The organism is Streptomyces sp. TRM68367, assembly GCF_014495685.1.
Taxonomy (GTDB): domain Bacteria; phylum Actinomycetota; class Actinomycetes; order Streptomycetales; family Streptomycetaceae; genus Streptomyces.
In genome coordinates this window covers 1-54,544 of sequence record NZ_JACTVI010000055.1, presented here as the reverse complement: position 1 = coordinate 54,544, position 54,544 = coordinate 1, and the positions used below count along the sequence as shown (strand labels likewise).

49 protein-coding genes, 2 pseudogenes and 1 riboswitch are annotated in these 54,544 nt (G+C 71.0%); of the genes and pseudogenes, 32 read left to right on the top strand and 19 right to left on the bottom strand.

Annotated elements, in window-relative coordinates; translation table 11 throughout:
- The 3 genes from H8R17_RS28850 to H8R17_RS28840 form a co-directional block, all read right to left on the bottom strand.
- Positions 1–751: biotin/lipoyl-containing protein (locus H8R17_RS28850; RefSeq protein ID WP_316959554.1), on the bottom strand; the 751-nt coding region annotated here is incomplete at its 3' end.
- A gap of 61 nt (positions 752–812) precedes the next feature.
- Positions 813–2,201 carry a dihydrolipoyl dehydrogenase gene (lpdA, locus tag H8R17_RS28845; protein ID WP_187826156.1) on the bottom strand — a complete coding sequence of 463 codons (1,389 nt, stop codon included), beginning with the start codon at positions 2,199–2,201 and terminating at the stop codon, positions 813–815.
- 487 nt (positions 2,202–2,688) lie between these two features.
- Positions 2,689–4,233, bottom strand: coding sequence for a leucyl aminopeptidase (locus tag H8R17_RS28840; RefSeq protein WP_187826155.1), 1,545 nt, complete (start codon positions 4,231–4,233; stop codon positions 2,689–2,691).
- Positions 4,234–4,824: 591 nt separating this feature from the next.
- Between H8R17_RS28840 and H8R17_RS28835 the strand changes: the two are divergent.
- A pseudogene (locus tag H8R17_RS28835) lies at positions 4,825–5,070 on the top strand (endo alpha-1,4 polygalactosaminidase); the annotation flags it as partial.
- Positions 5,071–5,250: 180 nt separating this feature from the next.
- Here H8R17_RS28835 and H8R17_RS28830 read toward each other — a convergent pair.
- On the bottom strand, positions 5,251–6,036 hold the full coding sequence (locus tag H8R17_RS28830; protein WP_187826154.1) for an adenosylcobinamide-GDP ribazoletransferase: 786 nt from the start codon (positions 6,034–6,036) through the stop codon (positions 5,251–5,253).
- 83 nt (positions 6,037–6,119) lie between these two features.
- Here H8R17_RS28830 and H8R17_RS28825 point away from each other — a divergent pair, with 83 nt between their 5' ends.
- Complete coding sequence (locus tag H8R17_RS28825; protein WP_187826153.1) at positions 6,120–6,884, top strand: hypothetical protein; 765 nt, start codon at positions 6,120–6,122, stop codon at positions 6,882–6,884.
- A 151-nt stretch (positions 6,885–7,035) separates the two neighbouring features.
- Here the strand turns inward: H8R17_RS28825 and cobT are convergent, their stop codons facing one another.
- Positions 7,036–8,127 (bottom strand): nicotinate-nucleotide--dimethylbenzimidazole phosphoribosyltransferase, encoded by a 1,092-nt coding sequence (gene cobT, locus H8R17_RS28820; protein ID WP_187826152.1) that lies wholly within the window; start codon positions 8,125–8,127, stop codon positions 7,036–7,038.
- Between the two features lie 158 nt (positions 8,128–8,285).
- Between cobT and H8R17_RS28815 the strand changes: the two genes are divergently transcribed.
- Positions 8,286–9,242, top strand: a complete 957-nt coding sequence (locus H8R17_RS28815; protein WP_187826151.1) for a class I SAM-dependent methyltransferase — start codon at positions 8,286–8,288, stop codon at positions 9,240–9,242.
- A 6-nt stretch (positions 9,243–9,248) separates the two neighbouring features.
- Here H8R17_RS28815 and H8R17_RS28810 read toward each other — a convergent pair whose 3' ends face one another.
- Positions 9,249–10,448, bottom strand: coding sequence for a bifunctional adenosylcobinamide kinase/adenosylcobinamide-phosphate guanylyltransferase (locus tag H8R17_RS28810; protein WP_187826150.1), 1,200 nt, complete (start codon positions 10,446–10,448; stop codon positions 9,249–9,251).
- 187 nt (positions 10,449–10,635) lie between these two features.
- Here H8R17_RS28810 and H8R17_RS28805 point away from each other — a divergent pair, with 187 nt between their 5' ends.
- Positions 10,636–10,848: a hypothetical protein gene (locus H8R17_RS28805; RefSeq protein ID WP_187826149.1), complete on the top strand. Its 213-nt coding sequence runs from the start codon at positions 10,636–10,638 to the stop codon at positions 10,846–10,848.
- A gap of 63 nt (positions 10,849–10,911) precedes the next feature.
- On the opposite strand, the gene H8R17_RS28800 is transcribed toward H8R17_RS28805, so the two are convergent.
- Positions 10,912–11,649 carry a methyltransferase domain-containing protein gene (locus H8R17_RS28800; protein ID WP_187826148.1) on the bottom strand — a complete coding sequence of 246 codons (738 nt, stop codon included), beginning with the start codon at positions 11,647–11,649 and terminating at the stop codon, positions 10,912–10,914.
- Positions 11,650–11,732: 83 nt separating this feature from the next.
- A complete protein-coding gene (locus tag H8R17_RS28795; RefSeq protein WP_187826147.1) occupies positions 11,733–12,332 on the bottom strand; it encodes a DUF3043 domain-containing protein in 600 nt (199 codons plus the stop codon).
- Between the two features lie 308 nt (positions 12,333–12,640).
- On the opposite strand from H8R17_RS28795, the gene H8R17_RS28790 reads away from it, so the two are divergent.
- The 4 genes from H8R17_RS28790 (at position 12,641) to H8R17_RS28775 (ending at position 16,130) form a co-directional block, all read left to right on the top strand.
- Positions 12,641–13,444, top strand: a complete 804-nt coding sequence (locus H8R17_RS28790; RefSeq protein ID WP_262505577.1) for a PspA/IM30 family protein — start codon at positions 12,641–12,643, stop codon at positions 13,442–13,444.
- A gap of 39 nt (positions 13,445–13,483) precedes the next feature.
- On the top strand, positions 13,484–13,771 hold the full coding sequence (locus H8R17_RS28785) for a PspA-associated protein PspAA (RefSeq protein ID WP_187826146.1): 288 nt from the start codon (positions 13,484–13,486) through the stop codon (positions 13,769–13,771).
- A 458-nt stretch (positions 13,772–14,229) separates the two neighbouring features.
- The gene (locus tag H8R17_RS28780) at positions 14,230–15,450 is read left to right on the top strand and encodes a sensor histidine kinase (protein WP_187826145.1); all 1,221 of its coding nucleotides are present in this window, start codon (positions 14,230–14,232) and stop codon (positions 15,448–15,450) included.
- Positions 15,447–16,130 (top strand): response regulator transcription factor, encoded by a 684-nt coding sequence (locus H8R17_RS28775; RefSeq protein ID WP_187826144.1) that lies wholly within the window; start codon positions 15,447–15,449, stop codon positions 16,128–16,130. The genes H8R17_RS28780 and H8R17_RS28775 overlap by 4 nt, the downstream gene beginning before the upstream one ends.
- Positions 16,131–16,324: 194 nt before the next feature.
- Here H8R17_RS28775 and nadA read toward each other — a convergent pair whose 3' ends face one another.
- Positions 16,325–17,521 carry a quinolinate synthase NadA gene (gene nadA, locus H8R17_RS28770; RefSeq protein ID WP_316959553.1) on the bottom strand — a complete coding sequence of 399 codons (1,197 nt, stop codon included), beginning with the start codon at positions 17,519–17,521 and terminating at the stop codon, positions 16,325–16,327.
- Between the two features lie 351 nt (positions 17,522–17,872).
- On the opposite strand from nadA, the gene H8R17_RS28765 reads away from it, so the two are divergent.
- Positions 17,873–18,229, top strand: a complete 357-nt coding sequence (locus tag H8R17_RS28765) for an iron-sulfur cluster assembly accessory protein (RefSeq protein WP_028422454.1) — start codon at positions 17,873–17,875, stop codon at positions 18,227–18,229.
- Positions 18,230–18,345: 116 nt separating this feature from the next.
- On the opposite strand, the gene H8R17_RS28760 is transcribed toward H8R17_RS28765, so the two are convergent.
- Both H8R17_RS28760 and H8R17_RS28755 read right to left on the bottom strand, forming a co-directional pair.
- The gene (locus H8R17_RS28760) at positions 18,346–20,133 is read right to left on the bottom strand and encodes a hypothetical protein (RefSeq protein ID WP_187826142.1); all 1,788 of its coding nucleotides are present in this window, start codon (positions 20,131–20,133) and stop codon (positions 18,346–18,348) included.
- A 145-nt stretch (positions 20,134–20,278) separates the two neighbouring features.
- Positions 20,279–20,488 carry a hypothetical protein gene (locus H8R17_RS28755; protein WP_187826141.1) on the bottom strand — a complete coding sequence of 70 codons (210 nt, stop codon included), beginning with the start codon at positions 20,486–20,488 and terminating at the stop codon, positions 20,279–20,281.
- Between the two features lie 131 nt (positions 20,489–20,619).
- Between H8R17_RS28755 and H8R17_RS28750 the strand changes: the two genes are divergently transcribed.
- Positions 20,620–21,594 carry a carbohydrate kinase family protein gene (locus H8R17_RS28750; protein ID WP_187826140.1) on the top strand — a complete coding sequence of 325 codons (975 nt, stop codon included), beginning with the start codon at positions 20,620–20,622 and terminating at the stop codon, positions 21,592–21,594.
- Positions 21,595–21,712: 118 nt separating this feature from the next.
- On the opposite strand, the gene H8R17_RS28745 is transcribed toward H8R17_RS28750, so the two are convergent.
- Positions 21,713–23,092 carry a cysteine desulfurase/sulfurtransferase TusA family protein gene (locus H8R17_RS28745; protein ID WP_187826139.1) on the bottom strand — a complete coding sequence of 460 codons (1,380 nt, stop codon included), beginning with the start codon at positions 23,090–23,092 and terminating at the stop codon, positions 21,713–21,715.
- Between the two features lie 296 nt (positions 23,093–23,388).
- Between H8R17_RS28745 and coxB the strand changes: the two genes are divergently transcribed.
- From coxB to H8R17_RS28725, 4 genes are all read left to right on the top strand, one after another.
- Positions 23,389–24,348 (top strand): cytochrome c oxidase subunit II, encoded by a 960-nt coding sequence (coxB, locus tag H8R17_RS28740; RefSeq protein WP_187826138.1) that lies wholly within the window; start codon positions 23,389–23,391, stop codon positions 24,346–24,348.
- Positions 24,345–26,081, top strand: coding sequence for a cytochrome c oxidase subunit I (gene ctaD / locus H8R17_RS28735; RefSeq protein WP_187826137.1), 1,737 nt, complete (start codon positions 24,345–24,347; stop codon positions 26,079–26,081). Before coxB ends, ctaD begins: the two co-directional genes overlap by 4 nt.
- Positions 26,078–26,476: a cytochrome c oxidase subunit 4 gene (locus tag H8R17_RS28730; protein ID WP_187826136.1), complete on the top strand. Its 399-nt coding sequence runs from the start codon at positions 26,078–26,080 to the stop codon at positions 26,474–26,476. Before ctaD ends, H8R17_RS28730 begins: the two co-directional genes overlap by 4 nt.
- Positions 26,477–26,607: 131 nt before the next feature.
- The gene (locus tag H8R17_RS28725) at positions 26,608–27,858 is read left to right on the top strand and encodes an Ig-like domain-containing protein (protein WP_187826135.1); all 1,251 of its coding nucleotides are present in this window, start codon (positions 26,608–26,610) and stop codon (positions 27,856–27,858) included.
- Between the two features lies 1 nt (position 27,859).
- On the opposite strand, the gene H8R17_RS28720 is transcribed toward H8R17_RS28725, so the two are convergent.
- Positions 27,860–28,261 carry a response regulator transcription factor gene (locus H8R17_RS28720; RefSeq protein WP_187826134.1) on the bottom strand — a complete coding sequence of 134 codons (402 nt, stop codon included), beginning with the start codon at positions 28,259–28,261 and terminating at the stop codon, positions 27,860–27,862.
- Positions 28,262–28,414: 153 nt separating this feature from the next.
- On the opposite strand from H8R17_RS28720, the gene H8R17_RS28715 reads away from it, so the two are divergent.
- From H8R17_RS28715 to H8R17_RS28690, 6 genes are all read left to right on the top strand, one after another.
- Entirely contained in the window at positions 28,415–29,026 is a 612-nt protein-coding gene (locus H8R17_RS28715) for a heme-copper oxidase subunit III (protein WP_187826133.1), read from the top strand.
- A gap of 74 nt (positions 29,027–29,100) precedes the next feature.
- Positions 29,101–29,910, top strand: coding sequence for a c-type cytochrome (locus tag H8R17_RS28710; RefSeq protein WP_187826132.1), 810 nt, complete (start codon positions 29,101–29,103; stop codon positions 29,908–29,910).
- The gene (locus tag H8R17_RS28705) at positions 29,907–30,965 is read left to right on the top strand and encodes a ubiquinol-cytochrome c reductase iron-sulfur subunit (protein ID WP_187826131.1); all 1,059 of its coding nucleotides are present in this window, start codon (positions 29,907–29,909) and stop codon (positions 30,963–30,965) included. The genes H8R17_RS28710 and H8R17_RS28705 overlap by 4 nt, the downstream gene beginning before the upstream one ends.
- Entirely contained in the window at positions 30,962–32,584 is a 1,623-nt protein-coding gene (locus H8R17_RS28700; RefSeq protein ID WP_187826130.1) for a cytochrome bc complex cytochrome b subunit, read from the top strand. The genes H8R17_RS28705 and H8R17_RS28700 overlap by 4 nt, the downstream gene beginning before the upstream one ends.
- Before the next feature lie 146 nt (positions 32,585–32,730).
- Entirely contained in the window at positions 32,731–33,795 is a 1,065-nt protein-coding gene (gene trpD, locus H8R17_RS28695) for an anthranilate phosphoribosyltransferase (RefSeq protein WP_187826129.1), read from the top strand.
- Positions 33,796–33,964: 169 nt separating this feature from the next.
- Positions 33,965–34,081, top strand: a riboswitch (SAM riboswitch).
- Positions 34,082–34,240: 159 nt separating this feature from the next.
- Positions 34,241–35,602 carry an aminotransferase class V-fold PLP-dependent enzyme gene (locus H8R17_RS28690; RefSeq protein WP_187826128.1) on the top strand — a complete coding sequence of 454 codons (1,362 nt, stop codon included), beginning with the start codon at positions 34,241–34,243 and terminating at the stop codon, positions 35,600–35,602.
- Positions 35,603–35,652: 50 nt separating this feature from the next.
- Here the strand turns inward: H8R17_RS28690 and H8R17_RS28685 are convergent, their stop codons facing one another.
- Together H8R17_RS28685 and H8R17_RS28680 are read right to left on the bottom strand one after the other, a co-directional pair.
- Entirely contained in the window at positions 35,653–35,934 is a 282-nt protein-coding gene (locus H8R17_RS28685) for an Lrp/AsnC family transcriptional regulator (RefSeq protein ID WP_187826127.1), read from the bottom strand.
- A pseudogene (locus H8R17_RS28680) lies at positions 35,931–36,724 on the bottom strand (rhomboid family intramembrane serine protease). The gene H8R17_RS28685 and the pseudogene H8R17_RS28680 overlap by 4 nt, the downstream one beginning before the upstream one ends.
- Positions 36,725–36,889: 165 nt before the next feature.
- Here H8R17_RS28680 and H8R17_RS28675 point away from each other — a divergent pair.
- The 5 genes from H8R17_RS28675 (at position 36,890) to H8R17_RS28655 (ending at position 42,353) form a co-directional block, all read left to right on the top strand.
- A complete protein-coding gene (locus tag H8R17_RS28675; protein WP_187826126.1) occupies positions 36,890–37,129 on the top strand; it encodes a hypothetical protein in 240 nt (79 codons plus the stop codon).
- 37 nt (positions 37,130–37,166) lie between these two features.
- Positions 37,167–38,516 (top strand): NYN domain-containing protein, encoded by a 1,350-nt coding sequence (locus tag H8R17_RS28670; protein WP_187826125.1) that lies wholly within the window; start codon positions 37,167–37,169, stop codon positions 38,514–38,516.
- A 246-nt stretch (positions 38,517–38,762) separates the two neighbouring features.
- A complete protein-coding gene (locus H8R17_RS28665) occupies positions 38,763–39,800 on the top strand; it encodes a C40 family peptidase (RefSeq protein WP_187826124.1) in 1,038 nt (345 codons plus the stop codon).
- Between the two features lie 273 nt (positions 39,801–40,073).
- Positions 40,074–41,084: an NlpC/P60 family protein gene (locus tag H8R17_RS28660; RefSeq protein ID WP_187826123.1), complete on the top strand. Its 1,011-nt coding sequence runs from the start codon at positions 40,074–40,076 to the stop codon at positions 41,082–41,084.
- Positions 41,085–41,189: 105 nt separating this feature from the next.
- A complete protein-coding gene (locus H8R17_RS28655) occupies positions 41,190–42,353 on the top strand; it encodes a hypothetical protein (protein WP_187826122.1) in 1,164 nt (387 codons plus the stop codon).
- A gap of 1 nt (position 42,354) precedes the next feature.
- On the opposite strand, the gene H8R17_RS28650 is transcribed toward H8R17_RS28655, so the two are convergent.
- A complete protein-coding gene (locus H8R17_RS28650) occupies positions 42,355–43,590 on the bottom strand; it encodes a glycosyltransferase 87 family protein (RefSeq protein WP_187826121.1) in 1,236 nt (411 codons plus the stop codon).
- A 110-nt stretch (positions 43,591–43,700) separates the two neighbouring features.
- Here H8R17_RS28650 and H8R17_RS28645 point away from each other — a divergent pair, with 110 nt between their 5' ends.
- Positions 43,701–44,843 carry a glycosyltransferase family 4 protein gene (locus H8R17_RS28645; RefSeq protein WP_187826120.1) on the top strand — a complete coding sequence of 381 codons (1,143 nt, stop codon included), beginning with the start codon at positions 43,701–43,703 and terminating at the stop codon, positions 44,841–44,843.
- A gap of 75 nt (positions 44,844–44,918) precedes the next feature.
- Here H8R17_RS28645 and H8R17_RS28640 read toward each other — a convergent pair whose 3' ends face one another.
- Positions 44,919–46,715 (bottom strand): long-chain fatty acid--CoA ligase, encoded by a 1,797-nt coding sequence (locus H8R17_RS28640; RefSeq protein ID WP_187826119.1) that lies wholly within the window; start codon positions 46,713–46,715, stop codon positions 44,919–44,921.
- 356 nt (positions 46,716–47,071) lie between these two features.
- Between H8R17_RS28640 and H8R17_RS28635 the strand changes: the two genes are divergently transcribed.
- From H8R17_RS28635 to H8R17_RS28610, 6 genes are all read left to right on the top strand, one after another.
- On the top strand, positions 47,072–47,830 hold the full coding sequence (locus tag H8R17_RS28635) for a metallophosphoesterase (protein WP_187826157.1): 759 nt from the start codon (positions 47,072–47,074) through the stop codon (positions 47,828–47,830).
- Positions 47,831–47,921: 91 nt separating this feature from the next.
- The gene (locus H8R17_RS28630) at positions 47,922–48,365 is read left to right on the top strand and encodes an SRPBCC family protein (RefSeq protein WP_187826118.1); all 444 of its coding nucleotides are present in this window, start codon (positions 47,922–47,924) and stop codon (positions 48,363–48,365) included.
- Between the two features lie 638 nt (positions 48,366–49,003).
- Positions 49,004–50,176 (top strand): ArsA family ATPase, encoded by a 1,173-nt coding sequence (locus H8R17_RS28625; RefSeq protein ID WP_187826117.1) that lies wholly within the window; start codon positions 49,004–49,006, stop codon positions 50,174–50,176.
- Between the two features lie 57 nt (positions 50,177–50,233).
- Positions 50,234–50,728, top strand: coding sequence for a DUF5304 domain-containing protein (locus H8R17_RS28620; RefSeq protein ID WP_187826116.1), 495 nt, complete (start codon positions 50,234–50,236; stop codon positions 50,726–50,728).
- 55 nt (positions 50,729–50,783) lie between these two features.
- Complete coding sequence (locus H8R17_RS28615) at positions 50,784–51,737, top strand: ROK family glucokinase (protein WP_187826115.1); 954 nt, start codon at positions 50,784–50,786, stop codon at positions 51,735–51,737.
- A gap of 426 nt (positions 51,738–52,163) precedes the next feature.
- Positions 52,164–52,919 carry an endonuclease/exonuclease/phosphatase family protein gene (locus H8R17_RS28610; RefSeq protein ID WP_187826114.1) on the top strand — a complete coding sequence of 252 codons (756 nt, stop codon included), beginning with the start codon at positions 52,164–52,166 and terminating at the stop codon, positions 52,917–52,919.
- A gap of 6 nt (positions 52,920–52,925) precedes the next feature.
- Here the strand turns inward: H8R17_RS28610 and H8R17_RS28605 are convergent, their stop codons facing one another.
- Together H8R17_RS28605 and H8R17_RS28600 are read right to left on the bottom strand one after the other, a co-directional pair.
- On the bottom strand, positions 52,926–53,546 hold the full coding sequence (locus H8R17_RS28605) for a hypothetical protein (protein WP_187826113.1): 621 nt from the start codon (positions 53,544–53,546) through the stop codon (positions 52,926–52,928).
- Positions 53,539–54,354 (bottom strand): carboxylesterase, encoded by an 816-nt coding sequence (locus H8R17_RS28600; RefSeq protein ID WP_187826112.1) that lies wholly within the window; start codon positions 54,352–54,354, stop codon positions 53,539–53,541. The genes H8R17_RS28605 and H8R17_RS28600 overlap by 8 nt, the downstream gene beginning before the upstream one ends.
- Positions 54,355–54,544 lie beyond the last annotated feature (190 nt).

The following is a 54,544-nucleotide window of genomic DNA, read 5'->3' as shown; positions in this document are numbered from 1 at the left end:
GGGCCGGAGTCGGCGCCGGGGCGGGCTCGGCCGGAGCCGCGGGGGCGGCCGGCGCGGGAGCCGGGGCGGGCTTGGCCTCGGCGGCGGGCGCCGGAGCCGGGGCGGCACCCGCGGCGCCGATGACGGCCAGCTTGGCACCGACCTCGGCCGTCTCGTCCTCGCCGACCGTGATCTCCACCAGCGTGCCGGAGGCGGGCGCCGGAATCTCGGTGTCGACCTTGTCGGTGGAGACCTCCAGCAGCGGCTCGTCGGCCTCGACGCTGTCGCCCACCGACTTCAGCCAGCGGGTGACGGTGCCCTCGGTGACGGACTCGCCGAGCGCGGGCAGGACCACGTCCGTGCCCTCGGCCGCAGCGCCACCGGCGGCCGCCTCGGCGGACGGAGCCGGGGCGGGCGCGGCCTGCTCGGGGGAGGGAGCCGCCGGCTGCTCGGGGGCCTGCGGGGCCGGCTCGGGAGCCGGTGGCGCGGGCACCTCCTCGACGGCAGGAGCCGGGGCGGCAGCGGGCGCGCCCGTGCCGTCGTCGATCACGGCCAGCTCGGCACCGACCTCGACGGTCTCGTCCTCGGCGACCTTGATGGAGGCCAGAACGCCGGCCGCGGGGGCCGGGATCTCGGTGTCGACCTTGTCGGTGGAGACCTCGAGCAGCGGCTCGTCGGCCTCGACGCGCTCGCCCTCGGCCTTCAGCCACCGGGTGACAGTGCCCTCGGTGACGCTCTCGCCGAGCGCCGGAAGGGTTACGGAAACCGCCATGGTTTCGGTTGCTCCTTACGATGTGCGGAAGTCTGTGTCGTCGCGCCCGTTGACCGAAGGCTCAGTCGTGGGAGTGAAGGGGCTTGCCGGCCAGGGCCAGGTGGGCCTCGCCGAGCGCCTCGTTCTGCGTCGGGTGGGCGTGGATGAGCTGGGCGACCTCGGCCGGCAGCGCCTCCCAGTTGTAGACCAGCTGGGCCTCGCCGACCTGCTCGCCCATGCGGTCGCCGACCATGTGGACGCCGACCACCGCGCCGTCCCTGACCTGGACGAGCTTGATCTCGCCCGCGGTCTTGAGGATCTTGCTCTTGCCGTTGCCCGCCAGGTTGTACTTCAGAGCGACGACCTTGTCCGCGCCGTAGATCTCCTTGGCCTTGGCCTCGGTGATGCCGACGGACGCGACCTCCGGGTGGCAGTACGTCACCCGCGGTACGCCGTCGTAGTCGATCGGGACGGTCTTCAGACCGGCCAGGCGCTCCGCCACCAGGATTCCCTCGGCGAAGCCGACGTGCGCGAGCTGGAGGGTCGGGACGAGGTCACCGACGGCGGAGATCGTCGGGACGTTCGTGCGCATGTACTCGTCGACGAGGACGTAGCCGCGGTCCATGGCGACACCGACCTCCTCGTAGCCGAGGCCCTGCGAGACCGGGCCGCGGCCGACGGCGACGAGCAGGTACTCCGCCTCGAACTCCTTGCCGTCGGCAAGGGTGACCTTGACACCGTCGGCCGTGTACTCGGCCTTCTGGAAGAAGGTGCCCAGGTTGAACTTGATGCCGCGCTTGCGGAACGCGCGCTCAAGGAGCTTCGAGCTGTTCTCGTCCTCGACCGGGACGAGGTGCTTCAGGCCCTCGATGACCGTGACGTCCGTACCGAAGGACTTCCACGCGGAGGCGAACTCGACGCCGATGACACCGCCGCCGAGGACGATCGCCGACTTCGGCACGCGGTCCAGGACGAGGGCGTGGTCCGAGGAGATGATCCGGTTGCCGTCGATCTCCAGACCGGGCAGCGACTTCGGCACGGAGCCGGTCGAGAGCAGGATGTGGCGGCCCTGGATCCGCTGCCCGTTCACGTCGACCGACGTGGCGGAGGACAGCCGTCCCTCACCCTCGATGTAGGTCACCTTGCGGGAGGCGACCAGGCCCTGCAGGCCCTTGTACAGGCCCGAGATCACGTCGTCCTTGTACTTGTGGACGGCGGGCATGTCGATGCCCTCGAAGCTGGCCTTCACACCGAACTGCTCGCTCTCGCGGGCCTGGTCGGCGATCTCGCCCGCGTGCAGCAGGGCCTTGGTGGGGATGCAGCCCCGGTGCAGGCAGGTGCCGCCGACCTTGTCCTTCTCGATCAGGGCGACGTCCAGGCCCAGCTGCGCCCCGCGCAGGGCCGCGGCATAACCACCGCTACCACCGCCGAGGATCACTAGGTCGAAAACAGTGCTGGCGTCGTTCGCCACGTCACGTCCTCCATGCATGTGCGCCACGCCGGTCTCCAGTGACCGGTCGGCGGCTGGTGTCCGGCCGCTCTTTGCTTTCGGCCCTTCGGTGGGGGCCCTGTCCTGCCGAGCCCCATCTTCGCACTTGTCAGCACAGGAGGAGACGCCGGGCCGGGGTGTGAGACACAGCACCTTTGACGGCACATTTCGAGCAAGGGTGACCCGGCCAACCCGAAAGGGGCGCGGGGCTGTATCGATATGCGGTTCCGCCGCGTGGGCGCGACCAGCCCCCACGCCCCCGCACCCGCCGTGCGACGGAAGGCACCGAGCTAGTGCCCCGGCAGGCAACGTTCGCCCCGTCGCGACGCCCGGCACGCCCTCTCGCCGCACCGGCCGAAAGCCCAAGTACATCCAGTACGAGGACTTCCGGCCGGCACGCCGAGAGCACGCACCGGACGCCGCTCCTTCACGGGCAAACGTTGCCAGCCGGGGCACTAGTAGGCGAACATCACCCCAGATCACCCGCAGCAGTCAGCTCAGCCACCCGCACCAGAGTCCGCACCGCAGAGCCCGTACCCCCCTTGGGCGTGTACCCGAACGGACCACCCTCATTGAACGCAGGCCCCGCGATGTCAAGGTGCGCCCAGGTGATCCCCTCGCCCACGAACTCCCGCAGGAAGAGCCCGGCGACCAGTCCACCACCCATCCGCTCACCCATGTTGGCGATGTCCGCGGTCGGCGAGTCCATCCCCTTGCGCAGATGCTCCGGCAACGGCATTGGCCACGACGGCTCACCCACCTCCTCGGCGGCCTCCACCACCGCGGAGCGGAACGCGTCGTCGTTCGCCATCACCCCGAACGTCCGGTTCCCCAGCGCCAGCACCATCGCCCCGGTCAGCGTCGCCACGTCCACGATCGCGTCCGGCTTCTCCTGCGACGCCGCCCACAGCGCGTCGGCGAGCACCAGCCGCCCCTCCGCGTCCGTGTTGAGCACCTCCACGGTCTTGCCGCTGTACATCCGCAGCACGTCACCCGGCCGGGTCGCGGAGCCCGACGGCATGTTCTCGGCCAGCGCCAGCCAGCCCGTGACGTTGACCTCCAGGCCCAGCCGCGCTGCCGCGACCACGGCCGTGAACACCGCCGCCGCCCCGCTCATGTCGCACTTCATCGTCTCGTTGTGGCCCGCCGGCTTCAGCGAGATGCCGCCCGAGTCATAGGTGATGCCCTTGCCGACGAAGGCGAGGTGCTTTTTCGCCTTGGCGGAGGTGTACGACAGCTTCACCAGCCGCGGCCCGGCGGCGGACCCCGCGCCGACACCCAGGATGCCGCCGTAGCCGCCCTTGGCCAGGGCCTTCTCGTCGAGCACCTGCACCTTGATGCCGTGCTCCTTGGCCGCGGTCTGGGCGAGCGCGGCGAACGCCTCGGGGTTGAGGTCGTTCGGCGGGGTGTTGACCAGGTCACGGGCCCGGTTGAGCTCCTCGGCGACGACGAGGGCGCGCTCCACGGCCGCCTTGTACACCTTGTCGCGGGGCTTGCCGCCGAGCAGCGAGGCCTCGGCGAGCGGGGCCTTGCCGTTCTTCTTGTCCTTCGCGCCGTTGCCGGCGCTGTCCTTGTACGCGTCGAAGGAGTACGCGCCGAGCAGCACACCCTCCCCGATCGTGCCGGCGTCGGCGGCGTCGCCCAGCGGCAGCGCGAACGCGGCCTTCTTGGACCCGGCGAGGGCGCGGGCGGCGATGCCCGCGGCCCGGCGCAGTGCCTCGGCGTCGTAGGACGCGTCCTTCTGGGGCTCCGCGCCCAGGCCCACCGCCACCACGAGGGGGGCCTTGAAGCCGGCCGGGGCGGGCAGCTTCGTCACCTCGCCCTCGGCACCGGAGGCACCGAGGGTCTCCAGGACGCCGGCGAGGCGGCCGTCGTACGCCTTGTCCACGGCCTCGGCGCCCGGTGCGACGACGAGCCTCCCGGCGTGGGAACCGGCGCCCTTGGCGACACCGATCACGATCGCGTCGGCCCGCAGACCGGGCGCCGCGGCGGTGCTGAGAGTGAGAGCAGTCACGGTGGTGAAATCTCGCTTCCGATGTGAAGTTGCTGTGGTCGAAGGGTGTGGGTCGACCGGGCCCGACAGCCGACCCTGGGGCCGGTCGCAGCGGGACCTTCCCCGGCGCGGCGAACACTCGGGACGAGCCTACGCTCGGGTCCGCGCTCGCTCATTCCTGCGGACGTTCACCCATGGGTGGCGTCGTGGTCATTTCTTGATCCACGAGACTGGTGAACCGAGTCACACTCGACGGGTTTTCGGTGAGTGTCCGGCTCGCCGCTTTCATGATTTTCACGGATCCGCCTCTGAATGACCACAAGGGGATCCCGGGGATCTTCTGGGGGAGGAACCATGGCGCAGCGTGCGCACAGATGGCGCAGGACGGCCGTCGCCGTGACGGCGGCCGGGCTGCTGACGGCGGGGCCGCTCGCGGCACCGGGGGCGTCGGCGGCCGAGGAGCCGCGGATCGACCTGAGGGTGCTGGTCGTGGACAACGGCGACAGCTCCGTCCGGGCGATATCCGCCGAACTGGAGAGCACGGGCATCCCGTACACGAACGTGAACCTACACGACCCCGGCCGCCCGGCTCTCACCGAGTCCTTCTCTCCGTTGGGCTTGAAGAACGACCTCGACCAGATCCCCGACCTTGCCGCCGACTTCGACTTCGCGGTCAACGAGCAGTGCGCCCAGTACGACGAGTGCGGCGCCCTCAAGCCCTTCACCGACGCGGGCAAGGCGGTGTTCCACACCGAGTACGAGCCGCCCACCGGCCGCTTCTGCACCGAGTCCCGCGAGCTGAGGCTGAGCTCCCTGCTCAAGAAGTACGAACTGGGCGCCTGGCGCCAGGCATGCTGAGCCGGACCCCGGTCACCGTCGTGCCCGCCACCCGGTCGGCGAGGGAGCGGCGGCTCGGGGAGAGGACCGGCAGCGCGTCATCGGGAACAGCGGCATCAACATCCCCCGATCCCTTGTGAGTTCGGCGCATCAGGCCAGCCGTGGGACGGGGGTGGCCGCAGCGGGACCGTGGGGATCGTTTCAGCCCAGTGACAGTACGACGAGAGCCGCCGTCGCCGCCGTCTCCGCGAGCCCGCCGAACACATCCCCGGTGACCCCGCCGAAGCGGCGCGTGCAGTGCCGCAGGAGCAGCTCGGCGACGGCGAGAGCCGCGACGACAGCGACGGCCGTACGGACCATGTCGTACGGCCCGAAGAACGCACCGCCCGCCGCGGCGGTCAGGGTGACGGCGAGGACGGCGGTGCCGAGCGCCGCAGGTACTGGCACCACGCCCGCGACCGCCGCGCCCAGCCCCTCCGGCCGCGCGGCGGGCACCCCCGCGCGGGCCGCCAGCGTGAGCGCCAGCCGGGCGGCCACCGCCGAGACGACGGCCGCGAACGCACCCCGCGCCCAGGAGCCGCCGTACGCCTGGGCGAGCGCGGCGACCTGGGCGAGCAGCATGAAGACCAGGGTCAGCACGCCGAACGGCCCGATGTCCGACTGCTTCATGATCCGCAGCGCGTCCTCGGCGGGCTTCCCGCTGCCCAGCCCGTCCGCGGTGTCCGCGAGCCCGTCGAGGTGCAGCCCCCGGGTCAGCACGGCGGGCACGGCGGCCGTGGCGACGGCGGCGAGCAGCGTCCCCGCGCCGAGGGCCGGCAGCAGGAGTCCGGCCGCGGCGGCGAGGGCACCGATCACCAGGCCGACCAGGGGGGCGCACAGCAGGCCGCCGCGCGCCGCCTCCCGGTCCCACCGGGTCACCCGGACGGGCAGCACACTGAGCGTGCCGAAGGCGAAGCGGAGGCCGTCGAGGGGCGGAATTCTGGACACCGGCGCAGGTTACCCGGCGGTCAGGAGAGCGGGGACGGCGGCCGTGGACGTGCGGGCACAGCACACGCGGATAAGGTGCGCATATGGGGCATTGGTTGCAGCGGAACATCATCGAACCGGGCAAACTGCCCCTGCTCCTGGCCCTGGCCGCCTTCATCCTGACCTTCCTGATCACCCGGGTCGTCACCCGCCTCATCCGGGCGGGCAAGGGGCCGTTCGGCAACGTCAGCAGCGGTGGCGTGCACATCCACCACGTGATCCCCGGTGTCGCCCTCACCATCGTCGGCGGCTTCGGCGCGGTCGCCAGCGGCAGGCACGGTCTCAGTTCGGCGGTCTGCGCGGTCCTGTTCGGCATGGGCGCCGGTCTCGTCCTGGACGAGTTCGCGCTGATCCTGCACCTCGACGACGTCTACTGGACCGAGGCCGGCCGCAAGAGCGTCGAGGTCGTCGTCCTGACCGCCGCCCTCGTCGGCCTGGTCCTGGCCGGTTTCGCGCCGTTCGGTGTCAACGAAGTCACGCAGGACGAGGAACAGAGCCGTGCAAGCGTCCTCCTGAACGTCGGCGCGAACTTCCTCTTCGCGCTGATCGCGCTGAGCAAGGGCAAGACTCGCATCGCGATCTTCGGTGTGATCGTCCCCCTCATCGCCCTGTTCGGCGCCGTACGGCTGGCCCGTCCCGGCTCCCCGTGGGCCAAGCGCTTCTACCGGCGCCGCCCGCGCGCGCGGGCCAGAGCGACCCTGCGCGCCTACCGTCACGACCGCCGCTGGGCCCGCCCCCTCCGCGGCCTTCAGGACTGGATCGGCGGCAGACCGGATGCGGCACCCGCGCGGCTGCCCGACCGCCGCTGACGCCGGCGCCGCCGCACCACGGTCACCGCGCACAGCGCCAGCACCGCCGCGATGGCCGCCAGGCTCGCAGGCCGCGGGCATGCGTGCCGCCTGGGCGGCACGGGTGCGGGCGGGCGGCACCCCGTAGCGCCGGGCTGCGCACCCAACACCCCTACTCCGGCTTCTCCTCCGGGTTCTCCTCCGGCTCCTCGGAAGCCTTCGGCCGCTCAGGAAGCTCGGCGGCCAACGCGGCAGCGGCCTGCACCAACGGCAGCGCCAGCAACCCCCCGGCCCCTTCCCCCACGGTCGCCCCGTGCGAGAGCAACGGCTCCAACGCCATCCGGTCCAGCGCCTTCGCCTGCCCCGGCTCCCCACTGTCGTGGGCCGCCAGCCACCAGTCCGGCGCCCGGAACGCCACCCGCTGCCCCACCAGTGCACACGCCGCCGTCACGACCCCGTCCAGAATCACCGGCGTCTTCCGCACCGCACTCTGCAACAGGAACCCCGTCATCGCCGCGAGATCGGCCCCGCCCACCGTCGCCAGCAACTGCAACTGGTCCCCGAGAACCGGCCGAGCGCGCCGCAACGCGTCGCGAATCGCCGCACACTTCCGCATCCACGCCAGGTCGTCGATCGCCAGCCCGCCCCGACCGGTCACCACCGACGCGTCGGTCCCGCACAGCGCGGCGACCAGCACCCCGGCCGCCGTGGTCCCGCCCACGCTCACATCGCCGAGCACCACCAGATCCGTACCGGAGTCGGCCTCCTCGTCGGCCAACGCCACCCCGGCCCGGAAGGCCGCCTCGGCCTCCTCCAGGGCCAGCGCGTCCTCGACGTCGATGCAGCCGCTGCCGCGCCGCACCCGGTGCCGCACGACGTCGGCGGGCAGGGACTCGGGGTCACAGTCCAGGCCCAGGTCCACCACCCGCACCGGTACGCCCTGACGCCGCGCCAGCACCGACACCGGCCGGCCGCCCTCCAGGACCTCCCGCACCAACTCCCCGGCGCTGCCCGCCGACCGGGCCGAGACCCCGCGTTCGGCGATCCCGTGGTCCCCGGCGAACAGCACCACCCGCGGCTGTTCGATCGGCCGTACCGGTACGGCGGACTGTGCCGCGGCCAGCCACTCACCCAGGTCGTCGAGCCGCCCCAGCGATCCGGGCGGCACGATCTGACGCTCCCGGCGCGCCTCGGCGTCGCGGCGCACCCCGCCGTCGGGGCGTTCGATCAGATCGGTGAATTCGTCGAGATTCAGCGAGCTCATTCGCCGAACAGTACCGGCCCCGGTCGGAGGGGGCGGCGCCACATCACGACTCCGCCGCGACGACGTCATTGCACCCCGGATCACGATCCCGTGCGTACCGTTTTGTGATAGATCATCCGCTACATCTCGGTCGTACACCTCTGTCGCCGGAGCCGCCCATGCTCACCGTTCCCGCCGCCCTGCCCCGCAGAACCGCCGTACCGGTCCACGAACCGCGCCGGGACGACTGCCCCTGGTGCGGCTCGCGCCGCCTGCGCACCCTCCTGCGCAGCCCCGACCTCACCGGACGGGGCCCGGGCACGTTCGTCGTCGACGCGTGCCGCGACTGCGCCCATGTCTTCCAGAACCCGCGGCTGACCCCGGAGGGCCTGGCCACCTTCCGCCTGGACCGCCCCCGTGCCGGCGCCCGGCGCCGGCACCGCGCCACCGCCCGCGCCCTCCGGCGAATCCTTCCCGAGCCGGAGAGCTGGCTGGACGTCGGCACCGGCCACGGCCACTTCCCGGAGAGGGCCAGGGAGTTGCTGCCGTACACGGCGTTCGACGGCGTCGACCCCACCGACCGGGCGGCCGAGGCCCTCGCGGCGGAGCGGGTGGAGGAGGCCTACCGCGGCCCGCTCACCGCACCGGAGATCACCACCCGCCTGCGCGCCCGCTACGACGTGGTCAGCATGCTCCACCACCTGCCCGGCACCCACGACCCGCGCGCCGAACTGCGCGCCGCCCTCACGGTCCTCAGACCCGGCGGCCTGCTGTTCCTCGAACTCCCCGACCCCGACAGCGCGTTCGCCGCCCTGCTGGGCCGCCGGTGGCTCCCGTACGACCAGCCGCGCCACCTCCACCTGATCCCGCTGCCCAACCTCCGCGCGGAACTGGAGCACCTGGGCTGCACGATCCTCGTCGCCGACCGCGCCGCCGCCCACATCCCCGACGACCTGACGGCTGCCCTCACGTCGTCGCTGATGCCCCTGTACCGCCGCCACCGGGCACTGCGCCGGACCACCGCCCCGCTCCTCGCCGCGACGATCCTCCTCGACCACGCCCTGGCACCCGTACTGCGCCGCACCCACTTCTCCAACGCGTACCGCGTCATCGCCCGCAAGCCGGGGCGGTCCTAGCAACGGTCACCCCCGCAGCACCATCGCCTGCCCGGCCACCACCAGCAGCACGTGCTCGCACTCGTCCGCGAACGCCGCGTTGAGCCGCCCGAGTTCGTCCCGGTAGCGCCGCCCGGACGCGGTGGCCGGCACGATGCCCGAGCCCACCTCGTTGGACACGGCGACCACCGTCCGCCGCGTCGCGCGTACCGCGTCCGTCAGCTCCCGCACCCGCTCCCTGAGCGCCCGTTCCCCGCCGTCCGCCCACTCCGCGTCGTCCCACGCTCCGACGGCGTCCATCGCGTCCGTCAGCCACAGCGACAGGCAGTCGATGAGCAGCGGCGGCCCGGAGTCCGTCAGCAGCGGCACCAGATCGCAGGTCTCGGCCGTCCGCCACGACCCCGGCCGGCGGTCGCGGTGCGCGGCGACCCGCGCCGACCACTCCGTGTCCCCGTTGCGGGACCCGCCCGTCGCCACGTACAGCACGCCGGGGAAGGACTCAAGACGCCGCTCGGCCTCCACCGACTTCCCGGACCGCGCCCCGCCCAGCACCAGCGTCCGCCGCGGCACATCGGGTACGTCCTCGTACACGCCCACCACCAGTGTCGTCCCGTCCGGCACCGCCCGCGCTCCCGCCGCCGCGAGCCGCCGGTGCAGCTCCGGGCCCGTCGGCACGTCGTGTTCCACATGGACGGCGACCACATCCGTCGTCGGCCCCACCGCGCCCACCGCCCGCAGCCGTGCCGGCGCGTCCGGCCGCCCCACGACGTCCGCGAGGACCATGTCGTACGACTCGGCCGGTTCCTCGAGACCGGCCGGCGCCGCGCCCGGCGGCAGGTACAGCAGCCGCTGCCCGTCCGGTCCGGTCACCGCGTACCCGGTGCCCGGCGCGTCCATCGCCAGCGCCCGCACCCGATGACCCGTCAGCAGCGCCAGCTCCCGCCCGTCCGGCACCCGGCCGGGCTGCGGCAGCCCGGCCGGCACCTCCAGCGCCGGCCCGTTGTGCGGATGCGACAGCAGCACCTGCCGTACACCGCCCAGCGAGCGCCCGGCCCGCGCCGCCGCGAACGCCGCGCCGGGCGTCAGATCGAGCAGCAGCGACCCGTCCACGAGCAGCGCGGTGGCCGCCCGCGCGTCCCGCCCGAGCGCGACCGCACAGGCAGCACAGGGACAGTCGGGGCGGGGAAGCCCCGCGGGAGCACCGGTACCGAGCAGAGTAATTTCCACGCACACGATTTTCGCCGGTCACTGCACAACACGCGTGACGGCGACGCGCCCCGTAAGGGCGCGGGGAACTGCGCGATCAACCACATACGGCCCGCAGAAGACCGATCACCTGCTGTTTCTTCATCAGGCAACCCAACAGAACACATAGGCTTCGGCAGTGCAGCTCGCTCACACTTGGGAGGCCTACATGGCGGCATGGACGTGGCGGTTCGAGAAGGCCGACGGGACGGAGGTCCAGCCCGCGGTGCCGCCCGAGGAGTTCACCACGCAGGGCGACGCCGAGTCCTGGATCGGGGAGCACTGGAAGGCCCTGCTGGACGGCGGCACCGACCAGGTGCGGCTGTTCGAGGACGGCAAGGAGATCTACGGCCCGATGAGCCTGCACGCGGACCAGTCGTAGGCGCGGGTGCGCGAGGAGGGGCGGCCCCGGTCGGGCCGCCCCTCCGCACGCGTCGAACGGGTCTCAGCCCCGCACCCCGCACAGATGCAGCAACGCCGCGACCCCCCGGTACGGATCCGTCCGCCCGGCCCGCACCTCCACCGCGAGCAGTGCCTCCACGTCGGCCGGGGGCTCCGCGTCGTCCGCCGCCGTGTCCGTGAAGACCCGCACGCCGTACCAGGAGTGCAGCGGCGCCCCGATGCCCGCGAGCGTCGCCGTCAGGGACGCGAGCCGGTCGGCGCGCACGTCGAGTCCGAGCCGGATGGGGGTCCCCCCGTTCGAGTCTGTTCGAGGATGGGGGAGGTAGGACGTGGTGTCGAAGGCGGCCAGCGCCCCGGCCCAGTCGCCGTACAGGCCCGGCCGCATCGCCAGGGCATCGCCGTTGCGTACCAGCAGCGACAGCAGGCCGCCGGGTGCGAGCATCCGCGCCAGCCCTGCCAGCAGCGGGTCGGGCTCCTCGACGTACATGAGCACGCCGTGGCACAGCACCACGTCGAAGCTGCCGGGCAGGAAATGCACCCCGGTGTCCCGGCCGTCGCCCTCGATGATCCGCATCCGCTCCCGGATGCCCTCCGGCTCACCGGCGAGGGACGCGCGGGCCGCGGCGATCAGCTGCGGGTCCTGCTCGAGACCGGTCACCTTGTGCCCGGCCCGGGCCAGCCGCAGCGCCTGCGTGCCCTGCCCCATGCCGACGTCGAGGATCCGCAGCCGCTGCCCGACAGGGAAGCGCCCGGATATCTGCTCGTCCAGCTGCCGGGCCACCAGCTCCTGCCGTACGTCATCCCGCAGACCGCCGAGCCTGTCCAGCCAGGCGTCCGCTGCGCCGCCGGCGAACGGCGTCGTGCTCAGCGCCGCTCCCCGCGCTTGACCTGCGGCTTCGGCAGCCGGAGCCGACGCATCTGGAGGGAGCGCATCAGGGCATAGGCGACCGCGCCGCGCTTGTTGTCGTCCGGGAAGCGCTCGGCGAGCCGCTTCTTCAGCCGGAATCCGGTGACGAACGAGTCCAGCACGATCAGCACGATCACCACGAGCCACAGCAGCAGCGCGATGTTCTGCAGCGCGGCCACCCGCACCATGCTCAGCACGAGGATCACCACGGCCATCGGAAGGAAGAACTCCGCGATGTTGAACCGCGAGTCGATGAAGTCGCGCGCGAACCGGCGGACCGGGCCCTTGTCCCGGGCGGGCAGATAGCGCTCGTCGCCGCTCGCCAGCGCCTGGCGCTGACGCTCCATTGCGGCACGGCGCTCCTCACGCTGCCGCTTGGCGGCCTCCTTGCGCGTCATCGACGTGTTGGCCACGCTGCGGCGCTGCGACTGGGCCTCGCTGCGCTTGGGTGTGGGGCGGCCCTTGGGGGCCTCCGGGTGACGGGGCTGACTGGAGTCGGTCACCGGCGCCTTCGCGGCGCTCTGGGCCTTCTCATCCTTGGCACGGCTACGGAACACAAAACCCAAGAGTACGGGGTAGGGGGGTGTGGACCCCAGCCCGGCGGGGAACGATCCGGCAACACCAGTCGTCTTCAGGGGGACAGAGGGGACTTTGCGTACACCCCTTTGGTGTGCTGCTCCGGCCGTCACCGGGGAGCTCCTACTCCTTACGCCGGAGCAGGAGCATACGCAGTCGTCCTTGGGGATGAGCGCATCCGTCCCCGAACAGTGCGGTAATGGATGCAGGGCCCGTACTGTGGGTTCTGTTGCAGTCGCTGGAGCTGGAGTCCGTCAGAAGGGGGCGCGCGAAGCCCATGAGCGGTGTCATGAAGCGTATGGGGATGCTCTTCCGCGCGAAGGCGAACAAGGCCCTTGACCGGGCCGAGGACCCGCGCGAGACCCTCGATTACTCGTACCAGAAGCAGCTGGAGCTGCTCCAGAAGGTCCGCCGCGGTGTCGCGGACGTGGCCACGTCGCGCAAGCGGCTGGAACTCCAGCTCAACCAGCTGCAGCAGCAGTCGGGCAAGCTGGAGGACCAGGGCCGCAAGGCGCTCGCGCTGGGCCGCGAGGACCTGGCCCGAGAGGCGCTGTCGCGCCGGGCCGCGCTGCAGCAGCAGGTCACCGACCTCGAAACGCAGCACGCCACGCTCCAGGGCGAGGAGGAGAAGCTCACCCTGGCGGCCCAGCGGCTCCAGGCGAAGGTCGACGCCTTCCGCACGAAGAAGGAGACGATCAAGGCCACGTACACGGCGGCGCAGGCGCAGACCCGGATCGGCGAGGCGTTCTCCGGCATCTCGGAGGAGATGGGCGACGTCGGCATGGCGGTCCAGCGGGCCGAGGACAAGACGGCCCAGCTGCAGGCGCGCGCCGGTGCCATCGACGAACTTCTGGCCTCCGGGGCCCTCGACGACCAGTCCGGCATGCACAAGGACGACCTCCAGGCCGAGCTGGACCGGCTCTCCGGTGGTACGGATGTAGAGCTGGAACTGCAGCGCATGAAGGCCGAGCTGGCCGGCGGACCGACCGGCGACCGGCAGGCCATCGAAGGCGGCACGGGTCAGGCTGAGTCCGACCAGTCGCAGCAGTCCCAGCAGCAGCCGCAGGACACCCCGCGCTTCGACAAGCAGTGACGAGCTGACGGGCCCGGGGCCCACGCCGAGGAGGGCGACATGATCGTACGGATCATGGGGGAGGGGCAGGTGAGACTGGCCGACAGCCATCTCGCCGAACTGAACAAGCTGGACGACGAACTCCTGGCCGAGATGGAGAACGGCGACGGCCCCGGTTTCCGCCACACCCTGGAAACCCTCCTGGCCAAGGTCCGCGAACTGGGCATCCCCCTCCCGGACGACGCCCTGGAACCCTCGGACCTCATCCTCCCGTCCCCGGAGGCGACCCTGGAGGAGGTCCGCGACATGCTGACGGACGACGGCCTGATCCCGGGCGGAACCGCCTGAGAGCCAGGTGGAGCCGACGCCCCCTCCCGGTACTCCGCAGGGGCCCGCGCTCTTCCGGAGATCAGTGGCTGCACTCAGCGGCCCGGCGTCCGAGCCCGGATCGTCCATCCCGAGACCCCGCCCACCCGCACGGGGCGCGTTCCGTCTCCCGAGGTGGGGCAGCCGCAGCGGGCGGCTCTTCTGGGCGCAGGTCGGTGGCGGCTCAGCTCGTCTGGTGTGCGCGGACCAGAACGGCCATCCCCAGCCCCCACCCACCCGCAGGGGGCGCCCGTCATGCACCCGCGAGGTCGCCCCGGCCGACTCTTCCGGGCGCCGGTCCGCATGTCCCAGCCCGTCCGGCGATCGAGGACGAGGCCGTTCAGGCCGACGCGGCGCGCTGGGGGCGGAGCCTCAAGAAGACGGTCGGCCCAGGCCGGCGGCGTTCGCAGGCACCGTCGGCCCGGATACCGTAGGCACTCGTGAGCACCCTGCAGCGCGCCAGGATCCGGGCCAAGGCGCACCCGATGGCCGTGGACGCCGCGCTGGCGGCGGGCGTGCTGGTGTGCATGGTGGCCGGGTCCTTCGTGGAACCCCACAAGAAGGACGGCGTCAACTGGGGCCTGTCCACCCCGGACGCGCTCAGCCTGCTGCTCATGGTGCTCGGCGCCGCCGCCCTGGTCTTCCGCCGCCGCGCCCCGGGGACGGTGCTCGCCCTGACCGGTTCCTTCTCCGTCGTGGAGAGCGTCACCGGCGACCCCCGCGCCCCCGTCGCCATGTCCGCCGTCATCGCCCTCTACACCGTCGCCTCCACCACCGACCGCCCCACCACCTGGCGCGTCGGCCTGCTGACCATGACCGTGCTGACCGGTGTCGCCATGATCGCCGGCCCTCTGCCCTGGTACGACCAGGAGAACCTCGCGATCTTCGCCTGGACCGGCATCGGCGCCACCGCCGGCGACGCCGTCCGCAGCCGCCGTGCCTTCGTCCAGGCCATAAGAGAGCGCGCCGAACGGGCCGAGCGCACCCGAGAGGAGGAGGCTCGCCGCCGCGTCGCCGAGGAGCGGCTGCGGATCGCCCGGGACCTGCACGACGTGGTCGCGCACCACATCGCCCTGGTCAACGTCCAGGCCGGGGTCGCCGCCCACGTCATGGACAGGCGGCCCGACCAGGCCAAGGAGGCCCTGGCCCACGTACGGGAGGCCAGCCGCTCGGCACTGAACGAGCTGCGCGCGACGGTCGGGCTGCTGCGGCAGTCCGGCGACCCCGAGGCCCCGACCGAGCCCGCCCCGGGCCTCGCCCGCCTCGACGAACTCGTCGGCACCTTCCGCAGCGCCGGCCTGCACGTCGAGGTCGCCCGCGCCGACCAGGGCACCACCCTCCCGGCCGCCGTGGACCTGGCCGCCTACCGGGTCGTCCAGGAAGCCCTCACCAACGTTCAGAAACACGCCGGCACCCAGGCCAAGGCCGAGGTCAGCATCGTCCGCGTGGGACCCCACATCGAGATCACCGTGCTCGACGACGGCACCGGGGAGGACGACATCCTTGAGACCGGCGGCGGCCACGGACTGCTCGGCATGCGCGAACGCGTCACCGCCCTGCGCGGCACCCTCACCACCGGTCCCCGGTACGGCGGCGGCTTCCGGGTGCATGCGATCCTTCCGGTCAAGCCCCGCACGCGCACCGCAGAGGATGCCGTATGACGATCCGTGTCCTGCTCGCCGACGATCAGGCGCTGCTCCGCAGCGCCTTTCGTGTGCTGGTCGACTCCGAGCCCGGCATGGAGGTGGTCGGCGAGGCCTCCGACGGCGCGGAGGCGGTCCGGATGGCCAAGGACGAGCGCGCCGACGTCGTCCTCATGGACATCCGCATGCCGGGCACCGACGGCCTCGCCGCCACCCGCCTGATCAGCGCCGACCCGGCCCTCGCTCACGTCCGCGTGGTCATCCTGACGACCTTCGAGGTCGACGACTACGTCGTGCAGTCGCTGCGCGCGGGTGCCTCCGGCTTCCTCGGCAAGGGCTCCGAGCCGGACGAGCTGCTGAGCGCCATCCGCGTCGCGGCCGGCGGCGAGGCGCTGCTGTCCCCGACCGCCACCAAGGGCCTGATCGCCCGCTTCCTCGCCCAGCGGGACCCGGCGGAGACCGACCACGACCCCGCCCGCTTCGAACGGCTCGACTCGCTCACCGTGCGGGAGCGCGAGGTCCTCGTGCAGGTCGCCGGCGGGCACTCCAACGACGCGATCGCCGAACGCCTGGAGGTCAGCCCGCTGACCGTGAAGACGCACGTCAACCGGGCCATGGCCAAGCTGGGCGCCCGCGACCGGGCCCAGCTCGTGGTGATCGCGTACGAGTCGGGGCTGGTACGTCCAAGGGCGGAGTGAGTTCAACTGGCCGTACTGCGCTGCCAGCTGGGTAGGCTGCGTCACACCGGGCCGGTTCCAACCCGGCTGGTGTTGATCGCGTAAGCCCCGACCGCTCGCTGAGCGGCCGAGCGAAGCCGACGTGTGATGGATGGGCGAGCCTCCGGCCCGCCCCGACGGGGCCCCGGAGGCTCGCCCACTGACGAACGCGAGCGCTACGGCAGCGCCAGCATCCGCTCCAGCGCCAGCTTCGCGAACGCCTCCGTCTCCTTGTCGACCTCGATGCGGTTGACCAGGTTGCCCTCGGCCAGGGACTCCAGGGCCCAGACCAGGTGGGGCAGGTCGATGCGGTTCATGGTCGAGCAGAAGCAGACCGTCTTGTCGAGGAAGACGATCTCCTTGTCCTCGGGTGCGAAACGGTTCGCCAGCCGCCGTACGAGGTTCAGCTCCGTGCCGATGGCCCACTTGGAGCCGGCGGGAGCGGCCTCCAGGGCCTTGATGATGTACTCCGTCGAACCGACGTGGTCCGCCGCCGCCACGACCTCGTGCTTGCACTCCGGGTGGACGAGGACGTTGACCCCCGGGATCCGCTCGCGCACATCACGCACCGACTCCAGGCTGAAGCGGCCGTGCACCGAGCAGTGGCCGCGCCACAGGATCATCCTGGCCGCCCGCAGCTCGTCCGCCGTCAGGCCGCCGTTCGGTTTGTGCGGGTTGTAGACGACACAGTCCTCCAGGGACATGCCCATGTCCCGCACCGCGGTGTTGCGGCCCAGGTGCTGGTCGGGCAGGAACAGCACCTTGCTTGTCGAGGGCTCCCTCTGCTGGAAGGCCCACTCCAGGGCCCGCCTGGCGTTCGAGGACGTGCAGATCGTGCCGCCGTGCCTGCCCGTGAACGCCTTGATGTCCGCGGAGGAGTTCATGTACGAGACGGGCACGACCTGCTCGGCTATACCGGCCTCGGTCAGCACGTCCCAGCACTCCGCGACCTGCTCGGCCGTCGCCATGTCGGCCATCGAGCAGCCGGCGGCCAGGTCCGGCAGCACGACTTTCTGGTCGTCGGACGTCAGGATGTCCGCGGACTCCGCCATGAAGTGCACACCGCAGAACACGATGTACTCCGCCTCCGGGCGCGCGGCCGCGTCCCGGGCCAGCTTGAACGAGTCACCCGTGACGTCGGCGAACTGGATGACCTCGTCGCGCTGGTAGTGGTGGCCGAGCACGAAGACCTTGTCCCCGAGCTTCTCCTTGGCCGCGCGGGCGCGCTCCACCAGGTCCGGGTCGGACGGCGAGGGCAGGTCACCGGGGCACTCCACACCCCGCTCGCTCCTCGGGTCGGCCTCACGGCCGAGGAGCAACAGGGCGAGGGGCGTCGGCTGGACGTCGAGCTCCTGGGTCTGGGCCGTGGTCACGACACGCACCCTTTCTGTTCTGCGGCTCGCCGGGACCTTGAGATACTCAAGATCCCGGCGGGACATTCGGGACACCGTTGACGACTCGCGTCGACTTTTCGTCGATTTGACGCTATCCATCATAACCGCTTCACGTCACTTTGACGATGGCCATAGCGTCTATGTGACGTGAATCCCGATGAGAGGTCTCCGCATTCCCGGATGAGCCGTTTTCCGCTTCCCATCGCGTGTGCGAGCATGAAGAAGGACCGAACGCAACGGAAAGACGAGCGCCCGGCCCGGAATGAATCCGCGGTCCCGCCGGTTGCAACCGTCGGCAAGCAGTCTCCGTACAACCCGGGAGAGATGTAGATGTCCGTATCGGACGAGACCACCACCGTCACCGACGGCATCATCCTGACCGACGCCGCCGCGGCCAAGGTCAAGGCCCTGCTCGACCAGGAAGGCCGTGACGACCTCGCGCTGCGCGTGGCCGTCCAGCCCGGCGGCTGCTCCGGCCTGCGCTACCAGCTGTTCTTCGACGAGCGTTCCCTCGACGGCGACGTGGAGAAGGACTTCGGCGGGGTCAAGGTCGTCACCGACCGGATGAGCGCTCCGTACCTCGGCGGCGCCACGATCGACTTCGTGGACACCATCGAGAAGCAGGGCTTCACGATCGACAACCCGAACGCGACCGGTTCCTGCGCCTGCGGCGACTCCTTCAGCTGACCCGGCCCCGCGGCGAAGCCGCGGCACCGCGGCGGACGTACGAAGGCGGCGGCCCCCTCCGACGGGGCCGCCGCCTTCGCGCTTGCACCGCTACCGCGTGGGCGGCGCTGCCACGGTCACCGGGTGGGCGGCGCCGGCAGCCGCGCCCCGGGCTTCTGCAGCGGGACCGCCTTGCCGTCCGAGCCCACGACCGCGCGGTCACCCAGCGGCTCGTCCAGCTGCACGGTCTTCTGGAACTGCTTGGCGATCAGGATGCAGACCCTGTCCGGCCACGGCGTCTCGGTCACGGTCACCGTCACCTCGTCCGCGCTCTCTTCGGCCGTCACCTTGTAGTCGGCGCACACCCCGCCCGTGAAGGTCACGGTCAGCTCCGAGCCCTCGGCCGAGTAGCCGTCCACCTTGACGTTCCGCGGGGCCGGCTTCGAGGTCGGCTCGTCGCCCGGACCGGTCGGCCGCGGCGTGGGCTGCACGCTCGGCGCTCCGGAGGGCGTGTTCGAGGCCACGTACCGCGGGTCGACCGCCGGCTGCGTCACCGTGAACGTGTCCTGCGCGCCCTGCGCCCGCACCTGGAACAGCCAGGACGGCACCAGCGCCTGCTGCCCGTCCACGGAGTGCGCGGCCAGCCCGAACACCGCCGTCTCGACGGTGAGCGTCTCCTTCTCGGCTTCGGCCGAGCCCTTCGACTCACCGCACGGCCCCTCCAGCCGGTCCTTCAGCGGTACGGGGCTGGCGCAGCCGCCGATACCCATGCGCGGGCGGACCGTCGGCGCCGCGTTCATCCGCTCCAGCGTCTCCTTGGCGCCCACGACGGGATACGTGTCCGTCTCCACCGGCGGCTTCAGCTGACCGCTGCCGCCGACCACCTCGCCCTGCGCGCTGACCGTCACGCCGGTCGTCCAGCCGTACGTCGGCAGCCCGCCGACCACGGGATCGGCGTTCACCACCCGCTGGGCGCCCAGGACCTGGCTCGCGTTCCACTTCGCGTCATCCTGACCCACCGCCTTCAGCACCGGCTCGGCCGCCTTCACCGCGGCCTCCTCGCTCACCGGGGTGCCGCCCGGGTCGGCCGGAGCCGCGGGGCACGCGTCGGCCTTCAGGCAGTTGTCGCTGCCCGGCGTGTACCGGTTGAAGGACCAGGACCCGGGCGCCTGCCGGTTCACCTGCAGACTCGGCCCTGACCCGTCCTTGCCGGACCCGACCCGCCAGGCCTGCCCCACGGCCACCGGCGTCCCGTCGAGCCCCAGCGCCTTCGCCAGCCGCGCCACCTCGTCCTTGGTGACCTCGCCCCGCGCCCGGTACACCGGCGCCGAGCCGGGGCCGTCCGGGAGCGTGCCCGCGGGACTGTAGGTGGCGCCGTACGGGTTCGGCTCGCCCCGCGCTATGCCGTTGCCGCCCTCGGCGTAGCCGTCGAGGTCCAGCGGCGGGGGTGTGTCGTCGCCGGGCGCCCCGGACGTCGTACCGCTGCCGGACCCTCCGGAGGCAGACGTGGCGAAGTACGCCCCACCGCCCCCGACGAGCAGTACGGCGGCGGCGACGGACGCGACGACCAACGGGGACCGCCGCCGGGTCGCCCGCCCGCCATGCTCACCGGCCTCGTCGGTCTCACCGGCGCGCCGCTCATCGACCCGGGCGGCATGGAGCGCGGTCTCTTCGGTGGGCGGTTCGGCGCTGGGCGGCTCCACCCCAGGCGGCGTCTCGGCAGACGGCTCGGCAACGGGCGGCTCCTCGGCGGAGGGCTCCACATCCGGCCGCGCGCCCCCCTGGGGCTCGGACCCGCTCGTCTCCGCAACGCGCTTCTCGTCACCGCTGCCCGAGCCGCCCCCGCTGTCCCGCGCGCCGCCTGCGGTCTCGGCCGCGCCGGTCTCGATCTCGGCGTCGTCGTTGTCGGGTCGGTCGGTGTTCACCGCATCGCTCCTTCGCCTGGACAGCTGTCCCGGACGACCCGCCCGTCACCGACGGGCTGCTGATGGGTCGTATCCCGCCTCCCCTTTACGGGGGACAGCGATGGGACGCAGCGGGGGAGCGCACGGTTCCCTGCGGGGCGTCCGCTCAGTCGCCGTAGTCGGACATCGCGTCCAGCAGCCGCGCCGACGCCGCCGGAACGATCACGCCGTGGATGCGTGACGGCGAGACCGGAAGGGAAGCGATCCGGTCGGGGGCCGTCCAGTGCGGAACCATCCGGGCGCAGTCGCCACGCAGCAGCGCCAAGTCGCCTTCGAGGTCGACCGGAGCGGGGGCGTGGACCTTGAGGTTCGTCATGGCGGCACCGTATGCAGGTCGCGACGCACGAAGAAAGATCTACTATCGGGTAGTTTCAGCGGCTACAGAGCCACGGCACCGACCCGGTAGCGTGAACTGTCCAACTGCCGTCCTCCAGGAGACTCAACGCCGTGCGCATCGCAGTCACCGGCTCCATCGCCACCGACCACCTCATGACCTTCCCGGGTCGCTTCTCCGACCAGCTCGTCGCGGACCAGCTGCACACGGTCTCGCTCTCCTTCCTGGTCGACAACCTCGACGTGCGCCGGGGCGGTGTCGGCGCGAACATCGCGTTCGGCATGGGCCAGCTCGGCACCCGGCCGATCCTGGTCGGCGCCGCCGGCGCCGACTTCGACGAGTACCGCGCCTGGCTGGACCGGCACGGCGTCGAAACCGGCTCGGTCCGCATCTCCGAGACGCTGCACACCGCCCGCTTCGTGTGCACGACCGACGCCGACCACAACCAGATCGGCTCCTTCTACACCGGTGCCATGAGCGAGGCCCGCCTCATCGAGCTGAAGACCGTCGCCGACCGGGTCGGCGGCCTCGACCTGGTCCTCATCGGCGCAGACGACCCGGAGGCGATGCTCCGGCACACCGAGGAGTGCCGCACGCGGTCCATCCCGTTCGCCGCCGACTTCTCCCAGCAGATCTCCCGCATGGACGGCGAGGAGATCCGCATCCTGCTGGACGGGGCGACGTACCTCTTCTCGAACGAGTACGAGAAGGGACTCATCGAGCAGAAGACCGGCTGGTCGGACGCCGAGATCCTGTCCCGCGTCGGGCACCGTGTGACCACGCTGGGCGCGCGCGGCGTACGCATCGAGCGGGTCGGCGACGACCCGATCGAGGTCGGCACGCCGGAGGAGGAGCGCAAGGCCGACCCCACGGGTGTCGGCGACGCCTTCCGCGCCGGGTTCCTGTCGGGGCTGGCCTGGGAGGTCTCCCTGGAGCGTGCGGCCCAGGTCGGCTGCATGCTCGCCACGCTGGTCATCGAGACCGTGGGCACGCAGGAGTACCAGCTGAGCCGGGCGCACTTCATGGAGCGGTTCACGAAGGCGTACGGGGATGAGGCGGCCGGGGAAGTGCAGGCGCACCTGGTCTGAGGGGCTGCGCGACTACTCGTCTGCCTGGGCAGGAGCGTTGTCGTGTGCGGGCCGCGTGGGCTGGTCGCGCCCACGCGGCGGAGCCGCACATCGACACAGCCCCGCGCCCCTGGGTAGGTCAGGTCGTCCGGCGGATCAAATACGCCGTTCCTCGGTCCGCCGGTTCCTCTCCCACGTACTCCTGGCCCCGCATCTCGCACCACGCCGGGATGTCCAGGCGGGCCGCCTCGTCGTCGGCGAGGACGCGGATCGTGCCGCCCACGGGGACGTCGCCGATGACCTTGGCCAGTTCGATCACCGGGATCGGGCAGCGTTTGCCGACGGCGTCCACGGTGAGGGACTGCTGCTCCCGTACGACCTCCGTCGGCACCGGCGCCCCCAACTGCTCCCGCACCCCGGCCACCGCCCCCGGAAGCACCTCCAGGAACCGGTCGACGTCCTCCGCCGGTGTCCCGGGCGGCAGGGACACCCGTACGTTGCCCTCGCTGAGCACGCCCATCGCCTTCAGTACATGGCTCGGCGTCAGCGTGCTGCTGGTGCAGGACGATCCGGACGAGACGGAGAAACCCTCCCGGTCCAGAGCGTGCAGCAATGTCTCCCCGTCGACATAGAGACACGAGAAAGTGACGATCCCGGGCAGCCGGCGCACCGGGTCCCCGACCACCTCCACGTCCGGCACCAGCTCCGGCACCCGCGCCCGGATCCGGTCCGTCAGCGCCCGCAGCCGCACCGCCACCTGGGCCGCCTCGGCCCGCACCGCCCGCAGGGACGCCGCCGCGGCCACGATCGCCGGAATGTTCTCGAAACCGGCCGCCCGCCCCGACTCCCGCTCGTCCACCGGCCCTTGAGCCGCGAACCGCACCCCCTTGCGCACGACCAGCAGCCCGACCCCCGCCGGCCCGCCCCACTTGTGCGCACTGGCCGTCAACAACGACCAGTCACCCTCGACCCGCCCCCACCCCAACGACTGCGCCGCATCCACCAGCAACGGCACCCCGGCCCCCCGGCACGCCGCCGCCAACTCCGCGACCGGCTGCTCGGTCCCCACCTCGTGATTGGCCGACTGCAGACAGGCCAGCGCGGTGTCGGGCCGAAGGGCGGCGACGTACGACTCGGCGGTCACCGCCCCCGCACGGTCCACCGCGACCTGGGTGACGCTCCCGCCGCCGGCCTCGTGCGCGTCAGCCGCATGGAGCACGGACGAATGTTCCACAGCCGACACGATCAGGTGCCGCCCAATCCGGTGACGCCCCGCCAACGCCCCCGTGACACCCGAGTGCACGGCCCGCGTACCCGACGACGTGAACACCACCTCGTCCGCCCGGCACCCCACAGCCTCGGCGACGGTCTCCCGAGCGGCATCCAGCAACATCCGAGCCCGCCGCCCCTCCCGATAGAGGCGTGCAGGGTCGGCCCACCCCTCATCGAGTGAGGCCTGAAACGCCTGCCGGGCAACGGAATGAAGAGGAGCACTGGAAGCAGCGTCGAAGTAGCCCACACAGCCACGTTAAAGCGTGCGGCAGCTTTACAGGGGCGCGGGAAACCGCGCGCCCGGCCACGACGAGACCAGACGAGACCGGCAGTCGCCGACTCACCGAACCCCCGAGCTATTAGGCGCCCGGCGTGACCCGCGGCGCGTATGGCACCCCCTCCTCGAGAACCCCCGGAGGGCGTCGGCTAGGGTTTGGTCCGCATAAACATCCAAACCCCTGCCCGACGCAGGGCGGCGACCGACCAGCGAGAAGGCCAGGCCGCAGCCGATCCGCGCGGGCGAGACTCTCGGGAAGGCGCTACGTGAGTCCCAACGGCTCCGACCGCTCGCCGCGGCGCCCGATGCGGCGGAAGCTGCTGCAGGCACTGACCGCGGGCCTGGTCCTGGCGACCGCCACAGGTTGCACATCGGAGGACTTCCCCCGCCTGGGTATGCCCACCCCGACCACGGAAGAGGGTCCGCGGATCCTCTCCCTGTGGCAGGGCTCATGGGCTGCCGCGCTCGCCGTGGGCGTGCTGGTGTGGGGCTTGATCTGCTGGAGTGCGTTCTTCCACCGGCGCAGCCGCACCAAGGTCGAGGTCCCCCCGCAGACCCGGTACAACATGCCCATCGAGGCCCTGTACACCGTGGTCCCGCTCATCATCGTCTCGGTGCTGTTCTACTTCACCGCCCGTGACGAGTCCGAGCTGCTCAGCTTGAAGAAGAAGCCGGACGTCACCGTCAACGTCGTCGGCTACCAGTGGAGCTGGGCGTTCAACTACATCGAGAACGTCGACGGCTCCACCGGCAACGCGAAGACCGACAAGAACCTGGACGCCATTCCGGACCGGTTCAAGAAGGACTTCCCGGCGAACGCCGGCGGCGTCTACGACGTCGGTACGCCGGCCACCCGGAACCCCCAGACCGGCAACCCGGGTCCGACCCTGTGGCTGCCCAAGGGCAAGACCGTCCGGTTCATCCTGACCTCTCGGGACGTCATCCACTCCTTCTGGACGGTGCCGTTCCTGATGAAGATGGACGTCATCCCGGGCCACACCAACACCTTCCAGGTGACCCCCAACAGGGAGGGCACCTTCATGGGCAAGTGCGCCGAGCTGTGCGGCGTCGACCATTCCCGGATGCTGTTCAACGTGAAGGTCGTCTCCCCCGAGCGCTACGAGCAGCATCTGCAGGACCTCGCCAAGAAGGGGCAGACCGGTTACGTTCCCTCGGGCATCGCGCAGACGGGCCCCGAGAAGAACCGGGAGACGACAAACCTGTGAGCATCCTCAACGAACCCCAGGGTGCCTCGGCAGCTGAAGGCAGTTACGCCGACGAGCTGCCGGTACGGCGCAAGCAGCCCGGCAATGTCGTGGTCAAGTGGCTCACCACCACCGACCACAAGACCATCGGAACGCTGTATCTGGTCACGTCCTTCGCGTTCTTCGTGATCGGCGGCGTCATGGCACTGCTCATGCGCGCCGAGCTGGCCCGCCCGGGCCTGCAGATCATGTCGAACGAGCAGTTCAACCAGGCGTTCACGATGCACGGCACGATCATGCTGCTGATGTTCGCGACGCCGCTGTTCGCCGGTTTCACGAACTGGATCATGCCGCTGCAGATCGGCGCGCCCGACGTGGCGTTCCCGCGGCTGAACATGCTCGCCTACTGGCTCTACCTCTTCGGCTCGCTGATCGCGGTCGGTGGCTTCCTCACCCCGCAGGGCGCGGCCGACTTCGGCTGGTTCGCCTACAGCCCGCTGTCGGACGCGGTCCGCTCGCCGGGCCTCGGCGCCGACATGTGGATCATGGGCCTGGCCTTCTCCGGCTTCGGCACCATCCTCGGCTCGGTCAACTTCATCACCACCATCATCTGCATGCGCGCCCCGGGCATGACCATGTTCCGCATGCCGATCTTCTGCTGGAACGTGCTGCTGACCGCCGTGCTGGTCCTGCTGGCCTTCCCCGTCCTGGCGGCGGCGCTCTTCGCGCTGGAGGCGGACCGCAAGTTCGGTGCGCACGTCTTCGACGCGGCCAACGGCGGCGCCTTGCTATGGCAACACCTCTTCTGGTTCTTCGGCCATCCAGAGGTGTACATCATCGCGTTGCCGTTCTTCGGCATCATCTCCGAGGTCATCCCGGTCTTCAGCCGCAAGCCGATGTTCGGCTACATGGGCCTCATCGGCGCGACGATCGCCATCGCCGGTCTGTCCGTGACGGTGTGGGCGCACCACATGTACGTCACCGGTGGCGTGCTGCTTCCCTTCTTCTCCTTCATGACGTTCCTCATCGCTGTACCAACGGGCGTGAAGTTCTTCAACTGGATCGGAACGATGTGGAAGGGCTCGCTCTCCTTCGAGACGCCGATGCTCTGGGCGACCGGCTTCCTGATCACCTTCACGTTCGGTGGTCTGACCGGTGTCATCCTGGCCTCGCCGCCGATGGACTTCCACGTCTCCGACTCGTACTTCGTGGTGGCGCACTTCCACTACGTGGTCTTCGGCACCGTCGTCTTCGCGATGTTCTCCGGCTTCCACTTCTGGTGGCCGAAGTTCACCGGCAAGATGCTCGACGAGCGGCTCGGCAAGATCACCTTCTGGACGCTTTTCATCGGCTTCCACGGCACGTTCCTGGTCCAGCACTGGCTGGGCGCCGAGGGCATGCCGCGCCGGTACGCCGACTACCTGGCGGCCGACGGCTTCACCGCCCTGAACACGATCTCGACGATCAGCTCGTTCCTGCTCGGCATGTCGATCCTGCCGTTCTTCTACAACGTGTGGAAGACCGCCAAGTACGGCAAGAAGATCGAGGTCGACGACCCGTGGGGCTACGGCCGTTCGCTGGAGTGGGCGACCTCCTGCCCGCCGCCGCGGCACAACTTCCTCACCCTGCCGCGGATCCGCAGTGAATCCCCGGCGTTCGACCTGCACCACCCCGAGATCGCCGCACTCGACGAGCTTGAGAACGTCGGGCACGGCGAGAAGGCCCTCGCTGGGGGCAAGGAGGCCGGCAAGTGAAGATCCAGGGCAAGATGTTCATGTGGCTGAGCGTCTTCGTCCTCGCCATGGCTGTCGTCTATGGCGTCTGGTCGAAGGAGCCGGCCGGCACCACGGCCCTCTTCCTGGCCTTCGGCCTGTGCATCATGGTCGGCTTCTACCTCGGCTTCACGGCCAAGCGGGTCGACGTCGGCGCACAGGACAACAGGGAGGCGGACGTCGCGGACGACGCCGGCGAGGTCGGGTTCTTCAGCCCGCACAGCTGGCAGCCGCTGGCCCTCGGCATCGGTGGAGCACTCGCCTTCCTGGCCGTCGCGATCGGCTGGTGGCTGCTGTACTTCTCGGCGCCGCTGATCCTGGTCGGCCTCTGGGGCTGGGTCTTCGAGTACTACCGCGGTGAGAACCGCACGCAGTAACAGGTGAGCCGCTCTTCCGGGGCCCGGACACTCCGTCAGGAGCGTCCGGGCTCCTGCTTTTGCCGCAATACGGGTCACTCGTACGAGTCACCCGGCGTGCCGTGGTTGACATGGCTTCCTACGTTGAATCCATGAGCCAGAGACCCCGCCCCCGCACCGTCGTCAGCTGCACGCTGCTGGTGATCGCCCTCTGCGCGGGCGTCACCGCCTGCGGCTCGGACGGCAACCCGCTGACCGCCCGCCCCTACGACGCGGCCGACCAGATATCCTTCAGCGGCCCCTCCGGCGCCGGCAAGAAGGCCGACCCGGACAAGCCTCTGGAGGTCGTCGCCGAGGGCTCCGACGGCCGCATCACGGACGTCACGGCCGTGGACGCCACAGGCCGCTACCTCGCGGGCGAACTGTCGGCCGACGGCGCCCGCTGGCACAGCACCTCGCCGCTCGCCGCCAACGCCCGCTACACGGTCCGCGTGAGCACCGAGGGCGAGCACGGGGCGCCCGGCCGCAAGGTCCTCACCTTCGACACCGGCAGGCCCAGCACCAAGAAGCGCCTGACCGTGAAGTTCGGCCCCAAGGCGGGCCGGTACGGCGTCGGCCAGCCGATCACCGCAAAGCTGAACCAGCCCGTCAAGGACCCCGCACAGCGTGCCGTCGTCGAGAAGGCCCTGAAGGTCGACTCCATGCCCGCCGTGGACGGCGCCTGGCACTGGGTGGACGCCAAGGAGCTCCACTACCGCCCCAAGGAGTACTGGCCCACCCACGCCACCGTGCAGGTCCGCAGCAACCTGGACGGCATCAAGATCAGCGACCGCCTCTGGGGCGGCAGGGCCAAGCCGCTCACGATCACCACGGGGGACCAGGTCATAGCCGTCACGGACGCCGCCGCGCACCAGATGACCGTCACCAGGAACGGCGAGGTCGTCAAGCAGATCCCGGTCACCACGGGCAAGCCCGGCTACGCCACCCGCAACGGTGTCAAGGTCGTCCTGGCCAAGGAGGGCACCGTCCGCATGACCAGCGCCAGCATCGGAGCCTCGGACTTCTACGACCTGATCGTCCACCACTCCGTCAGGGTCACCAACAGCGGCGAGTACGTCCACGCCGCCCCCTGGTCCACGGGTTCCCAGGGGTACGCCAACGTCAGCCACGGCTGCACCGGCATGAGCACCGACAACGCCAAGTGGTTCTACGACAACATCAGCCAGGGAGACATCGTCGAGGTCGTCAACTCGGGCGGCGACACGATGGCCCCCTTCGGCAACGGCTTCGGCGACTGGAACCTCACCTGGAAAAGCTGGCGCAAGGGCAGCGCCCTGATAGCCGGCGACCCAGCGGGCCCGGGCCCTGAGGAGCGGGCCAGGCTGAGGCCGCAGAGCATCTGAGCTAGGCGCTCTGCAACCTCTTCGACCGCAACAGAGAAGCCAACGCCGCCGCAAACTCCACCGGCTCCACCGGCAACGTCACCGCCGCCTCAGCCCGGCTCCACGTGGCCAGCCACGCATCCTGTGGCCGCCCGATCAACAGCAGCACCGGCGGACACTCGAAGATCTCGTCCTTGATCTGCCGGCACACCCCCATGCCCCCCATCGGCACGGCCTCCCCGTCCAGCACACAGACGTCGATCCCGCCCTTCTCCAGCTCCTTGACAACAGCCCCCGGAGTCGCACACTCCACGAACTCCACCACAGGCACATCCGGCGCCGGCCGCCGCCCCGTGGCCAGCCGCACCTGTTCGCGGGTGTTGGAGTTGCTGCTGTAGACCAGCACCGTGGCGGTCGGCTGCATAGTTCCTCCGAGACGTCAGCGTCGTACGGACAGGACCGATGCCGCGGATGCTACCCCCTCGCACACCCCGTCAACACCGGTACGAACAGCCAAGACACTCCGAACGGCACCCCCGGGAGTGAGGGCGGGATAAGCGACCGACATAATGTCGGCGTGGCGACAGCAACGACAGTAGATTCCGGGCACGCGCACCCGTCGGTCAACCGGCCGAACCTCACCAGTGTCGGAACCATCATCTGGTTGAGTTCCGAGCTGATGTTCTTCGCGGCCCTCTTCGCGATGTACTTCACCCTGCGGTCGGTGACGGGTGCCGACCACTGGAAGGAAATGGCCTCCAGCCTGAACTTCCCGTTCTCGGCGGCCAACACCACGATCCTGGTGCTCTCCTCCCTCACCTGCCAGCTCGGCGTGTTCGCCGCCGAGCGCGGTGACGTGAAGAAGCTCCGGGGCTGGTTCATCGTCACCTTCATCATGGGTGCGATCTTCATCGGCGGACAGGTCTTCGAGTACACGGAGCTGGTGAAGCACGAGGGCCTCTCGCTCTCCTCCGACCCGTACGGCTCGGTCTTCTACCTGACGACCGGCTTCCACGGCATGCACGTGACGGGCGGCCTCATCGCCTTCCTGTTCGTCCTCGGCCGTACCTACGCGGCCCGGAGGTTCACCCACGAGCAGGCGACGGCAGCCATCGTCGTGTCCTACTACTGGCACTTCGTCGATGTCGTCTGGATCGGCCTCTTCGCCACGATCTACATGATCAAGTAGCCCGGGCCCGACGCGCTCCGAGAAGCGCACCAACAGAAGCATCGACGCAGAAGATCCTGACACCGGGGTAATCCGTGAAAAAGCTCTCCGCACGACGACGCCACCCATTGGCGGCAGTCGTCGTCCTACTCCTCGCGCTGGCATGCACCGGGGGGCTGTACGTCTTTGTCGCACCCACGGACAAGGCGAAGGCCGATGAAACAGCCCAGTCCCTCGCCATCGAACAGGGCCAGAAGCTCTACGCCGTAGGCTGTGCCAGCTGCCACGGCACCGGCGGTCAGGGCAGCTCCGACGGTCCGAGCCTGGTGGGCGTGGGCGCCGCGGCCGTCGACTTCCAGGTGGGCACCGGCCGTATGCCCGCCCAGCAGCCGGGCGCTCAGATCCCGCAAAAGAGGCCGATCTACTCGCAGCCCCAGATCGACCAGCTCGCGGCCTACATCGCCTCGCTCGGCGCCGGCCCGGCCATCCCGACGGAGGACAAGTACAGCCCGGAGGGCGCGGACATCGCCAAGGGCGGCGAGCTGTTCCGCACCAACTGCGCGCAGTGCCACAACTTCACCGGTCAGGGTGGTGCGCTGACGCACGGCAAGTACGCGCCGGCCCTCGGGGGCGTCGCCCCGAAGCACATCTACGAGGCCATGCAGACCGGCCCGCAGAACATGCCGTCCTTCCCCGACACGACGCTGACGGAGAAGAACAAGAAGGACATCATCGCGTACCTGAACGCGGTCAACGGTGACGAGACGGTGAGCCCCGGCGGTCTCGCGCTGGGCGGCCTCGGGCCGGTCAGTGAGGGTCTGTTCGGCTGGGTCTTCGGGCTCGGCGGGCTGATCGCCGTCGCCGTATGGGTCGCCGCTCGGACCGCAAAGGCCAAGAAGTCATGAGTAGCCAAGACATTCCCGAAGAGAACCTGCCCGCTGAGCAGGAGGACGCGCACGGCGCGGTAGGCGTCGCGGACGAGAAGGACCCGTTCGCCGACCCGGGGCTGCCGCCCCACGAGCACCGGATCCAGGACATCGACGAGCGGGCCGCCAAGCGGTCCGAGCGTTCGGTGGCCCTGCTGTTCACGGTGTCGATGCTGGCCACCATCGGCTTCATCGCCTCGTTCGTGGCGATCCCGCACGACAAGTCGATCTACGTCTTCCCGCTCGGCCACATCAACGCGCTGAACTTCGCACTGGGCCTGACCCTGGGCGGTGCGCTGTTCTGCATCGGCGCGGGCGCGGTCCACTGGGCCCGCACCCTGATGTCCGACGTGGAGATCGCCGACGAGCGGCACCCGATCGAGGCCACGCCCGAGGTCCGCACGAAGGTCCACGAGGACTTCAAGGAGGGCGCCAAGGAGTCCGTGATCGGTCGTCGCAGGCTGATCCGCACCACGATGCTCGGCGCGCTCACGCTGGTGCCGCTGTCCGGCGTCGTCCTACTGCGCGACCTGGGTCCGCTGCCCGGGACCAAGCTGCGCCACACCCTGTGGTCCAGGGGCAAGCTGCTCGTGAACATGAACACGAACGAGCCGCTGCGTCCGTCCGACGTCGCGGTCGGCTCGCTCACCTTCGCCAAGCCCGAGGGCCTGGAGGAGCACGACGAGGAGTTCCAGGACGAGATCGCCAAGGCCGCCCTGATGATCGTCCGGCTTCAGCCGGCCGACATCAAGGACAAGCGCGAGCTCGAGTGGTCGCACGAGGGCATCGTCGCCTATTCGAAGATCTGCACCCACGTCGGTTGCCCGATCTCCCTGTACGAGCAGCAGACGCACCACGTGCTCTGCCCCTGCCACCAGTCCACCTTCGACCTCTCCGACGGTGCCCGGGTGATCTTCGGCCCCGCCGGTCACGCCTTGCCGCAGCTGCGCATCGGTGTGAACGACGAGGGCTACCTTGAGGCGCTCGGCGACTTCGCGGAGCCCGTCGGTCCTGCTTTCTGGGAGCGCGGATGAGCACTGCAAATGAACGCCGCAAGGCACCCGCGGGCGAGCGGGTCGCCGACTGGGCCGACGGCCGCCTCGGGATCTACTCCCTGGCCAAGGCCAACATGCGCAAGATCTTCCCGGACCACTGGTCCTTCATGCTGGGCGAGATCTGCCTCTACAGCTTCATCATCATCATCCTCACGGGTGTGTATCTGACGCTGTTCTTCCACCCGTCGATGAACGAGGTGGAGTACCACGGCAGTTACGTCCCGCTGCAGGGACAGCTGATGAGCGAGGCCTTCAGCTCGACCCTGCACATCTCCTTCGACGTGCGCGGTGGTCTGCTCATGCGGCAGATCCACCACTGGGCGGCGATCATCTTCCTCGCCGGCATGTTCGTGCACATGATGCGCGTGTTCTTCACCGGCGCGTTCCGCAAGCCGCGTGAGATCAACTGGCTGTTCGGCTTCCTGCTGTTCGTCCTGGGCATGTTCACCGGTTTCACCGGCTACTCGCTCCCGGACGACCTGCTCTCCGGCACCGGTGTCCGCTTCACCCAGGGCGCGATCCTGTCCGTGCCGGTCGTCGGCACGTACATCTCGATGTTCCTGTTCGGCGGGGAGTTCCCCGGCCACGACTTCGTCGCCCGGTTCTACTCGATCCACATCCTGCTGCTGCCGGGCATCATGCTCGGGCTCGTGGTCGGCCACCTGATCCTGGTCGTCTACCACAAGCACACCCAGTTCGCGGGTCCCGGACGCACCAACAAGAACGTCGTCGGCATGCCGCTGCTGCCGGTCTACATGGCCAAGGCCGGGGGCTACTTCTTCCTGGTCTTCGGCTTCATCGCCGCCCTGGCCGGCCTGGTGACCGTCAACCCGATCTGGGTCCTGGGCCCGTACCGCCCCGACCAGGTGTCGACGGGTGCCCAGCCCGACTGGTACATGGGCTTCGCCGAGGGACTCGTCCGTGCCATGCCGGGCTGGGAGATCAACATCTGGGGCCACACACTCGTCCTGGGCGTGTTCATCCCGCTGGTGGTCTTCGGTATCTTCCTCGGCGTGATCGCGCTCTATCCGTTCATCGAGTCCTGGGTCACCGGGGACAAGCGCGAGCACCACATCCTGGACCGGCCGCGCAACGCCCCGACCCGTACGGGCTTCGGCGTCGCCTGGGTCACCGCGTACATGATCATGCTGATCGGCGGCGGCAACGACATCGTGGCCACACACTTCCATCTCTCGCTCAACGCGGTCACCTGGTTCGTCCGCATCGGGTTCTTCGCCGGACCGGTCGCCGCGTTCATCATCACCAAGCGGATCTGCCTCGGCCTGCAGCGCCGGGACCGCGAGAAGGTGCTGCACGGCCGCGAGTCGGGCATCATCAAGCGGCTGCCGCACGGTGAGTTCATCGAGGTGCACGAGCCGCTCAGCCAGGACCAGCTGCACACGCTCACCGCGCACGAGCAGTACAAGCCGGTCGAGATCGGCCCGACGGTCGACGAGAACGGTGTCCGGCGCAAGGTGACGGGCTCCGAGCGGCTGCGCGCCAAGCTCAGCAACGCGTACTACGGCGAGGAGGCCCAGATCCCGAAGCCGACCTCCGAGGAGTACAAGGAGATCACGAGCGGCCACGGCCACCACTGATCGCTGCGCTCAGCTCGCCACGCCACGGTAAAGGGCCCCGTCCGGTGTTCGGACGGGGCCCTTCGCCGTGCCCGTGGCTGGATAGGGTGGGGAACCACACCGATGTGTGTCGACGAATGTGTTTCTACGACGACCAGGAGCGGCTGATGAGCGCTGTGACCCCCGCTGGAGGCGACAACGCGGCGGGCCGCACCTGGCCCGCCCTGCTGAACGGCCTGCTGGACGGCCGGGACCTGTCCGCGGACGACACCGCCTGGGCGATGGACCTGGTCATGCGCGGCGAGGCGACCGACGCGCAGATCGCCGGGTTCGTGGTGGCGCTGCGCGGCAAGGGGGAGACCGTCGCCGAGATCGCCGGCTTCGTGCGGGCGATGTACGAGCACGCGAACGTGATCGAGGTGCCGGGAGCCACGGTCGACATCGTCGGCACGGGTGGCGACGGGGCCAAGACGGTCAACATCTCCACCATGTCGGCGATCGTCGTCGCCGGTACGGGCGCGAAGGTCGTCAAGCACGGGAACCGGGCGGCGTCGTCGGCGTCCGGGGCGTCGGACGTGCTGGAGAAGCTCGGCGTCAATCTGGAACTGCCGGTGCAGCGGGTGGCGGAGGTCGCCGAGGCGGCCGGGATCACCTTCTGCTTCGCGGCGAAGTTCCACCCGGCGATGCGGCACGCGGGCGCGGCTCGTGGGCAGTTGGGGATTCGGACGATCTTCAACGTCCTCGGCCCGCTGACCAACCCGGCGAAGGTGAAGGCCCAGGCGGTCGGCGTCGCCGACCCCCGTATGGCGCCGATCGTGGCCGGGGTCTTCGCCGAGCGTGGCAACTCCTCCCTGGTGTTCCGCGGCGACGACGGTCTTGACGAGCTGACGACGACGGCCACGTCACGGGTGTGGGTCGTCCGGGACGGCAAGGTGACGGAGGAGAGCTTCGACCCGCGGGACGTCGGCATCGACCTCGTCCCGGTGGAGGCACTGCGGGGCGCCGACGCGTCGTACAACGCCGACGTGGCGCTGCGCTTGCTGAACGGGGAGAAGGGTGCCGTCAGGGATGCGGTGCTGCTGAACTCGGCGGCCGCGCTGGTGGCCCTGGGGCCGACGGAGGCACCGCTGGCTGACCAGATCCGCGCCGGCATGGCAAAGGCGGCGGAGTCGATCGACTCGGGCGCGGCGAAGCGCGCCCTCGACCGCTGGGTGGCCGCCAGCAACGCGTAGCGTTCAGGGGCGACGGTGAGCTCGGCACCGCCGGGCTCGCCCGTCGTGGTTGCGCGCGGCTGCGGCGGAAAAAGAGCCGACCGGATCGAAGCACCGGGACCACCTTCTTCGTTCCGGTATCCGGACAGAAGTTGCGGAGCGGTGATCGTCTCGCGTACGTTCCTGACCAGGTCATGAGTGACAGCTGAAAGGCCCCGGCCGGCTGTCCGGCAACCCTCCGTCCGTGGCGGGGTGCCCCGGGTGAAGACCAGGCCGTAGGCAGCAAGGTCTACGGCAAGCGCGGACCCCTCACGCTCTTGATTGAGCTCAGTACCAGGGGTCCTGGTCGTTCGAGGGAGTCTTTCCGTGAGCAAGCGAATGCGTTAGGGCCGCAGAGCCCCGCCTCCGCACACCCCCTTTCACCTTCTCCGCCGGCGATTCCGGCTGCCTTCACGGGAGTTCACCCATGTCCGTCTCCACCGCTGCCGCCGACCAGTCCGTTTGCACCCCTCTTCCCGTTCTGGGTAGAGATGTCACCGTCCCGCTCGTCACCGGCGGCAAGGTCACCTACGCCGCCCTCGACTACGCCGCCAGCGCCCCGGCGCTCCAGCGGGTGTGGGACGACGTGGCGGCGTACGCGCCCTACTACGGCAGCGTGCACCGCGGCGCGGGCTACCTCTCCCAGCTCTCCACCGACCTGTTCGAGAACGCCCGCCGGACCGTCGCCGAGTTCCTGGACTGCCGCGCCGACGACCAGCTGATCTTCACCCGCTCCACCACCGACTCCCTCAACCTGCTCGCCGCGGCCCTGCCCGCCGACTGCCAGGTCTTCGTCTTCGAGACCGAGCACCACGCCTGTCTGCTGCCCTGGCGGGACGCCCAGGTCACCTGCCTCGACGCCCCGAGCAGCCCCCGCCGCGCCGTCGAGACCCTGGAGCGCGCCCTGGCCGGCCGCGACCCGCACGGCCCGGCCCTGGTCTGCGTCACCGGCGCCTCCAACGTCACCGGCGAGGTGTGGCCCGTACGGGAGCTGGCCGCCGCCGCGCACGCGCACGGCGCCCGCGTCGTCCTGGACGCCGCCCAGCTCGCCCCGCACCACCCGGTGAGCGTCCGTGACCTGGACGTCGACTGGGTCGCCTTCTCCGGCCACAAGCTGTACGCCCCCTTCGGCTCCGGCGTCCTGGCCGGCCGCGCCGACTGGCTGCGCGCGGCCGAGCCGTACCTCGCGGGCGGCGGCGCCAGCCGCAAGGTCAGCCGCCGCGCCGACGGGGGAGTGGACGTCGACTGGCACGAAACGGCCGCCCGCCACGAGGCCGGTTCCCCCAACGTCGTCGGCGCCTATGCCATCGCCTCCGCCTGCAAGGCCCTCACCCAGGCGGGCTTCGACACGCTCGTCGCCCGCGAGCGGTACCTGATCGAGAAGGTCAGCCAAGGCCTCGCCGGCGTCCCCGAGGTCCGGACCCTGTCCCTCTTCGGCGACGACGCCCCGCGCGTCGGCGTCCTCTCCTTCGTCGTCGACGGCTGGAACAGCTCCCACTTCGCCGCCGCCCTCTCCGCCGAGTACGGCATCGGAGTCCGCGACGGCCTCTTCTGTGCCCACCCCCTGCTCCGCACCCTGCTGGGCACCGACCCGCAGACCCAGGGCGAGTGCGGCGCGCCCGAGGCCGCACCGGGAGAGAAGTCCCTCAACGCCATCAGGGTGAGCTTCGGCGCGGGTACGCCGGACGAGCACGTCGAGCGTCTCGTCAACGCGGTGCAGGAGCTTGTGCGGGACGGCGCACAGTGGCAGTACCGGACGGAGGACGGCCGTTGCGTACCAGCAGTGTGAGTTCCTGACCGATCAGCGCCCGGAGGCGGTGTTCAGGCGGTCGGGTCGGGTCAGGAGTCCAGCCCGATCGCGAACGCCGCCTCCAGGTCGTGCTGCGAGTACGTCCGGAACGCCACATGGGTATCCGTTCCCTCCACCCCCGGAATCTTGCTGATCCGCCCGGGAATGACCTCCGCCAGCTCCTCGTGCTCCTTCACCCGCACCATGGCGATCAAGTCATACGTCCCGGTGACGGAGAACACCTCACTCACGCTCTCCAGCGAAGCGATCGACTCGGCGATCTCCGGAATCCGGTCCACGCTGGTCTTGATCAGAACGATCGCGGTGATCACGGCTGGTTCTCTCCCTCGGGAGCCGGAGCAGGGGCAGCCCTCACTTTAGTGGCCCGCCCGTCTCCCACCACCGCCCTTCCAAGGCCGCGCTGCGCGCCTCTCATTTTCCGAACCGCGCCCACGCAAAGACGAACCCCAGCCCGAACCCCACCAGGTGCGCCAGATACGCCACCCCCGGCCCCTGCGCCGCCCGCCCCGCCGCCAGCCACTGCAGCGCCGCCCAGAACGGCAGCACCACCCACGCCGGAAACCGCAGCGGCAGAAAGAACAGGAACGGCAGGAGACTGGTCACCCTCGCGCGCGGGAACAGGAACAGAAACGCGCCGAGGACCGCCGAGATCGCGCCGGACGCCCCCACCAGGGACTGCTCGGACGTGGCATTGGCGGCCGCGTAGCCCAGCAGGGCCAGGTAGCCGCAGCCCAGGTAGAACAGGGCGAACTGCACACGGCCCATCCGCTCCTCGGTCATCGCCCCGAAGACGTAGAGGAAGAGCATGTTGCCGAGCAGGTGCACCCAGCTGCCGTGGACGAACAGCGCCGTCGCCGGGGTGAGAGCCGCCCCCGGTGAGTCGCGGAACAGCTCGGCCGGGATCACGCCCCAGCGCCGGAAGTAGGCCCGCTGCGCGGCGAGCAGCTCCTCGCCGGAGCCGTACACCGGACTGAGCCCCGCGGCCGGGCCGAGCAGGAAGACCAGGAAGCACAGGGCGATCAGTCCGTACGTCACCGGCGCCGACGGCAGCCAGGCCGATCCGCTCGCCCCGCGGACCGTCGCGCTCCAGTTGGCGATCATGGACAGATCATGACGTACCGGGACGCGAGGCCGCAGATCGCCTCGCCGCCGCGAACGGGCGGGCGTCGAGTACCCGCCAGGCCGTAGGGTTACGAGCCACACGCTCCGCGGAGGTCGGTTGCGTCACTGACAATAGAAGGCCCAGAAGAAAAGAGCACAGGCACGATGACGGTTCCCCTGCCGACCGCCGCGACGCGGTGGCGCTGCACCCTCTGCGGCAACCTCACGCGGTTCGACGTGACCCGCTCGTCGAAGGTCGTGGAGTACGTCCACCTCGACCTGGCCGGAGAGCCGAAGGTCGAGGAGCGCGAGGTGCTCAGTGAGACCATCGAGTCGGTGCGGTGCCGCTGGTGCAACGCCATGGATCAGGTGGAACTCGTGGACAGGCCGGGTGCCGGCTCCTGACGGGGGCCGGCCCCGCACAGGCATTGGGGTGTGACGGATGGCGGAGACCACAGGCGGGGGGCCGGGCGACGGCGCCGCTGAGGTGCTCGACCGTCCGCTGCCCGACGGAGTGCGTCGCAAGGTCGTCCAGATCGTCTCGGACGGCTTCGGCGGGCTGACCGTCGCCGAGCTGCCCACACAGCTGCGGCAGTACGCCCGGTTCGCCCCGAACCGCCGGGCCAAGTTCGCCGGCAACGCCATGGCGGCGGCCCTCGAGACCGATCCGCTGTTCCGGCAGCGCATCGGGGAGAAGCTCAGAGAGGCGCAGCCGGAGCTGGCCGGCGCCCTCGACTCCGGCTCGCCGCCCCCGGCAGCGGACCCGCTCGACGTGGCGGCCGCGGCCTATGTACTGCGGCCGGTCGGCTGGGTGAAGCTGGTGACCGCTGCGGGCGAGGAGGCACTGCGCGCCGACGCCGAGCGGGCCGACGAGGAGACCCGGGCGGAGCTGGAACGGCTGCGGACCGAGCTGGCCCGGGCCCGTGAGCACACCAAGGCCGAGACCGAGCGGCTGCGCGCGGAGCTGGATTCGGCCAAGAAGGAAGCGGATTCGCTTCACCGGAAACTGCGCTCGGCTCACAGCGACGTCAAACGCGGCGAGGCGGCACTACGCAAGGCACACGGCGAGATCGAGGCCGTCCGCGCGGAGGGGCAGGCCCAGATCTCCGCCGCCGAGAGCGAGAGCCGGCGGCTGCGCGCCCGGCTGGGCGAGACGGAAGCCGCCCTGGAGGCGGCCCGCCGCGCCGCGCGCGAGGGGCGCAGCGTCGAGGACATGCGGGTACGGCTGCTGCTGGACACCGTGCTGGACGCCGCGCAGGGCCTCAGGCGCGAGCTGGCCCTGCCGCCGGTGTCGGTGCGCCCGGCCGAGACCGTGGACGCCGTGGAGCCGGGCCGGATGACCCCGAAGGACATCGCCGCCCGCGCACTGTCCGAGGACGACCCCCAGGTCCTCGACCAGTTGCTGGCGCTGCCGCAGGCGCATCTCGTGGTCGACGGCTACAACGTCACCAAGACCGGCTATCCGCAGATGCCGCTGGAGAAGCAGCGCCTGAGACTGCTCGGCCAGCTCGCGCAGCTCGCCGCGCAGACCGGCGCCGAGGTGACGTGCGTCTTCGACGGGGCCGAGCTGGCCGCGCCGGTGCTGCTCGCGCCGCCGCGCGGGGTGCGGGTGCTGTTCTCCAAGCCGGGCGTCACCGCCGACGAGCTGATCCGCCAGCTGGTGCGCGCCGAGCCACCCGGCCGCCCGGTCATCGTCGCCTCGACCGACCGCGAGGTCGCCGACGGCGTCGCCCGCGCGGGCGCCCGCCCGGTGCCGTCCGCGCTGCTCCTCAGGCGCCTTTCGCGGGGCTAGGAGGCGTTCGCGGCATGCGTAACGTCCGGGCGTGATGCCCGAATTGAGGGCCTCTCTGCGTGGCCCAGCGTCAAGTATGCGTCACTGCATGTGAATCCAGTGCAAAGAATGACCACCGTGGTGAAAATATTCAGCTGAGGATTTGAACTGATCACAAGAAGGTCACTAGGGTCTGGCGTCGAACCTCCGCTCGGGTGATCGCTCATGGGGAGCGACGGCGGAGGGGCCAGAAGGAGCTCGTCACCCGTGGCGTCCCACCGTCGTCCCAAGCAGCCGAGCCGTGCGCGCGTGACCGTGCTGACCACCGCCGCTGCCGCTGCCGTCGCTTTCACCTCGCAGGCCGCCAACGCCGCACCCAGCGAAAAGCCGAGCACGGACGAGGTCAAGGCCAAGGTCGACAAGCTCTACGAAGAGGCGGAGCAGGCCACCGAGAAGTACAACGGGGCCAAGGAGAAGCAGGAGAAGCTCCAGAAGGAGATCTCCACCATCCAGGACAACGTCGCCCGCGGCCAGGAGGAGCTCAACGAGCTGCGCGACAGCCTCGGTCTGGCCGCCGCCTCCCAGTACCGCACGGGCAACCTCGACCCGTCCTTGCAGTTGTTCCTCTCCTCCAACCCGAACGACTACCTCGACAAGGCCTCCACGCTCGACCAGTTGAGCGCCCAGCAGGTCGAGGCGCTGAAGAAGGTCCAGGAGAAGCAGCGCGAACTCGCCCAGGAGCGCGCCGAGGCCACCGAGAAGCTCAAGGACCTCGCCTCCACCCGCACCGAACTGGGCAACAAGAAGAAGGAAGTCCAGGGCAAGCTCGCCTCCGCGCAGAAGCTGCTCAACTCCCTCACGGCCAAGGAGAAGGCGGCCCTCGCCGCCGAGCAGACCCGCGCCAGCCGCAGCAGCGAGCGCGAGGCCCTCACCAACGTCCCGCCGGGCTCCGGCCGGGCCGCGGCGGCCTACGCCGCCGCCCAGAGCAAGCTCGGCTCGCCCTACGTCTACGGCGCCACCGGCCCGTCCTCCTTCGACTGCTCGGGCCTGACCTCGTGGGCGTACGCCCAGGCCGGCGTCTCCATCCCGCGCACCTCCGAGGCGCAGGCCCAGATCGGCACGAAGATCTACTCGGAGAGCCAGCTCAAGGTCGGTGACCTGGTCTTCTTCTTCAACGACCTGCACCACGTGGCCCTGTACGCGGGCAACGGCCAGGTCCTGCACGCCCCGCGTACCGGCACGGTCGTCCGCTACGAGTCGATGAGCACCATCGGCGGTCCGTTCATGTTCGGTGTCCGCGTCTGACCATCGGCCTTCCGCGCACGACGATCAACCGTCGAGTCTGAATCGTCGGCAGCCGGGTCTGAGCATCATCAGAACCCGGACGCCACACCGCCCGAACGGGCGAATTCCGGCAACGCCACCTGGCCCCACGCCCCGCCTGTGACCTGCGTCAGCGGCGGGGCGTCACTGTGCGTGGCCGCGGATGTCGTTGGTCGGCACCCCGGTACGGGGCTACTGTCTGCCGCGTTTCCTCGTCTGTCAGTGGTCCGCCAGTGGAGAGGAGCGCGGCTTCCTGTGGGGTCCCATCGCCGCCTTGCACCGTCCGGGTCCGACCGGGGCGCCAGTGTCGCGGTCGTCCTGTCCGCCGCCGCCGCGGCCCTCGCCGCCGTACCCGCCGCGGCCACGCCGCACGACGACACCCGCACCAAGGTGGACCGCCTCTACGAGGAGGCCGAGAACGCGACCGAGGCCTACAACAAGGCCGATGAGCGCGCCGACGCGCTGCGCGAGCAGGTCGGCACGGCGCAGGACCGGATCGCCCGGCAGCAGGAGCGCATCAACTCCATGCGGGAGGCGCTCGGTTCGCTGGCCGGCGCCCAGTACCGCTCCGGCGGCCTCGCCCCGTCCTTCGCCCTGCTGTTCTCCGACGACCCGGACGACTACCTCGACAAGGCCGCCGTGCTCGACCGGATCACCGCCCACCAGGCCGGTGAGCTGAAGGGCCTTCAGGAGGCCCTGCGCGAACTCGCCCAGGAGCGCGCCGAGGCGGCCCGGAAGCTGGGCGAACTGGACCGGAGCCGCAAGGCCGTCGCAACCCACAAGAAGACCGTCGAGCACAAGCTCGCCCAGGCCCGGCGGCTGCTCAACGCCCTGCCGGACGACGAGCGCGCCGTCTACGACCGCGCCTCCCGCTCCGGCCGCACCGACCTGCCCGACCTCGGCGCCGCCGCCCCGGCGTCCGGGCGCGCGGCGGCTGCCGTGGCCGCGGCCCGCTCCGCGCTCGGCAAGCCGTACCTATGGGGCGCCAGCGGGCCCTCCGGATTCGACTGCTCGGGCCTTATGCAGTGGTCGTACGCCCAGGCCGGGGTCTCCCTGCCGCGCACCTCACAGGCCCAGCGGTACGCGGGCCGGCAGGTCCCGCTGTCCCAGGCGCAGCCCGGCGACCTGGTGATCTACCGGTCCGATGCCAGCCACGTCGGGATGTACATGGGAGGCGGCCAGGTCATCCACGCCCCCTACCCCGGCGCACCGGTGCGCTACGACCCGGTCGGCATGATGCCGGTCTCGTCCGTGACCAGGGTCTGACCCCCGCGCCCCCGCGCCCGTACGATCGGGAAGGTGGCAAGGACCCCTGAGCGCACTCGCACTTCTCCGGCGCCGCTTGGGCGAAGGCGGGCGTCGGGTTCCTCGGTGGTGGTGCTGTGTCTGCTGCTCGTCTCCCTGGTGGCGTGCGGCGGGCGGCCCGTCGGCGACGCCGCGCGGGCAGACGTGGAGCGGCTTCTCGACAGGCGGGCCGACGCGGTGCTCGCCCACGACGAGACGGCGTTCGAGGGGACGGGCGCCGGAGCCGGGTTCGGCCGGCTGCGCGCGGTGCCCCTGGCCGACTGGTCGTACCGCGTGAAAGACCTGCATCGCACCGGCGACACGGCCACCGCGGACGTCGACCTGCGCTACCGGATCGAGGGCTACGACCGCGCCCCCGTCACCGCGGGCCGCACCCTCGCCCTGAGCCGGGACAGGGTCGGGCACTGGTCCGTCACCTCCGACCGGCCCGCCCGGAAGTCCGCCCAGCAGCTGTGGGACCAGGGCACGGTGAGCGTCGTGCGCGGCGAGCGCAGCCTCGTCCTCGGCGTCGGCCAGTCCGGCGAGACCCTGCGCAAATACGCCGGCCTGGCCGACCGGGCCGTGCCCGCGGTGTCGGACGCGTGGGGCACGGACTGGAGTCGGCGCGTCGTCGTGCTCGTACCGAAGTCCCTGGAGGGGATGGCGGGGCTGCTCGGCTCGCCGGCCTCCTCCTACCGGGGCATCGCGGCCGTCACCACCGGCGAGGTCGGCGCCCCGGCGCGGGCGCCCGCGGACCGGGTCATCGTCAACCCGGACGCGTACGGCCTGCTCGGCGCCTTCGGCCGGCAGGTCGTGCTGACCCACGAGACGACCCATGTCGCCACCCGCACCCACACCACGCCCGCGACCCCGCTGTGGCTGTCCGAGGGCTACGCGGACTGGGTCGGCTACCGAACCAGCGGCCGCACCCCGGCCGAGGCCGCGCCGGAACTGGCCCGCGCGGTCACCGAGGGCCGGGTGCCGCAGTCGCTGCCCGACGACGATGACTTCGGCTTCTCCGGCGGCGCGAACGGCCTGGCGCAGGCCTACGAGTCCGGCTGGCTGGCCTGCCGTCTGATCGCCGAGCGCTGGGGCGAGGACCGGCTCGGCGAGTTCTACCGGACCGTGGGGGCCCACCAGAAGCGTCCGGGCGCGGTCGAGAACGCGATGCGCGAGGTGCTGGGAACGAACGTGCAGGACTTCACCGCGCAGTGGCGGGACTATCTGCGGGCGCAGCTGGACGTGCGCTGACTCAGCTGCCCACGGCGGTTTCGCCGGTGCGGGCCGGCTGAGCGGGCAGCGGGGCCAGGGGCCGCGGCGTGACCGTGGCGCGCCACAGGCTGCGCGCCCCGATGAGAGAGGCCGCCACGAGCAGGCCGTTGCGCAGGAACAGCAGTGCGACGCCCAGCGGGTCGCTGGCCACGACGTGGGCGAACCAGTACGGGAACTCCAGGACCGTGAAGAAGGCCGCCGCCAGGACCAGGGCGGCCGGCCGTCCCATCCGGCTGCCGCCAAAGCACAGGCAGACCGCCGCCAGGCCCACCAGCCACACCATGTACTGCGGGCTGATCACCCGGCTCGTGGTGGTGAACAGCAGGACGGCGACGAACGCCGCGTCCGCCAGGGTGTGCGGCTCGAAGCGCACCGCCAGCAGGCGCCACAGCAGCAGCCAGCCCAGCGCCAGCCCGGTCAGCGCCAGCGCGGCCATGCTCACCACGTCCACGTACGGGCCGAGGAACTCCATCGAGCCGTAGTTCAGCAGCACCTCGCCGCTCCAGCCGAAGTGCCGGGCCACATGGAAGACCAGGGCGCCCAGCGACTCCACCTCGGTGCCCCGGTCGCGCTGGGAGGTCAGGAAGGCGAACGCGCCGGGCATGACCACCGCGAACCCGGCCGCCAGCGCGACACCGGTCACCGCCGCCGCACCCCAGGTGCTGCGCCGGCGGGCGGCGAGGAGCAGCAGCGCCGGCCACACCTTCAGCAGCGCCCCGAACGCCGCCAGCGCCCCCATCGCCCGGGGACGCCGGGCGCCCGCGAGGAGCGCGGCCACGGCGACCGCGGTGACCATCACGTCGTAGCGCGCGTACACCGTCGGACCGAGCAGCGGGACGCCCGCCACCCATACCCACGCGCCGCGCAGCGTCCGGCCGGAGCGCAGGCCCGCGTACAGCAGCAGGGCGAGGACGGCGAAGTCGGCGAGGAAGGCCAGGACGAAGAACGCCGTCGCGTAGTCGAGGAACGGCAGCAGGGCGGGGGAGAGGATCGCCAGCGCGGCGGCGGGCGGGTACTGCCAGGTGACGTCGCCGCGTGGGAACGTCCCGGTGCGCAGGACGTCGTACCAGCCGTGGTAGATCACGGACACGTCGCTCGTGACGTCCGGGCCGGGGAAGACGTACACCTTGAGCACGAACAAGAGCAGCACCAGTCTCGTCGCACCCCAGACCAGCGGCAGCCCGGCCAGGGAACGCCTCGCGCCCGTCGTCTCCACGTGCTCCCTGCCCGTCCGTGTACCGCACCGACCCTGCCATGATGTCCCGGACGCCTGTGAGCGGGCCATCGACACGGCCGTGCACCCGGGGTTCGGTAGGGTCGGCGGCGATGCACAAGACCCTGATCGTGACCAACGACTTCCCGCCCCGGCCCGGCGGCATCCAGGCCTTCCTGCACAACATGGCCCTGCGGCTCGACCCGGACCGCATCGTCGTCTACGCCTCCACGTGGAAGCGCGGCCGCGAGGGCATCAGGGCCACGGCCGCCTTCGACGCCGAGCAGCCCTTCACGGTCGTACGCGACCGTACGACGATGCTGCTGCCGACCCCGCAGGCCACCCGGCGGGCGGTCGGACTGCTGCGCGAGCACGGGTGCACGTCGGTGTGGTTCGGTGCGGCGGCCCCGCTCGGCCTGATGGCACCGGCACTGCGCGGGGCGGGCGCCGAACGACTCGTGGCCACGACCCACGGGCACGAGGCCGGCTGGGCCCAGCTGCCCGCCGCCCGGCAGTTGCTGCGCCGGATCGGGGAGACGACGGACACGATCACCTACCTCGGCGAGTACACCCGCTCACGCATCGCGGGCGCGCTGACGCCTGAGGGGGCCTCGCGCATGGTGCAACTGCCGCCCGGCGTCGACGAGAAGACCTTCCACCCGGGATCCGGCGGCGACGAGATCCGGGCGCGGCTGGGCCTGACGGACCGGCCGGTCGTCGTGTGTGTGTCCCGGCTGGTGCGGCGCAAGGGCCAGGACACGCTCATCCGGGCCCTGCCCCGGATCCTGGCCAAGGAGCCCGGCACCGTCCTGCTGATCGTCGGCGGCGGCCCCTACGAGAAGGACCTGCGCCGACTCGCGCACGAGACCGGCGTCGCCGCCTCCGTCCACTTCACCGGCGCCGTCCCCTGGTCCGAACTGCCCGCCCACTACGGCGCCGGCGACGTCTTCGCCATGCCCTGCCGTACCCGCCGCGGCGGCCTCGACGTAGAGGGCCTCGGCATCGTCTACCTGGAAGCCTCCGCAACGGGCCTCCCCGTAGTCGCCGGCGACTCCGGCGGTGCCCCCGACGCGGTACTGGACGGCGAAACGGGCTGGGTGGTGCGCGGCGGCTCTCCGGAGGAGGCAGCCGACCGCATCATCACCCTCCTCGCAGACGCGGAACTACGCAGCCGGATGGGCGAGCGCGGCCGAGCCTGGGTCGAGGAGAAATGGCGCTGGGACCTACTGGCGGAACACTTGAGAACACTCCTGTAGCCAAGCGTGCCCCAAAGGGGCGCGGGGCTGTATCAATATGCGGCCCCCGGCGCCATGAGCCTTTGACGTAGGTGCCTACTTCGCGTAGATCGCCTCGATCTCGTGCGCGTAGTCCTTCGCCACCGCGTTCCGCTTCAGCTTCAGCGACGGCGTCAGGTGGCCCGACTCCTCCGTGAACTGGGAGCACAGAATGCGGAACTTCCGCACCGATTCCGCCTTCGACACCGCGGCGTTGCCGTCGTCGACCGCGTCCTGGATCGCCGCGAGCAGATCCGGGTCGTCGCGCAGCGACGCCGCAGTGGCATCCGCCGGCTTGCCGTGCTCGGTGGCCCAGCGGCCCAGGAACTCCTCGTCGAGGGTGACCAGCGCGCCCACGAACGGACGCCCGTCGCCGACCACCATGCACTCCGCGACCAGCGCGTGCGCCCGGATCCGGTCCTCGATCACGGCCGGGGCGACGTTCTTGCCGCCCGCGGTGACGATGATCTCCTTCTTGCGGCCGGTGATCCTGAGGTAGCCGTCCTCGTCGAGGGTGCCGATGTCACCGGAGTGGAACCAGCCGTCGGCCAGCACCTCGCCGGTCGCGCCCGGGTTGTTCCAGTACTCCTTGAACAGGTGCTCGCCGTGCAGCAGCACCTCGCCGTCGTCCGCTATGCGGATCACCGAGCCGGGCAGTGGCTGGCCGACCGTGCCGATCTTCTGCCGGTCCCACGGGTTGAACGCGGTGGCCGCGCAGGACTCGGTCAGGCCGTAGCCCTCCAGGACCGTGAAGCCGATGCCGCGGAAGAAGTGCCCCAGGCGCTCGCCCAGCGGGGCGCCGCCGGAGATGGCGTACTCGCCCTTGCCGCCCAGGACCGCGCGCAGCTTGCTGTAGACCAGCTTGTCGAACGTCTTGTGCTTGATCTTCAGGCCGAGGGGCGGGCCCGACGGGGTGTCCAGCGCCTTGCTGTAGGCGATCGCGGTGTCGGCCGCCTTGTCGAAGATCTTGCCCTTGCCGTCCGCCTGCGCCTTGGCGCGCGCCGAGTTGTAGACCTTCTCGAAGACGCGCGGCACGCCCAGGATGAGCGTGGGCCGGAAGGAGGCCAGCTCGTCGGTGAGGTTCTTGATGTCCGGGACGAGGCCGAGCTTGATCGGTGCCAGCATCGGCGCGACCTGCACGAGCCGCCCGAAGACGTGCGCGAGCGGCAGGAAGAGCAGGACCGAGCACTCACCCGTCCGGAACAGGGGGCGCATCCGCTCCACCACGTTCCCGCACTCGGCGAAGAAGCTGCGGTGGGTGAGCACACAGCCCTTGGGGCGGCCGGTGGTGCCGGAGGTATAGACGATGGTCGCCGGGTCGTCGGCCTTCGCCAGCGTGCTGCGCTCCTCGACCGCAGCGTCGGTCACGTCGCGCCCGAGGCGGCCCAGCTCCGCCACCCCGCCGGCCTCGATCTGCCAGACGTGCTTGAGGGCGGGCAGCCGGTCGCGCACGGACTCGACGGCGGCGACGTGGTTGTCCATCTCCACGATGCACGCCGTGGCCCCCGAGTCGCTGAGGATCCACTGCACCTGCTCCGGCGAGCTGGTCTCGTACACCGGCACGGTGACCGCGCCCGCGCTCCAGATCGCGAAGTCCAGCAGGGTCCACTCGTAGCGGGTGCGGGACATCAGGCCCACCCGGTCGCCCTGCTGCACCCCGGAGGCGATCAGTCCCTTCGCGGCCGCGCGCACCTCGGCGAGGAACGCGGCCGCCGTCACGTCCCGCCAGCTGTCTCCGGCCTTGCGGGCGATGACGGCGACGTCCGGGTGCTGCGCGGCATTTCTGCGGACGATGTCCGTCAGGTTGCCGCCCGCAGGGACCTCGTACAAAGCCGGAAGGCTGAACTCGCGCAAGACTGCTGCTCCTCATAGGGCGCCGGCGCCACGACGTTGTGCGATGCGACGGTGCGGTCCAAGGCTCGGGCAGGTGCTCGGGATCTCCACCAGGGGCCGTGGGACCACTGGTTGAATTCCTGAGCACGACTGGACTGCCCGGACGTTACCCGCCGGTATGGCTGCTGCGACAGGGGGTCCCGGCGAGATGTTCGCTGCGTCACACACCTTTGTGCTCCTTCGCGCACAGTAGTCCAAGGCGTTAATACTGGCCAGTAATCAGCGGTTCTGACGCCACTGTTCACGTTTGCCGCACAGCCTTACCCTTGATCGTCATGGCACCCACACCAGCCGTCAACCACAGAACGCGCGTCCATGTGGTCAGCGACGTGCACGGCAACGCCCGTGACCTGGCGAGAGCCGGCGAGGGTGCGGACGCCCTGATCTGCCTGGGTGATCTGGTGCTGTTCCTGGACTACGCCGACCATTCGCGCGGCATCTTCCCCGACCTGTTCGGCGTGGAGAACGCCGACCGCATCGTCGCGCTGCGCACCGCCCGCCGCTTCGCGGAGGCACGTGAGTTCGGCGCCCGGCTGTGGGCCGGCATCGGCGGCGACCGGGCCGCCGCGATCGAGAAGGCGGTGCGCCGGCAGTACGCCGAGCTGTTCGCCGCGTTCCCCACGCCGACGTACGCCACCTACGGCAATGTCGACATGCCGATGCTCTGGCAGGAGTACGCCGGTCCCGGTACGACCGTGCTCGACGGGGAGCGGGTGGAGATCGGCGGCCGGGTCTTCGGGTTCGTCGGCGGCGGGCTGCGTACGCCGATGCGCACGCCGTACGAGATCAGCGACGAGGAGTACGCGGCGAAGATCGAGGCGGTGGGCGAGGTGGACGTGCTGTGCACGCACATCCCGCCGGAGGTGCCCGAGCTGGTCTACGACACCGTCGCGCGGCGCTTCGAGCGGGGCAGCCGGGCGCTGCTGGACGCGATCCGCCGGACCCGGCCGCGGTACGCGCTGTTCGGGCATGTGCACCAGCCGCTGGTGCGGCGGATGCGGATCGGGGCGACCGAGTGCGTGAACGTGGGGCACTTCGCCGGGACGGGGAAGCCGTGGGCGCTGGAGTGGGGGTGACGTCGGCCGGTCGCGTGCGCGGTAGCCTTCACGCTGCACGCAAGTGCGCACGACGATCTCTTACCGGCCCGCATCTGGAGGAGCCACGGCGATGGCGGAACACACCAGCTCGACGATCACGATCGAGGCGGCACCGGCCGACGTCATGGCGGTGATCGCCGACTTCGCGCGCTATCCGGAGTGGACCGGCGAGGTGAAGGAGACGGAGGTCATCAAGACCGACGACCAGGGCCGTGCCGAGCAGGTCCGGCTCGTCATGGACGCCGGTGCGATCAAGGACGACCAGACGCTGGCGTACACGTGGACCGGCGATCACGAGGTGTCCTGGACGCTGGTCAAGTCCCAGATGCTGCGGTCGCTGGACGGGTCGTACATCCTGAAGCCGGCCGCCGGGTCCGGGACGACCGAGGTGACGTACCGCCTGACGGTCGACGTCAAGATCCCCATGCTCGGCATGATCAAACGCAAGGCGGAGAAGGTCATCATCGACCGGGCGTTGGCGGGCCTGAAGAAGCGGGTGGAGTCGGGGCAGTAGTTTGCCCACCCGCCCACCCGCCCACCCGTTTCCAGTCGGCCGAGAGACGACCGTTTTCCGACCGGCCGGAAGACGCCGCGTCCCCGGCAGACCGCACACACGCGCGCCCCACCCCACCCACCGCACGCGACAACAGCACACAACCGCTACCCACAGGCCACGCAACCACGACACCACCCCGGCAACGGCGCGCAACCTGCTCCCAAGCCGCGCGCCCAGGGTGCCGCACTTGGCAGTGGTGGCCCGCCCTGCCGTGCGCACGCGGCGCCGCGGTCGGCGACGGCGCGTAACGTCTCGCAAGCCGCAGGTGTGCGTGCCGTACCCCACTCGCCCGCACCTGGCGACGGCGCGCAACCGTGCTCGCAAGCCGCGGGCATGCGTGCCTCCCCCAGTGCCTTGAGGGCCTGGGAGGTACCCCAGGGCGGCACGGGTGGGCGCGGGCGGCACCCCGTAGCGCCGGTTTGCGCACCCGCCCCCGGCCAGCGGCAACGCCGGGCACCTGGCAAGCGGGGTCCAGCTGACGCAGTCAACCCGCGGCAGCCCGCCCGCGCCGGGCTGCGCGCCAACCCCCGGCCCACAGCAACGCCGGGCAACGGTGAGGCAGGGCCCAGCGCCGATGTCCGTTACGGTTCACCCCCATGCGCACCATCCTGATCACCGGCCCCGGCGGCAGCGGCCGTACCACCCTCGCCGCCGCCACCGCGCTCGCCGCCGCCCGTGCCGGCTCCCGCACGCTCGTGCTGAGCGGCGACCGTACGGACACCCTCGGCGTCGCACTCGGCGTCCGGACGGGAGCCGAGCCGGTGGACGCCGGTGCGCGGCTCACCGCGTGGCGGCCCGACGCGGCCCGGCGCTTCCGGGACGACCTCGCCGCCCTCCAGGAACGCACCGCCTCCGCCCTCGACCTCCTCGGCGCCGCCCGCCTCGACCCCGAGGAGCTCACCCCCCTACCCGGCGCCGAGGAACTCGCCCTCCTGCGTGCCCTGCGCGACGCGGCCCTCGCCGAGCAGCACGATCTGCTCGTCGTCGACCTCCCGCCCACCCCGCACGCCCTCGCCCTGCTCTCCCTCCCCGAGGAACTGCGCCGCTACCTGCGCCGGCTGCTTCCGCCCGAACGGCAGGCCGCCCGCGCCCTGCGCCCCGTCCTGGGACGGCTCGCGGGCGTGCCCATGCCCGCGGAATCCCTGTACGACACGGCCGCCCACTGGGACGTGGAGCTGGCCGCCGTCGACGCGGTCCTCGCCGACCGCGACACCGTCGTACGGCTCGTCGCCGAGCCCGGACCCTCCGGCGCCGACGCCGTCCGCACCACCACTCTCGGCCTCGCCCTGCGCGGCCTGCGCACCGACGTCCTGGTAGCCAACCGCGTACTGCCCGAGGCATCCGGCGACACCTGGCTCGCCGGGCCCGTCGCCCAGCAGCGCAAGACGCTGGAGGAGTGGCGGGAGGCGTACGAGGTACGCCCCGTCACCCACCTCGGCCGCGACCCCCGCGGCCCCGACGACCTCGCGGCGCTGGCCGTGCCGGACGCCGAGGCGGGATCGTCCTGCGCGGTCGAGTGGCCCGTGACCGACCGGCTCGCCGACGACGGGGTACTCGTGTGGCACATCCCCCTGCCCGGCGCCCTGCGCGACGAGCTGGACCTCGTACGGCGCGGCGACGAAATCGTCGTCGCCGCGGGGCAGTTCCGCCGGATCCTGCCGCTGCCCTCCGTCCTGCGCCGCTGCACCGTCGACGGGGCCGCCCTGCGCGACGGCGAGCTGCGCATCCGATTCGCGCCGGATCCGCAGCTGTGGCCGCGCACACGGTGAACCACCTGCGGCCGTTCGGGTAACGTCGGAGAGACGAACCGTAGTCAGGAGTCCGTCATGAGCGAAGAGCTCCCCCCGTCCGACGCCGCCGAGCGCCCGGCGGGCGACGAGGTGCGGGCGAGCGACGCCGACGCCTGGGCCACGGCGTGCGCCGAGGACCTGGAGGCGGAGAAGGCCCGCCGCCACGCACAGTACGGCCCGCCGTCGGGCTCCGCCGCCGAGGAACTGCGCAAGCTCGTCGACGTCGTCGCCGACAAGCTGTCCGGCCTGCAGTCGCCGCTGTTCGGCGCGGTCGCCGGCCCCGCCGCGCAGCAGGCGGTCCGGCAGGTCGTGGAACAGGCCAAGGCCGCCGTCGAGCCCGTCATCGAACGCAACCCGGACGTCTTCGACCACCTCGCCGCGGCCGGCAACGAGCTCCTCGCCGCGTACCGCTCCGCGGTCCAGGCCCAGGAGCGGCGCTGGACGGGCCGTCCGGACGAGCTGGACGAACTGGACGACCCCGACGACCGGGACGAGGGCACCGGCCCCGGCCAGCGCATCGACTTGGACTGACACTCCCCTCGGGTACGGTTGGCCGTAGCGGGGCTCGACCGAAACTGAGGGATTCATGGGACTCACCATCGGCGTCGACATCGGCGGCACGAAGATCGCGGCCGGCGTGGTCGACGAGGAAGGCACCATCCTCTCGACCCACAAGGTGCCGACCCCCAGCACGCCCGAGGCCATCGTGGACGCCATCGCCTCGGCAGTGGAGGGCGCGCGCGCCGGGCACGAGATCGTGGGCGTGGGTATCGGCGCCGCCGGATACGTCAACCGTCAGCGTTCCACGGTCTACTTCGCGCCCAACATCGACTGGCGCCAGGAGCCGCTGAAGGAGAAGGTCGAGGCCCGCGTGGGCCTCCCGGTTGTCGTCGAGAACGACGCCAACGCGGCCGCGTGGGGCGAGTACAAGTTCGGCGCCGGCAAGGGCCACCGCAACGTCATCTGCATCACGCTCGGCACCGGTCTGGGCGGCGGCATCATCATCGGCAACGAGCTGCGCCGCGGGCACTTCGGTGTGGCCGCCGAGTTCGGGCACATCCGCGTGGTGCCCGACGGCCTGCTGTGCGGCTGTGGCTCCCAGGGCTGCTGGGAGCAGTACGCCTCCGGGCGGGCCCTGGTCAGATACGCCAAGCAGCGCGCCAACGCCACCCCCGAGAACGCCGAGATCCTGCTCGGTCTCGGTGACGGCAGTGCCGACGGCATCGAGGGCAAGCACATCTCCGTGGCCGCCCGGCAGGGCGACCCGGTCGCCGTCGACTCCTACCGTGAGCTGGCCCGCTGGGTCGGCGCCGGCCTCGCCGACCTCGCCTCCCTCTTCGACCCCTCCGCCTTCATCGTCGGCGGCGGCCTCTCCGACGAGGGCGAACTGGTCCTGGAGCCCATCCGCAAGTCCTACAAACGCTGGCTGGTAGGCGGCAACTGGCGCCCGGTCGCCGACGTCCTCGCCGCCCAACTCGGCAACAAAGCGGGCCTGGTAGGCGCAGCCGACCTGGCCAGGGAGCCGGACCCGATCATGTGACGCCGGGCGAGATCTTCCAGCCCGTCTGGGGGTACGCCCTGCTCGAAGAGCTTGGGGGAAGTTCGAGGACGGGGCCGTTCAGGGAAGCGGGGTCTGGGGGCCGCAAGCCCCCAGCACGCCCCGCACTCGACGACGGCGCGCAACGGCACTCACAAGCCACGCCTGCGTGGCGCCGCAGTCGGCGACGGCGTACAACGGCACTCGCAAGCCGCGGGCATGCGTGCTTCCCCCAGTGCCGTGCCGCCCTGGGAGGTACCCCCAGGGCGGCACGGGTGGCCGCGGGCGGCGCACCGCTCGCGCCGGGCTGCGCACCCAACCCGCGGCCCGGACCAAACCCGGCGACCAGCAGACGCCGGACCGCGCACCCCACTCCAACACCGGGCCACGCTCCCACAACCTCGCGTGGCCCGGCGTAAATTTGGCCGTATGGCGTCCACCCCCCGGCTCCCCAACTCCCGTACCGAACCCGACGGTTCCGTCTTCATCCGCGTCCTCACCTACAACATCCGCTCGATGCGCGACGACACCACCGCCCTCGCCCGCGTCGTCAGGGCCTGCACGCCCGACCTGGTCCTGATCCAGGAAGCCCCCCGCTTCTTCCGCTGGCGCAAGAAGCTCGCCCGGCTGGCCCGCGCCACCGACCTGGTGCTGCTCACCGGCGGAGCCACCGTCGCGGGACCGGCGATCCTGTGTTCCCTGCGCGCCACCGTCGAGCGCACCGAGGACGTCCTGCTGCCCCTCACCCCTGGCCTGCACCGCCGCGGCTTCGCGACCGCGGTCGTCCGCGTCGGCGGCACCCGTCTCGGCGTCCTCAGCTGCCATCTGAGCCTGCAGAAGGACGAGCGCTACGAGCAGGGCGGCATGCTCCTCGACCGCCTCGCCGGCATGGGCGTGGAGCACGCCGTCGCGGGCGGCGATCTCAACGAACGCCCCGGCGGCCGCACCTTTCGCCGCCTCGCCGACGGCCTCCAGGACTGCTGGGCCATCGCCCCGCACGGCGGCGAGTACACCTCGACGCCCACCGACCCCCGCCAGCGCATCGACGCGATCTTCGCGACGAAGGGCATCGAGGTCCTGGGCTGCGGCGTACCGCTCGGACACCCCGGCGTGAGCGAACACGACCTGAGGGCGGCCACGGACCACCTCCCGGTCCTGGCCGCCCTCAAGATCCCCGCTGTATGACGGGGCTCAGACCACCGCACCCCGCCCCGGATCGTCGTCGTCCTCGTCGTCCGTCCGCATCCGCATCACCAGCGTGACGAACCCGCCGACGAACCCGCCGATGCCCAGCGTGGCCAGCCACCACGTCATCTCCCAGCCCAGCAGCACCGCCAGCAACAGCAGCACCGGCCCGCCGAGCACCCCCAGCCAGGCGAACTTGGCGGTCACGTCCGCCTCCGGCAGCGGCGGCGGTTCCGGCGGCACGAAGTGCCCCTCGTCGTCCTCGTCGAAGTCCTCCTCGGAGGGCTCGGGCGCGCTGTAGTCGCGCGGCCCGACGCCGGGCGCGAAGGACACCGAGCCGCCCAGCGGCCTGGGGGGCTCGTCCTTGGACTCCGCTTTCCTGGCGTCCGCGGGCTTGTCGACCCCCTCGGTCCCGTCGGCCCTGTCGGCCCGCTCGCCGGGGTCGTCGTTCGTCCCGGACTCCAGCCGTGCCAGGTCCTCGACCGACTTGAACGGCTTGGCGCCCGGCGGGTCCGGCGGCTCGTCGCCGTACCCGGCGACGATCGCCGCCCAGGCGGCATCCTCGTCGATCGGGACCCCCTTCTCGTCGGGCTCGCGGCCCTCGCGGTCGGAGTCGTGTTCAGCCACCTGCGGTCGTCCCTTCCATGCCGAGACCGGGAACCTTGTCGAGCCCCGGCTCGGATACGCCGCCGGGTGCGAGCCGGCCGATGAATCCGAGGCTCTCCTCGAAGATCCGGTCCGCATCGTGGTCCAACGTCGCCACGTGGTAGCTCTGTTCCAGCAGGATCTCCGTCACGTCCGTCGACGACACCCGGCTGAGGACACGGGCCGAGTCGGCCGGCGGCACGACATGGTCCCGCGGGCTGCGCAGGAGCAGCAGCGGCTGGGTGACCTGCGGCAGCTCGCGGTCGCCGATCCGGAAGAAGTTCCGCAGCGAGTGGGCCGCGTGCAGCGGCACCCGGTCGTAGCCCAGCTCAGCGCTGCCCGGCTTCGCGATGTCGCTGGCGATTCCCCGCGTCGTACGGACCACGTGCCGGGCCATCGGCAGGGCGTACGCCGCCAGGCCGTGCACTCTGTTCGCCGGGTTGACGACCATGACGCCGCTGACCGCATCCCCGTGCTTCGCCGCGAGCCGCAAGGCCAGCGCGCCGCCCATGGACAGGCCGGCCACGAACACGCGCGCGTGGCGCTCGCGCAGGGCGCGCAGCTCGCGGTCCACCTCCGCGTACCAGTCCTGCCAGCCGGTGAGCTGCATGTCCTCCCAGCGCGTGCCGTGCCCGGGCAGCAGCGGCAGCGAGACGGTCAGGCCGCGCGCGGCGAGGAACTCCGCCCAGGGGCGCAGCGACTGCGGGGAACCGGTGAAACCGTGGCAGAGGAGGACGGCGACCTCCCCGCCCTCGTGGCGGAACGGCTCGGCTCCGGGGAGGACCGGCACCTTCGGTCTCCTGTTCGTGAAAGGGGCTGGCACGTCTGTTCGTGAAGAGGTGTTCGTGAAGAGCTGGCGCGTCATTTGCAGGTACCTCACCGTACGCGACGGCACTGACATTGATGCTGATACTCAGGTTCCGGTGATCGTGGCCCAGCCACTGACTGACGCCCTGCTGGGTTGTCTTCCCGCTGTTCTG

Bases quoted from the DNA above. Each gene is read 5' to 3' on its own strand.
- H8R17_RS28825 (WP_187826153.1), top strand. From the start codon at position 6,120: ATGGGGCATTGGTTGCAGCGGAACATCATCGAACCGGGCAAACTGCCC.
- cobT (WP_187826152.1), bottom strand. From the start codon at position 8,127: ATGAGCTCGCTGAATCTCGACGAATTCACCGATCTGATCGAACGCCCC.
- H8R17_RS28815 (WP_187826151.1), top strand. From the start codon at position 8,286: ATGCTCACCGTTCCCGCCGCCCTGCCCCGCAGAACCGCCGTACCGGTC.
- H8R17_RS28805 (WP_187826149.1), top strand. From the start codon at position 10,636: ATGGCGGCATGGACGTGGCGGTTCGAGAAGGCCGACGGGACGGAGGTC.
- H8R17_RS28790 (WP_262505577.1), top strand. From the start codon at position 12,641: ATGAAGCGTATGGGGATGCTCTTCCGCGCGAAGGCGAACAAGGCCCTT.
- H8R17_RS28785 (WP_187826146.1), top strand. From the start codon at position 13,484: ATGATCGTACGGATCATGGGGGAGGGGCAGGTGAGACTGGCCGACAGC.
- H8R17_RS28775 (WP_187826144.1), top strand. From the start codon at position 15,447: ATGACGATCCGTGTCCTGCTCGCCGACGATCAGGCGCTGCTCCGCAGC.
- H8R17_RS28765 (WP_028422454.1), top strand. From the start codon at position 17,873: ATGTCCGTATCGGACGAGACCACCACCGTCACCGACGGCATCATCCTG.
- H8R17_RS28755 (WP_187826141.1), bottom strand. From the start codon at position 20,488: ATGACGAACCTCAAGGTCCACGCCCCCGCTCCGGTCGACCTCGAAGGC.
- H8R17_RS28725 (WP_187826135.1), top strand. From the start codon at position 26,608: ATGAGCCAGAGACCCCGCCCCCGCACCGTCGTCAGCTGCACGCTGCTG.
- H8R17_RS28720 (WP_187826134.1), bottom strand. From the start codon at position 28,261: ATGCAGCCGACCGCCACGGTGCTGGTCTACAGCAGCAACTCCAACACC.
- H8R17_RS28705 (WP_187826131.1), top strand. From the start codon at position 29,907: ATGAGTAGCCAAGACATTCCCGAAGAGAACCTGCCCGCTGAGCAGGAG.
- H8R17_RS28700 (WP_187826130.1), top strand. From the start codon at position 30,962: ATGAGCACTGCAAATGAACGCCGCAAGGCACCCGCGGGCGAGCGGGTC.
- trpD (WP_187826129.1), top strand. From the start codon at position 32,731: ATGAGCGCTGTGACCCCCGCTGGAGGCGACAACGCGGCGGGCCGCACC.
- H8R17_RS28690 (WP_187826128.1), top strand. From the start codon at position 34,241: ATGTCCGTCTCCACCGCTGCCGCCGACCAGTCCGTTTGCACCCCTCTT.
- H8R17_RS28675 (WP_187826126.1), top strand. From the start codon at position 36,890: ATGACGGTTCCCCTGCCGACCGCCGCGACGCGGTGGCGCTGCACCCTC.
- H8R17_RS28670 (WP_187826125.1), top strand. From the start codon at position 37,167: ATGGCGGAGACCACAGGCGGGGGGCCGGGCGACGGCGCCGCTGAGGTG.
- H8R17_RS28645 (WP_187826120.1), top strand. From the start codon at position 43,701: ATGCACAAGACCCTGATCGTGACCAACGACTTCCCGCCCCGGCCCGGC.
- H8R17_RS28630 (WP_187826118.1), top strand. From the start codon at position 47,922: ATGGCGGAACACACCAGCTCGACGATCACGATCGAGGCGGCACCGGCC.
- H8R17_RS28625 (WP_187826117.1), top strand. From the start codon at position 49,004: ATGCGCACCATCCTGATCACCGGCCCCGGCGGCAGCGGCCGTACCACC.
- H8R17_RS28620 (WP_187826116.1), top strand. From the start codon at position 50,234: ATGAGCGAAGAGCTCCCCCCGTCCGACGCCGCCGAGCGCCCGGCGGGC.
- H8R17_RS28615 (WP_187826115.1), top strand. From the start codon at position 50,784: ATGGGACTCACCATCGGCGTCGACATCGGCGGCACGAAGATCGCGGCC.
- H8R17_RS28610 (WP_187826114.1), top strand. From the start codon at position 52,164: ATGGCGTCCACCCCCCGGCTCCCCAACTCCCGTACCGAACCCGACGGT.